Origin of the sequence: Rhodococcus sp. NPDC056506, assembly GCF_042794945.1 — a bacterium.
In the GTDB taxonomy this organism is placed as follows: Bacteria; Actinomycetota; Actinomycetes; order Mycobacteriales; family Mycobacteriaceae; genus Rhodococcus_F.
Genome location: NZ_JBHTSW010000043.1, coordinates 1 through 51,564, shown reverse-complemented (window position 1 = coordinate 51,564; position 51,564 = coordinate 1). Strand labels below are relative to the sequence as shown.

General features: G+C 61.9%; 52 protein-coding genes. 22 read left to right on the top strand and 30 right to left on the bottom strand.

Annotation, left to right across the window (positions count from 1 at the left end; all coding sequences use genetic code 11):
• The first annotated feature begins 217 nt into the window (after window positions 1-217).
• Window positions 218-694, top strand: coding sequence for a hypothetical protein (locus ACFQ6H_RS25080; RefSeq protein ID WP_378649274.1), 477 nt, complete (start codon window positions 218-220; stop codon window positions 692-694).
• A gap of 13 nt (window positions 695-707) precedes the next feature.
• On the opposite strand, the gene ACFQ6H_RS25075 is transcribed toward ACFQ6H_RS25080, so the two are convergent.
• A complete protein-coding gene (locus tag ACFQ6H_RS25075) occupies window positions 708-1,943 on the bottom strand; it encodes a hypothetical protein (protein WP_378649272.1) in 1,236 nt (411 codons plus the stop codon).
• 688 nt (window positions 1,944-2,631) lie between these two features.
• Here ACFQ6H_RS25075 and ACFQ6H_RS25070 point away from each other — a divergent pair.
• The 3 genes from ACFQ6H_RS25070 (at window position 2,632) to ACFQ6H_RS25060 (ending at window position 5,460) form a co-directional block, all read left to right on the top strand.
• Window positions 2,632-3,336, top strand: coding sequence for a TetR/AcrR family transcriptional regulator (locus ACFQ6H_RS25070; protein WP_378649270.1), 705 nt, complete (start codon window positions 2,632-2,634; stop codon window positions 3,334-3,336).
• The gene (locus ACFQ6H_RS25065; protein ID WP_378649268.1) at window positions 3,333-4,070 is read left to right on the top strand and encodes an SDR family oxidoreductase; all 738 of its coding nucleotides are present in this window, start codon (window positions 3,333-3,335) and stop codon (window positions 4,068-4,070) included. Before ACFQ6H_RS25070 ends, ACFQ6H_RS25065 begins: the two co-directional genes overlap by 4 nt.
• An 82-nt stretch (window positions 4,071-4,152) precedes the next feature.
• Window positions 4,153-5,460, top strand: coding sequence for a serine hydrolase domain-containing protein (locus ACFQ6H_RS25060; protein WP_378649266.1), 1,308 nt, complete (start codon window positions 4,153-4,155; stop codon window positions 5,458-5,460).
• A 19-nt stretch (window positions 5,461-5,479) separates the two neighbouring features.
• Here ACFQ6H_RS25060 and ACFQ6H_RS25055 read toward each other — a convergent pair whose 3' ends face one another.
• The 3 genes from ACFQ6H_RS25055 to ACFQ6H_RS25045 all read right to left on the bottom strand — a co-directional run bounded on the left by ACFQ6H_RS25055 (window position 5,480) and on the right by ACFQ6H_RS25045 (window position 7,823).
• Window positions 5,480-6,316, bottom strand: coding sequence for a DUF1206 domain-containing protein (locus tag ACFQ6H_RS25055; protein ID WP_378628345.1), 837 nt, complete (start codon window positions 6,314-6,316; stop codon window positions 5,480-5,482).
• Between the two features lie 61 nt (window positions 6,317-6,377).
• On the bottom strand, window positions 6,378-6,794 hold the full coding sequence (locus ACFQ6H_RS25050; protein ID WP_378447400.1) for a hypothetical protein: 417 nt from the start codon (window positions 6,792-6,794) through the stop codon (window positions 6,378-6,380).
• Window positions 6,795-6,851: 57 nt separating this feature from the next.
• A complete protein-coding gene (locus tag ACFQ6H_RS25045; RefSeq protein ID WP_378542045.1) occupies window positions 6,852-7,823 on the bottom strand; it encodes a serine/threonine dehydratase in 972 nt (323 codons plus the stop codon).
• A 167-nt stretch (window positions 7,824-7,990) separates the two neighbouring features.
• Between ACFQ6H_RS25045 and ACFQ6H_RS25040 the strand changes: the two genes are divergently transcribed.
• The 3 genes from ACFQ6H_RS25040 to ACFQ6H_RS25030 all read left to right on the top strand — a co-directional run bounded on the left by ACFQ6H_RS25040 (window position 7,991) and on the right by ACFQ6H_RS25030 (window position 10,606).
• A complete protein-coding gene (locus tag ACFQ6H_RS25040; protein ID WP_378542043.1) occupies window positions 7,991-8,629 on the top strand; it encodes an NAD(P)-dependent oxidoreductase in 639 nt (212 codons plus the stop codon).
• Between the two features lie 32 nt (window positions 8,630-8,661).
• Window positions 8,662-9,579: a nuclear transport factor 2 family protein gene (locus ACFQ6H_RS25035; protein ID WP_378649264.1), complete on the top strand. Its 918-nt coding sequence runs from the start codon at window positions 8,662-8,664 to the stop codon at window positions 9,577-9,579.
• 100 nt (window positions 9,580-9,679) lie between these two features.
• The gene (locus ACFQ6H_RS25030) at window positions 9,680-10,606 is read left to right on the top strand and encodes a hypothetical protein (RefSeq protein WP_378649262.1); all 927 of its coding nucleotides are present in this window, start codon (window positions 9,680-9,682) and stop codon (window positions 10,604-10,606) included.
• Between the two features lie 17 nt (window positions 10,607-10,623).
• On the opposite strand, the gene ACFQ6H_RS25025 is transcribed toward ACFQ6H_RS25030, so the two are convergent.
• The 4 genes from ACFQ6H_RS25025 to ACFQ6H_RS25010 form a co-directional block, all read right to left on the bottom strand.
• Entirely contained in the window at window positions 10,624-11,790 is a 1,167-nt protein-coding gene (locus ACFQ6H_RS25025; protein WP_378542037.1) for an alkane 1-monooxygenase, read from the bottom strand.
• 419 nt (window positions 11,791-12,209) lie between these two features.
• On the bottom strand, window positions 12,210-13,193 hold the full coding sequence (locus tag ACFQ6H_RS25020; RefSeq protein ID WP_378649260.1) for an ABC transporter substrate-binding protein: 984 nt from the start codon (window positions 13,191-13,193) through the stop codon (window positions 12,210-12,212).
• A gap of 94 nt (window positions 13,194-13,287) precedes the next feature.
• The gene (locus tag ACFQ6H_RS25015) at window positions 13,288-14,145 is read right to left on the bottom strand and encodes a helix-turn-helix domain-containing protein (RefSeq protein ID WP_378628329.1); all 858 of its coding nucleotides are present in this window, start codon (window positions 14,143-14,145) and stop codon (window positions 13,288-13,290) included.
• Window positions 14,142-15,086 carry a D-cysteine desulfhydrase family protein gene (locus tag ACFQ6H_RS25010; RefSeq protein ID WP_378649258.1) on the bottom strand — a complete coding sequence of 315 codons (945 nt, stop codon included), beginning with the start codon at window positions 15,084-15,086 and terminating at the stop codon, window positions 14,142-14,144. Before ACFQ6H_RS25010 ends, ACFQ6H_RS25015 begins: the two co-directional genes overlap by 4 nt.
• A gap of 56 nt (window positions 15,087-15,142) precedes the next feature.
• Here ACFQ6H_RS25010 and ACFQ6H_RS25005 point away from each other — a divergent pair, with 56 nt between their 5' ends.
• Window positions 15,143-15,829, top strand: coding sequence for a dienelactone hydrolase family protein (locus ACFQ6H_RS25005; protein ID WP_378530934.1), 687 nt, complete (start codon window positions 15,143-15,145; stop codon window positions 15,827-15,829).
• Between the two features lie 12 nt (window positions 15,830-15,841).
• Here the strand turns inward: ACFQ6H_RS25005 and ACFQ6H_RS25000 are convergent, their stop codons facing one another.
• Genes ACFQ6H_RS25000 through kynB form a run of 3 tightly spaced genes read right to left on the bottom strand, consistent with a single transcriptional unit; the run spans window position 15,842 to window position 19,321 of the window.
• Window positions 15,842-17,275: an amino acid permease gene (locus ACFQ6H_RS25000; RefSeq protein WP_378649256.1), complete on the bottom strand. Its 1,434-nt coding sequence runs from the start codon at window positions 17,273-17,275 to the stop codon at window positions 15,842-15,844.
• 52 nt (window positions 17,276-17,327) lie between these two features.
• A complete protein-coding gene (kynU, locus tag ACFQ6H_RS24995; RefSeq protein ID WP_378628317.1) occupies window positions 17,328-18,593 on the bottom strand; it encodes a kynureninase in 1,266 nt (421 codons plus the stop codon).
• Window positions 18,590-19,321, bottom strand: coding sequence for an arylformamidase (gene kynB, locus ACFQ6H_RS24990; RefSeq protein ID WP_378649254.1), 732 nt, complete (start codon window positions 19,319-19,321; stop codon window positions 18,590-18,592). The genes kynU and kynB overlap by 4 nt, the downstream gene beginning before the upstream one ends.
• Window positions 19,322-19,458: 137 nt before the next feature.
• Between kynB and ACFQ6H_RS24985 the strand changes: the two genes are divergently transcribed.
• A complete protein-coding gene (locus ACFQ6H_RS24985; protein ID WP_378530925.1) occupies window positions 19,459-19,950 on the top strand; it encodes an Lrp/AsnC family transcriptional regulator in 492 nt (163 codons plus the stop codon).
• A gap of 78 nt (window positions 19,951-20,028) precedes the next feature.
• On the opposite strand, the gene ACFQ6H_RS24980 is transcribed toward ACFQ6H_RS24985, so the two are convergent.
• Window positions 20,029-20,625 carry a TetR/AcrR family transcriptional regulator gene (locus tag ACFQ6H_RS24980; RefSeq protein ID WP_378649252.1) on the bottom strand — a complete coding sequence of 199 codons (597 nt, stop codon included), beginning with the start codon at window positions 20,623-20,625 and terminating at the stop codon, window positions 20,029-20,031.
• Window positions 20,626-20,770: 145 nt separating this feature from the next.
• Between ACFQ6H_RS24980 and ACFQ6H_RS24975 the strand changes: the two genes are divergently transcribed.
• From ACFQ6H_RS24975 to ACFQ6H_RS24955, 5 genes are read left to right on the top strand one after another with little or no spacing between them, the layout of a single operon-like run.
• Complete coding sequence (locus tag ACFQ6H_RS24975; protein WP_378628304.1) at window positions 20,771-21,724, top strand: alpha/beta fold hydrolase; 954 nt, start codon at window positions 20,771-20,773, stop codon at window positions 21,722-21,724.
• Window positions 21,721-22,605, top strand: coding sequence for a metal-dependent hydrolase (locus ACFQ6H_RS24970; RefSeq protein ID WP_378649250.1), 885 nt, complete (start codon window positions 21,721-21,723; stop codon window positions 22,603-22,605). The genes ACFQ6H_RS24975 and ACFQ6H_RS24970 overlap by 4 nt, the downstream gene beginning before the upstream one ends.
• Window positions 22,606-22,637: 32 nt before the next feature.
• Window positions 22,638-23,720: a PDR/VanB family oxidoreductase gene (locus tag ACFQ6H_RS24965; protein ID WP_378649249.1), complete on the top strand. Its 1,083-nt coding sequence runs from the start codon at window positions 22,638-22,640 to the stop codon at window positions 23,718-23,720.
• A gap of 44 nt (window positions 23,721-23,764) precedes the next feature.
• The gene (locus ACFQ6H_RS24960; RefSeq protein WP_378530915.1) at window positions 23,765-24,619 is read left to right on the top strand and encodes a GNAT family N-acetyltransferase; all 855 of its coding nucleotides are present in this window, start codon (window positions 23,765-23,767) and stop codon (window positions 24,617-24,619) included.
• 45 nt (window positions 24,620-24,664) lie between these two features.
• Entirely contained in the window at window positions 24,665-25,657 is a 993-nt protein-coding gene (locus ACFQ6H_RS24955; RefSeq protein WP_378649247.1) for a phosphotransferase enzyme family protein, read from the top strand.
• A gap of 48 nt (window positions 25,658-25,705) precedes the next feature.
• Here the strand turns inward: ACFQ6H_RS24955 and ACFQ6H_RS24950 are convergent, their stop codons facing one another.
• The 5 genes from ACFQ6H_RS24950 to ACFQ6H_RS24930 form a co-directional block, all read right to left on the bottom strand.
• Window positions 25,706-26,332, bottom strand: coding sequence for an MBL fold metallo-hydrolase (locus ACFQ6H_RS24950; protein WP_007730862.1), 627 nt, complete (start codon window positions 26,330-26,332; stop codon window positions 25,706-25,708).
• Window positions 26,329-27,417, bottom strand: a complete 1,089-nt coding sequence (locus tag ACFQ6H_RS24945) for an S-(hydroxymethyl)mycothiol dehydrogenase (protein ID WP_378649245.1) — start codon at window positions 27,415-27,417, stop codon at window positions 26,329-26,331. Before ACFQ6H_RS24945 ends, ACFQ6H_RS24950 begins: the two co-directional genes overlap by 4 nt.
• A 148-nt stretch (window positions 27,418-27,565) precedes the next feature.
• Complete coding sequence (locus ACFQ6H_RS24940) at window positions 27,566-28,828, bottom strand: LuxR C-terminal-related transcriptional regulator (RefSeq protein WP_378649243.1); 1,263 nt, start codon at window positions 28,826-28,828, stop codon at window positions 27,566-27,568.
• Between the two features lie 22 nt (window positions 28,829-28,850).
• Window positions 28,851-30,020, bottom strand: a complete 1,170-nt coding sequence (locus tag ACFQ6H_RS24935) for a DUF4185 domain-containing protein (protein WP_378649241.1) — start codon at window positions 30,018-30,020, stop codon at window positions 28,851-28,853.
• A 120-nt stretch (window positions 30,021-30,140) separates the two neighbouring features.
• The gene (locus ACFQ6H_RS24930) at window positions 30,141-30,845 is read right to left on the bottom strand and encodes a type 1 glutamine amidotransferase (protein ID WP_378649239.1); all 705 of its coding nucleotides are present in this window, start codon (window positions 30,843-30,845) and stop codon (window positions 30,141-30,143) included.
• Between the two features lie 132 nt (window positions 30,846-30,977).
• Between ACFQ6H_RS24930 and ACFQ6H_RS24925 the strand changes: the two genes are divergently transcribed.
• From ACFQ6H_RS24925 to ACFQ6H_RS24900, 6 genes are all read left to right on the top strand, one after another.
• Window positions 30,978-31,481 (top strand): PASTA domain-containing protein, encoded by a 504-nt coding sequence (locus tag ACFQ6H_RS24925; RefSeq protein ID WP_378649237.1) that lies wholly within the window; start codon window positions 30,978-30,980, stop codon window positions 31,479-31,481.
• Window positions 31,482-31,655: 174 nt separating this feature from the next.
• Complete coding sequence (locus tag ACFQ6H_RS24920) at window positions 31,656-32,387, top strand: aspartate/glutamate racemase family protein (protein WP_378649235.1); 732 nt, start codon at window positions 31,656-31,658, stop codon at window positions 32,385-32,387.
• 36 nt (window positions 32,388-32,423) lie between these two features.
• A complete protein-coding gene (locus ACFQ6H_RS24915; protein WP_378530899.1) occupies window positions 32,424-33,107 on the top strand; it encodes a GntR family transcriptional regulator in 684 nt (227 codons plus the stop codon).
• A gap of 61 nt (window positions 33,108-33,168) precedes the next feature.
• Entirely contained in the window at window positions 33,169-33,543 is a 375-nt protein-coding gene (locus tag ACFQ6H_RS24910) for an ArsR/SmtB family transcription factor (protein WP_378649233.1), read from the top strand.
• On the top strand, window positions 33,543-34,139 hold the full coding sequence (locus ACFQ6H_RS24905; protein ID WP_378649210.1) for an SRPBCC domain-containing protein: 597 nt from the start codon (window positions 33,543-33,545) through the stop codon (window positions 34,137-34,139). The genes ACFQ6H_RS24910 and ACFQ6H_RS24905 overlap by 1 nt, the downstream gene beginning before the upstream one ends.
• A 133-nt stretch (window positions 34,140-34,272) precedes the next feature.
• Complete coding sequence (locus tag ACFQ6H_RS24900; RefSeq protein ID WP_378649208.1) at window positions 34,273-36,318, top strand: YhgE/Pip family protein; 2,046 nt, start codon at window positions 34,273-34,275, stop codon at window positions 36,316-36,318.
• A gap of 34 nt (window positions 36,319-36,352) precedes the next feature.
• Here ACFQ6H_RS24900 and ACFQ6H_RS24895 read toward each other — a convergent pair whose 3' ends face one another.
• The 12 genes from ACFQ6H_RS24895 to ACFQ6H_RS24840 form a co-directional block, all read right to left on the bottom strand.
• On the bottom strand, window positions 36,353-37,552 hold the full coding sequence (locus ACFQ6H_RS24895) for a DUF4185 domain-containing protein (RefSeq protein ID WP_378649206.1): 1,200 nt from the start codon (window positions 37,550-37,552) through the stop codon (window positions 36,353-36,355).
• Between the two features lie 172 nt (window positions 37,553-37,724).
• On the bottom strand, window positions 37,725-38,510 hold the full coding sequence (locus ACFQ6H_RS24890; RefSeq protein ID WP_378649204.1) for a RhlG family 3-oxoacyl-ACP reductase: 786 nt from the start codon (window positions 38,508-38,510) through the stop codon (window positions 37,725-37,727).
• Window positions 38,507-39,706 (bottom strand): acetyl-CoA C-acyltransferase, encoded by a 1,200-nt coding sequence (locus ACFQ6H_RS24885; RefSeq protein ID WP_378649202.1) that lies wholly within the window; start codon window positions 39,704-39,706, stop codon window positions 38,507-38,509. The genes ACFQ6H_RS24890 and ACFQ6H_RS24885 overlap by 4 nt, the downstream gene beginning before the upstream one ends.
• 80 nt (window positions 39,707-39,786) lie before the next feature.
• Window positions 39,787-40,770: an NADPH:quinone oxidoreductase family protein gene (locus ACFQ6H_RS24880; protein ID WP_003943088.1), complete on the bottom strand. Its 984-nt coding sequence runs from the start codon at window positions 40,768-40,770 to the stop codon at window positions 39,787-39,789.
• 31 nt (window positions 40,771-40,801) lie between these two features.
• Window positions 40,802-41,899: an acyl-CoA dehydrogenase family protein gene (locus ACFQ6H_RS24875; protein WP_378649200.1), complete on the bottom strand. Its 1,098-nt coding sequence runs from the start codon at window positions 41,897-41,899 to the stop codon at window positions 40,802-40,804.
• Window positions 41,896-43,089 carry an acyl-CoA dehydrogenase family protein gene (locus tag ACFQ6H_RS24870; protein WP_378530882.1) on the bottom strand — a complete coding sequence of 398 codons (1,194 nt, stop codon included), beginning with the start codon at window positions 43,087-43,089 and terminating at the stop codon, window positions 41,896-41,898. Before ACFQ6H_RS24870 ends, ACFQ6H_RS24875 begins: the two co-directional genes overlap by 4 nt.
• Window positions 43,090-43,123: 34 nt before the next feature.
• Entirely contained in the window at window positions 43,124-43,882 is a 759-nt protein-coding gene (gene fabG, locus ACFQ6H_RS24865) for a 3-oxoacyl-ACP reductase FabG (protein ID WP_378530880.1), read from the bottom strand.
• Between the two features lie 45 nt (window positions 43,883-43,927).
• Complete coding sequence (locus tag ACFQ6H_RS24860; RefSeq protein ID WP_378541992.1) at window positions 43,928-44,962, bottom strand: phosphotransferase family protein; 1,035 nt, start codon at window positions 44,960-44,962, stop codon at window positions 43,928-43,930.
• Window positions 44,955-45,737 carry an SDR family oxidoreductase gene (locus tag ACFQ6H_RS24855; RefSeq protein WP_007730827.1) on the bottom strand — a complete coding sequence of 261 codons (783 nt, stop codon included), beginning with the start codon at window positions 45,735-45,737 and terminating at the stop codon, window positions 44,955-44,957. The genes ACFQ6H_RS24860 and ACFQ6H_RS24855 overlap by 8 nt, the downstream gene beginning before the upstream one ends.
• A gap of 1 nt (window position 45,738) precedes the next feature.
• A complete protein-coding gene (locus ACFQ6H_RS24850) occupies window positions 45,739-46,959 on the bottom strand; it encodes an acyl-CoA dehydrogenase family protein (protein ID WP_019745701.1) in 1,221 nt (406 codons plus the stop codon).
• Window positions 46,946-47,749: an enoyl-CoA hydratase-related protein gene (locus tag ACFQ6H_RS24845; protein ID WP_378649198.1), complete on the bottom strand. Its 804-nt coding sequence runs from the start codon at window positions 47,747-47,749 to the stop codon at window positions 46,946-46,948. Before ACFQ6H_RS24845 ends, ACFQ6H_RS24850 begins: the two co-directional genes overlap by 14 nt.
• Complete coding sequence (locus ACFQ6H_RS24840; RefSeq protein WP_378649196.1) at window positions 47,746-48,567, bottom strand: SDR family oxidoreductase; 822 nt, start codon at window positions 48,565-48,567, stop codon at window positions 47,746-47,748. Before ACFQ6H_RS24840 ends, ACFQ6H_RS24845 begins: the two co-directional genes overlap by 4 nt.
• A gap of 158 nt (window positions 48,568-48,725) precedes the next feature.
• Between ACFQ6H_RS24840 and ACFQ6H_RS24835 the strand changes: the two genes are divergently transcribed.
• Window positions 48,726-49,202: a MaoC family dehydratase gene (locus tag ACFQ6H_RS24835; protein ID WP_378649194.1), complete on the top strand. Its 477-nt coding sequence runs from the start codon at window positions 48,726-48,728 to the stop codon at window positions 49,200-49,202.
• A 74-nt stretch (window positions 49,203-49,276) separates the two neighbouring features.
• Here ACFQ6H_RS24835 and ACFQ6H_RS24830 read toward each other — a convergent pair whose 3' ends face one another.
• The gene (locus ACFQ6H_RS24830) at window positions 49,277-49,984 is read right to left on the bottom strand and encodes a TetR/AcrR family transcriptional regulator (RefSeq protein WP_378649192.1); all 708 of its coding nucleotides are present in this window, start codon (window positions 49,982-49,984) and stop codon (window positions 49,277-49,279) included.
• A 143-nt stretch (window positions 49,985-50,127) separates the two neighbouring features.
• Here ACFQ6H_RS24830 and ACFQ6H_RS24825 point away from each other — a divergent pair.
• Window positions 50,128-51,564 (top strand): AMP-binding protein (locus ACFQ6H_RS24825; RefSeq protein WP_378649190.1); only part of this gene is annotated, 1,437 nt, incomplete at its 3' end.

Sequence of the window (51,564 nt, the reverse complement as noted above, 5' to 3'; positions counted from 1 at the left end):
GCATCGACCCCGACCAGAAACCCCGCCGCTCCACCACACGACTCTGAACCCGGAGGTCACCGAGCAAACGCCTCGGTGACCCATTCCGGCGTGCTTCGATAGCCGAAAAGGCGGCGCGGCATTCGCTATTGCTAGCGTTGAGGATGTGTTTGCACAGGGACCCAACGCGCTGACGGTAAACGGCCAACCGACGCTTCAACACATAGATTTCACTGTTTTGGATTCTTTTCGATTTCCCGACCGGCAGGGCTTCCCCGATTCCTATCGCGCATTCATCCGCCACGCAGGGTGGGCGCGGACCTTCGGACTCTGGCTCATCTATCCGCCCGTCCTTCCCGGATTTGCCGACGGCTGGCAAGGGCGCGCCCGCAACCTCACCGCTCATCTTCATTCCGTCTACCGAGAAGGACGGGATGACGAGTTCGATTGGATGATCGAACCCGACGGCAATTGGTCACTCCCTGACTCGTTGCAGGTTTTCGGATGGAGCGAAAACGGCGATGCACTGCTGTGGGACACAGCATCCCGCGGCGCTGACGGAGAGTTTCCGGTTTGGGAATCGCGCTCGTTCAACTCCCTCCACCGTCTCGGCGGGAGCTTCCACGAAGCCTTACCCTCCATTCGCACCCGGACTCTGGGTCTGTTCGAACCTCGCACCTTCGACATCGAGCCACTCCAGCCCACCTCGCTCTGATCTACGCGTCCGGTCATTGATCGACGGTGAAGTCCCGGGAGATGCTCAGAGGTGCACCGCGCTCAGTTTCGACGTCGACAGTGACGGTGTAGGTGCCAGGATCGTAGATAAGGGTGTTGGTACCGAAGGCTCCGCCCCCTTGGCAGATGTTGAATCCGGTGTCGTCGTAACGAGCGATTTCTGTTCCCTCACTGTTGGTAATTCGCGCGTGACCTCTGCAGTATCCGAGGTCACTGCCTTCTGGTCGGTTCAGCTTCCAGTGGTAATTGACGTCCACGTAGAAACGACCGTTGTTCTTGTGAACGTCCGAGATCTCGTAATGATCTGGCCCACGGGTGAATCCGAATCCGTTTGGGGTGATCTTCGTGATCAGTTCGAGAGTGGCGCCAGTATTGTTCGGCGACGGCGCAGTCGAGGTCGCGCGGACAGGTCCCCTACTTTCCAGGGTGTATTCGAGGTGATTGTCACCATTGAATTCGCCGGCGATTCCCGTGATATTGGCCATCAACTGACTCGGGAGCGCGGTGAACAGGGACGTGACGACACTCATCTTGTGCAGAATCCGACCTTGACTGTCGCCTACTGCGCCTGTCGCCCCGGCAAGTCCACATTGAGCGAGATCGCCGAGCGCCTTGGTGAATTCGCCGACGTTGGCCTTACTCGGGTCAGTCAAACTCTCGTATACCGTCACCAAACAGTCGTAGGCAGATTTGGTCGTCTGAAATGCATCGACCAGTTCGTCTCCTTGGATCCCGTACATGTCGAGACCGGTAAGAATCGTCTCCAATTGTAGTGCGGCGGCATCGACATCGAGGCGGACGACCCCTGTGGTCGTGCCGGCAGGTAACACTAGTGTGCCATTGCCTTTCGGGGTCAACAGTCCCGAATTCCCGCCACTTAAACTGGATCGAAGCAATACCGCAAGTTGATCAGTCCCTTGCAACGGTCCTTGATTCACGAATTGGCCGGGCGGTTGGGATTTGACTTCGTAATATTGTGCGGAATTCGTGGCAAGATCGACGGCGATCCCTTCCTCGGCAGCGCGGAGGCAAGCAGCAACTACCCCCGATTTAGAGGCAGTGAGCGTGTATTGCCTGCCTGTAAGGTCGAGTTCGCTTTTCTCAGAGCATAATTCATCGGATCCTCCTTCGCTCGCCGCCCATACCTTGGTGAAAGAGTCGGTGAGCACTTGCCCGACGTCGGTAAGAAGGACTTGGAAACTGCTGAGGTGAGTGGTTGTAGTCGTCACGGATTTCGACACCGCGTTCCATTCGGCAGGAAGCAGGTCACTACTGACAGGATCATCGGAGTTGACCGCGACGATCGGTCGAACGGAATCGCTGATCTGTCGGACAATCTCGGGTTGTCCAGACAAGTCGAAGGTCAACGTGATCGGCTTCTCGGGCTGTAGTCCATCTCCGAGAGTGAGCTGCGCCAGGGTTGTCGAGACCAACTCTGCCGGAAAGACTTTACGGTTCGTCCCGACGCCACTCGAGAGCGTGAGCGTGGTCCCGATATCCGCCACTCCCGCGGGCGCTGTTGCAGTGACACCGAGCTGACCGATCTTCCCACTGACCGATACACCGTCCTCGCCAACTTCAGCCTCGACGGGTCCATCACTTACCGAGGCCTCGACAGTTGTAGTCACGGGCGCCGCTGTTGTCACGGGAGTGTCGGACGAACTACACGAGAGCAGAGGGAAGCACAGCATCGCCAACACGAAGACCATGACTGACCGAACCGAAGGGATTTTCACCGGCAGAACCTCCTGAATTTTCGCTCCTGAGCAGGGACAGGCCACCGACAGGGCGAACTCAGAGAGTTTTAACACGACTTGGGACTAGGTATCTGTAGTCCATCCAACGGACACCGACACAACAAAGAGCCTCTTCGATTTCTGGTAGCGATGATCACATAATTCTGTTAGCGTTGTTTACATGAGCTCGAAAGCAAAGATTCTGGCCGCAGCGACCGAGCTGCTCAACACCTCCCCCAACGGCGACATATCCACCCGCGCCGTGTGCGAGATGGCCGGCGTCGGCGCCCCCGCGCTCTACCGCCAGTTCGGCGACAAGGACGGACTGCTCGCAGCCGTCGTCGAGGCAGGTTTCTTCGAATATCTCGAAGGCAAACGCGCTGCGACACCTTCCGATGACCCCGTTGCCGATCTACGGGCCGGCTGGGATGCACATACAGCCTTCGCGCTCGCGCATCCCGCTCACTACCGGCTGATGCACTCACCCTCCGCCCAGAGCGCAGACACTGCCTTGCAGGCTCAGGCGCTACTTCGATCGGTTCTCGAACGATGCGCTGCCGCAGGCGTTCTGACCGTATCGGTCGACGTGGCTACGCAGATGGTGATGTCCGCCAATGCGGGCGTCGCGCTGATGCTCGTCGTAAGGCCGGAACAGTACCCTGATCCGACGCTGTCACAGCGAGTTCGCGACGGAATCTTCGCGTCCATCATCGATGAATCCGGCGCCCACACGGACGCCTCACTCAACAGAGTTGCATCCACTCTCGACGCCCAACTGGCCGCCACAGATTCAACTTCCCTCTCCACCAACGAAGTCGGTCTGATGCGAGAGTGGCTCCGCAAGCTGTCCGATGCACCCGAAACTACTTCAGGAGTTACATCATGAGTGACACCACTACCCGCGTCGCCATCGTCACCGGAGCTTCCGGCGGCATCGGACGAGCGACTGCAGAGAAGCTCGCCGTCGACGGAATGGCTGTCGCCGTGCACTATTCAGGAAACCGTCAACGCGCCCAGGAAACAGTCGACACCATCGTCGCAGCGGGCGGTCGCGCCATCGCGGTGCATGCCGACGTCGCCGACGAAGGTGAAGTCGCCACACTGTTCGATACGGTAGAGAAGGAGTTCGGAGGCATCGACGTCGTCGTTCACGCAGCCGGAATCATGATCCTCTCCACCGTTGCCGAACTGAACTTCGACGATTTCGATCGGATGCATCGGACCAACGTCCGAGGAACCTTCGTGGTCGACCAGCAGGCAGCCAGACGTGTCCGGCGCGGCGGTGCGATCATCAATTTCTCTACTTCGGTGAAAAAGCTGGCATTCCCGACCTATGCCGCGTACGCCGCCACCAAAGGTGCTGTCGACGCGATCACCCTCGTTCTCGCGAAAGAGCTACGCGGACGTGACATCACGGTCAACGCGGTAGCCCCTGGTCCCACAGCCACCGATCTGTTCTTGGACGGGAAAGACGAAGCTACAGTGGAGAATCTGTCCAAGCTGGCCCCCCTGGAGCGGCTCGGCACCCCGGTGGATATCGCGGAGGCTGTCGCGTTCCTCTCCGGCCCAGCTCGTTGGGTCAACGGCCAGGTCATCTACGTCAACGGCGGCGTGATCTAGCGACACTGCCCCCTAAGGACCACACCTTGCCAATTCCGACAAAACAGTCAAACCAGTCGACTTTGGTTGTAATGTGCAAACAATGGAAAACCAGGATCGAGGGTCCGCCCGGACGTCACGGCGACAATTCATCAGCGTTGCAGGGCTTGCGGCAACCGCCGTCATAACCTTCGCAACCTCGTCGACCGCCGGCGCCGCCGGCCCCACCGCGCCCAATCCAGGTTCACGGGTCGGCGATCCTGCAGAAGCCCAAGCGGTACAGCGCGTCGCAGAGACACTGTTGAACAGTGGAGTTCCCGGTCTTGCCTTCGCCATCGTCAAACCGGATGAGAAGAACCGCAAGGCTGGTGTCACGACGACGTACCACTACGGATATGCCGACGTCGAAAACGGCGTGAGAGTCACTCCGCGAACGCAATTCGAGATCGCCTCGGAGACCAAGACCTTCACCGCTGCACTACTTGCGAAACTGATCGCTCGGGGAGAAGTCGGATTGGACGACCTGGCGAGCAAGTATTCGGATGGCAACCCGCTGCCGAAAGGCAGCGGTGGTGAGGAGATCACGCTTCGCCAACTGGTCACCCACCGCTCCGGTCTCAGCGACGACCCACCCAATCTTTCGGCAGGGTGTGCCGATCCCACACAATCGTGCACGGACGAGAAGGCGAAGTACACCAGAAATATGCTCTGGGACGGACTCCAAGACGCCGGCGCCTTGGAGTTCTCCCCCGGTAGCCACTGGATATACTCGGACTTCGGGTTCGGACTGCTCGGCACACTCATGGCAGACAAAATCATTCCGGGACAGGAGAAGCCGCCTTTCGCGGCGGCAGTCGCCCGCGAAATCACCGACCCGCTCGGGATGATGGGTACCGTGATCGAGTCCAAGGCAACCGACCTGGCCGTTCCGTACTACCTCGACGGCACAAGAGCGCCTCTGTGGAACAACACGGGTGCGATCGCAGGCGGGGGTGGCCTGGTCAGCACCGCTGAGGACATGTCGATTTGGGCCGCAACAACTCTCGGCTATGGCAACAACCCACTCAAACCGTTACTGACCTCCATGCTCGATCAGATCGCCACCCAGGCTCCGGAGAATCCGGCCTTCGGAATGGGAATGGCGTGGCAGCTCCAACCCCCGACGCCGAACTTCCCACAACGGTTCGCCAAGAAGAACGGTGGCAGCACGGGTTCCAACTGCATCACCCTGTTGGTCCCCGACAGTGGCTGGTCGATCACGATTCTGGCGAACGGTGGAAACGCGGCGATGATCGACCCTGCAGCAGAGAACCTGATGCATGATCTGGTTCCGAGACGACCGCTATTCGGTAGCTCGACCGGAAGTTCGTCGGGCAGCGACGTCGGCTTCCAGACCGGGTCATTCGGATAGACCCACTTACCTACGGGCGCTACATCTTCGTCGAGCGCGCCATCACGAAGCAGTAGAGCCCGTAGGTGATGATGCCCAATCCGGCAAGGATCAGCAGGGCGACTCCGTACGGTTGCGCACCCAGCGTCTTGAACGCTCCGTCGAGGCCGGAGGCCTTTCCTGGTTCGGAGTTGTTGACCGCGAGCAGAACCAGAATGCCGACCGCGGCGATGGCCAAGCCCTTGGCGACGTACCCGACGGTTCCGAGTCGGCGCACGAAGGCGCTGGGTGTGCCTTTCAGATCATCCAGGAAGTTCTGACTCGCGCCCTTGTACACGTGGTAAAGACCAACAGCGATGATGACGATCCCGCCGAGCACCAATGCGATAGTTCCAAGCGTGTTCTCCATCAGACGTGCCGTGATTCCCGCACTCTGACCACTGCTCGACTTACCGCTACCGCGCGCGAATCCGAATGCAGTGAACGCAAAACCGAAATAGACGAGCGAGATGCCCAAAGCTTTGGCGCGATCGAAGAACTCCTTCTTCTTGTCGTCCGAGGACGGCGACGACGAGCTTCCCAGCGCCGCCTCGGCCAATCTCCACAACGCCATGGCAAGGAAGGCGACGACGCCGAACCACAGGGCGAAGACGCCCCCTGGCTTTCCTGCCAACTCGGCCATCGCACCCGATTGGTCCGCAGACCCGGATCCACCGAGAGCAACGCGGATCGCGATATATCCGATCAGCAGGTGAACGACACCGCTGACGATGAATCCGGCACGGGCAAAGCGCTCGAAGACGTTGTTCTGTGCGACGTCAGCGGCCGTCGACGCGACGCTTTTCTGGTTCTGCGGTGACGATTCTTTGTTCATCATGATCGACGAACCATATACGGACCGACGCTTCCCTCGAACGCGTGCATGAAAGGTTTCGAGGTCAAGGGTTGCGAGGGTTCTGATCCGGCGCCGATCGCGGTTCTTCGGGGTTGGGGACCTTCGGGTTGGGAACCTTCGGGTCGATCGTGTCTGCGTGATCTCTTTGCTGGTTCAGTTCCTCGCGAGAACTCGTCGCCTCTTTCCGGTGCTGCGCTGCATGGTGTTGCAGCGCAGACGCTTCCGCCGCTTTGGCGTCCGCCTCCGCTTTCACCATGCGCGCCTTGGCTGCCGTCTCTTCTGCCCGCGCCTCGCGCTCGCCGACTTGCAGCGACTTGTCTGCGACGTCTTCGCGGATCTGTTCTGCCTCGATGTGTCGACGCTCGTCACGTCTGTTTCGCGCCACCCACAGGAGTGCGGCCACGATCGCTATCACCACGACCACGGCAACAATTATCCAGATAATGCTGCTGGTACTCATACTGCGAGAGGTACCCACCTGCGACTTTCTCACACGCAGGCAAACAAATACGCCGAATTACAGGTCGGTCGGATGTGTGTTGGCTCCGCATAAAACCACGCACAGTTCACCGCCGGACGGCTGCGTGACCGTTCCGTTCAGAACCGGAACCAATGCTGCTGCGGTTCCCAACTCCACCAGAATCCGGAACTCTCGCCACAGGAATGCCCGAGCCTGCCGGATCGAATCATCGTCGACCACAACACTGTCTACCGAACTCTCATGCAGTGTCTCCCAGGCGATGGCGCCAATGCGTGTGGCCCCCAATGAATCCCCCGCGATGCTGTTCACTTCGATGTCGACCGGGCGACCCGCATCGAGCGAGGTATGCAAGGTGGCGGCTCCGGTCGGCTCGACGGCTACTACTTGATCTTCGGGACGTGCCGCCGCGGCGATTCCAGAGACCAAACCACCACCGCCGACTGCAATGCAATACGTGATCGGTCCGGACGCCTCGTCTTCGATCTCGAGAGCGATGGTGCCGGCCCCACTGACGATGTCGGGCAGGTCGTAGGCGTGCAGTTCGAGCGCGCCGCTCGCGCGTGCGATCTCCGCCGCAGCGGCAGCAGCGAGTGCGTAGCGATCGCCTACCTTGTGAACGGTGGCGCCCAACTCCCCGAGCGCCTTCACCTTTGCGTCGGGCGCGGTCTCCGGCACCACCACTGTGCATGTGAGTCCTCGTCGCCGCGCCGCCCACGCGGCTCCGATCGCAGCATTGCCACCGGACGCGATCACCACGCCGGCATCGGGCATGGTGCCGTTGGCTACAGCTCGTTCCACTGCATTGAGACTGCCGCGCACTTTGAAGGAACCGCCGTGCTGGAGGTACTCGAGCTTGAACAGAACCGGTACCTCGCCGTGTGGCGTCGGCAGTGCAGTTCGAAAGATCGGGGTACGCCGCGCCAACCCTGCGATACGAGTCCGTGCGGCTTCGACGTCCGAGCGCTCGATTGCCAGCGGACCTGCGTTGTTGTCGGCGGTGAGAGTCATGCACCAACCCTACGGTTCGCAACGTCGACACGAAGCAGTCGGTCCACCGTGATCAAGATGTCTGTTTTTCACCAAATACTGCCCGCATCTGACCGAGACATCGGCCTTCCAGGTGAATAAATTTACTACTACAAGCACAACGACGACATCAAGGAAAGGCACACGCCATGTCGAAGATCGCAGTATTCGGTGGAAACGGTTTTGCAGGAAGTGCAATCGCGAAGGAAGCCACTTCACGCGGCCACGAGGTGACCGTCGTCGCCCGCAGTGCGCAGTCCGGAACCGAGGCGAATGTCGTACAGGGTTCCGTTCACGACAACACGATCGTGGAGCAGGTCACGGCGGACAACGACGTCGTTGTCGTAGCCATCCCCGCCCGCGAGATCGACGGCAAGCGCCTGCTCGACGCCGTCACTCCCCTCGCAGATGCCGCCGCACGCAACGATGCTCGCATTGCCGTAGTCGGTGGCGCCGGCAGCTTGTTGGTCGCCGAGGGCGGGCCACGCGTCGTCGACACCCCCGACTTCCCGGATGCATACAAGGGTGAGGCGCTCGCTCACGCCGAGGTCCTCGATGCGCTCCGCGCGACTGACAGCAATGTCGACTGGTTCTATGTGAGCCCGGCCGCAGCATTCGGCGCCCACGCCGGCGTCGCTCCGAAGGGATCCTTCCAGGTGGGTGGCGACGTTCTCCTGACGGACGCCGAAGGCAATTCCGCTATCGCGGGCGAAGATTACGCACACGCTTTTGTCGACGAGATCGAGACTCCGGCTCACCGTCGCCAGCGTTTCACCGTCGCACACTGAGCATGGGCAACCTCCGCAGGCGCGCAGCCTGGATGACTGTCCCCGCTGCCGCCGCCCTCCTGCTCACCGCTTGCTCCAACGACACGGAATCCGCAACCCCCAGCAGTTCTATGACGTCCGCAAATGTTGTTGCCGGACAAGGCGATCAACTCGAATCCAACAAGACCATCGTCACGGATTTCTACGAACTGGCGTTCAACGGCCGTCAGGTTCAGCAGGCCGCCGACCGGTACATCGGCGACGTCTACATCCAGCACAACCCCACCGCCGCCGATGGGGCAGCCGGATTTGTCAGCGGCATAGGCGGTTACGTCGAGGCCACACCCGGGTTGCATGCCGAGATCACTCGCGTTTTCGCCGAGGGTGATCTTGTTGCCCTCCAGTCGCACACCACTTCTGCGCCCGGCGACCGCGGCCAGGCCGTGTTCGACATCTTCCGCGTCGACAACGGCAAGATCGTCGAACACTGGGATGCCATTCAAGACGTGCCGGAAACGTCCGCGAATCCGAACACGATGTTCGACGGGCCAACCTCTTCGCCGTCCAAGACGTCAGAAGTATTGGAACGCAATACTGCCAACGCCCTGACCTTCCTACAGCTCGCCTTCAACGAGGGCAAAGCCGCCGAGGCTGCCGACCAGCTGGTCGGCCCGAGCTACACGCAGCACAACCCCGCGTTCGCAGACGGTAAGGATGCGTTTGTCACGGCACTGGCCGGGGTCGAACCTGTTACCGGAGACAAGGCCACCAAGTTTCCGCGAACGGTAGCCGAGGGAGACTTCGTCTTCGTCCAGACCTTCGCTTCGTCCGGTGAAGGAACGGCTGGCAGCGGCTCGATGGATATCTTCCGCTTCGACGAGAACGGCAAGATCGTCGAGCATTGGGACGCCGTCCAGGACTACCCGTCGACGACTGCAAGCGGCAACACCGTGTGGGACGACGGTCGCTGAGGCCTCGCAACACAAGCCAATGGAGCATAGGCACGATGGCGGGAGCTGATTCCCGCCATCGTGCCGTCTGCGCAGCCACATTCGACGGTACCGTTCACCCATGCCCCTGCGACGTTCGATCGCAATCGCGCTCCTGCTGTGCGTTTCCAGCGGATGCGCACATGCCCGCGAGCCGGCGATCGCACGACCTCATGCCGAAATAGGCGAATCCGCAGTCTGCAATCTCCCTGACGAAGGTCGGTTTCTGGGTATCGAACCGCCGCCTGCGATCGCACAAGCGCATTGGTTTCGCAGCGGAACGGTGCCACCGGATTTCGAGCCCGCAGCGGCAGTCACCTGCGACGAATCGTTCGGCCCCTCGATCACCGCGAATCTCACGACCAACTTCTACGAGCACCGGTGGGAGGGAGATTTCACCGCTGCCGTCGCGAAGCTCAATGCACCGTCAGAGGGTCGACGTCGGGATCAGGGCAGTTGCCCGGTAGCGAGCACGGCACCGCTCGCGGATTTGTGGTTGATCGACGCACGGGGACGTATCGTCCGCCCGTCGTATCCGGTCGACGAATGTGGCTTCCAACAGCTGGGAGGACTGGTCGAGGTCGAGAAGCTCGACGAAGTCAGGCGGACCGAGCACATCGTTTCGCTTACCTCAGATGTGGTCCTCCAACGGATCGGGTGCGGCACGATTCGGTTGACGCCCACGATCGGTGAACAACATCTGGTCGCCGAGCGCTACTGGGTGAGCGACGGCATCTGTCGGTACACCGCAGCCGCAGGCGGCGAAGTCGTCTTCGCGGGCGCGACACAACTGAGTGAGAGCTTCGGCGAATCGTTCGAGCACCTACGCCGGGCGGACGCATGCTCGGAAGTCGCTCGAACCACTGTCGGCACCACCCTGACGCGTGCAGAGCCGGGCTATACCGAACCGATTCCGGTACTCATCGAAGTAGACGGTTGCCAACGAATCTTGGTCCAGGGACACGTGCTATTGCAGGCGTCGCCCCAGATCATTGCGCGCGTGGCCTAGCCGACTGCAATTGCGAATCAGCCGACGTTGATCCGTTCTGTATCGCCGTCGTAGTAGTCCAACAATCTCTGATCCATCACCCGGCGCCACAGCGGCGGTATCCACGCGATCACGATCATCACCGCATAACCGGCCGGAAGTTGCGGGGCTTCGGCTGCGCTGCGCAAGCTTTGGTACCGCAGCTTCGGGTTGGCGTGGTGGTCGCTGTGTCGCTGCAACTGATAGAGGAACAGATTGCTCACCACGTGATCGCTGTTCCAACTGTCAGCCGGGCTGCAGCGCACATACGAGCCGTCGGCACGCTTGCCACGCAGCAGACCGTAATGCTCGAGGTAGTTCGCGGCTTCGAGGAAGGTGAATCCGGCGAATGCCTGCAGCAGCAGCCAGGGTGCTACCTCCCAACCGAAGATGCCGATCAGCGTCGCGAAGAGGACAACACTCATCGCCCAGGCGTTGAGGACGTTGTTTTCGAAACTCCAGGTTCGCTTGCCTTTCCGCTGGAGTCGAGCGCTCTCGATACGCCAGGCAGAACGCAGGCCGCCGACCACACTTCGTGGCAAGAACCTCCAAAAGCTCTCACCGAACCGCGAGCTGGCCGGGTCCTGCGGAGTAGCTACACGCACATGGTGGCCGAAGTTGTGTTCGACGTAGAAGTGCCCGTACAGGGACTGTGCAAGCGCCACTTTCGCGAGCCACTGCTCGACCTTCTCGCTCTTGTGGCCAAGTTCGTGTGCTGCGTTGATACCCACGCCGGCGACGACGCCCACCGTGAACGACATCGCGATCTTCTCCGCGATTCCCATCGGAGCGTTGATCCAGCACCAGCAGGCAAAGACCAGACCGGCATATTGCAAGGGGAGGAACGCGTAAGTGCACCAGCGGTAGTAGCGGTCCTTCTGCAGTCCGGGGATCGCATCGTCCGGCGGACTCTCGCCGTCTTCACCGGCCAGCATGTCGATGATCGGGATGACAATGACCAGCAACCACGCGCCGGTCGCCCAGAACAATCCGAGACGCAGGTTGTCGACGAGAAACCAGGAGATGAACGGGCTGAGCGGGATGAGCAATCCGAGCGGCCACAGGTACCTCTTGCGATCGCGCCAGCGCGGCTTTTCGGCGGACGACGAGACTGTGTTCTGGACAGCGTTCGGTTCGGTGCGCCGTGCGTCAGAAGTCGCTGTCATTCGCCGATCTCGCCTTTCGTCCCCTCGAACGGTTCGCCCCACGCACCGTTCACGCTCAGCAAACCAGAACTAATGTCCGGACGGGTATGGTCCCGAAATCCAGAGCGCCCTGCACGAAACATGGCGAGAGCACGCGCATTCAATGAAAACTCCCCGCACATCACTGTTCACCCCGACAGTGGATACGGACAAAATACCCCATCGATCTGCGGGGATGGCGACCACCTCCGCACGTCGCCGAGGATCGGAGATCCCTGCCAAGGCAAGGTCGAACCGCGTCGCCCTCGTAGAAGTAACGGTAACCAGCAGTGACAGAAATCATAAGCAGAGGACAGGATTTCCGCTCGTAGTGGCGACCAAAAAGACTGCGCGCCCTCAACTGGTCAGTTGCGGGCGCGCAGTCAAAAGGTGAGCAAGCGTCAGAGCCTTGCGAACACCTTCGTTGTCACTTCGTTCAGCCAACCGTTCGCGGTCACGAAATCGGTGACGCTCGACTGCAATCCGAAAACATGCCCGGCCTGCGCCGCCGGCAGCCTTGTGAAGAGGTTGTCGTCGAGGACCGCCTGAACCGCCGCACTGGTCGATCCGTCCGCATTCAGCGGATACAGCACGACCGTCACGCCATTCATGATGTCGGCCAACTGCTCCATCGGATAGGACTCGTATCCGGCGTCGGTGTAATTGGTCGGTACACCAGGCCCGTACGCCAACCCGAGTTCGTTGACGACCAAATTGCCGATCGCACCGGTGGGTTGCTGGACCGAGAATGTGCCGGGTGCGTCTCCGAGAGAGATGTGAATCCACTTGTTGTTCGCGATCACGTCGGCGTACTCGCCACGGACACGTTCGAGATTCTCTTCGTAGGCAGTCCGCGTCGACTCGAGCACGTCGGTCTTACCAATTGCCTCAGCGAGCTCGGCGGTGATCGTTTTCCAGTCGCCTCGGCTCTCTCCCTTGACGATGACGGTGGGTGCAATGCCGGACAGACGGTCGAACGCCGCTTGGTCCACCTCGTCGGCGTCGCCGACAATGACGTCGGGATCTGCCGCAGCGATCGCTTCGAAGTTCATTTCCCCGAAAGGCCCGATGGTCGGGAGCCCGTCGACGAAGGCCTGTTGCTCCGGCGTGAATTCACTGATCCACTTGCCGTAGTCCTGCACAGCAGCTGGTTTCACTCCGAGGGACATGAGCTGCCAGGGAGTGTCGTACGACGCGGCGACGACGCGCTCGGGTGAAACCGGAACCTCGATGTCCCCGTACGCCGACGCGACGGTCCGGACGTCCGTCTGCTCGGAATCGGCCGACGACGAGGAACAGCCGGTCATCACCGTCGCACCAACGACGGCCGCTGCCGCCGCTGCGATGACTCTGGAACCGACAGAAAATGATCGAATTGCGCGCACGCAGAACTCCTACAGGGTGATTGTTTAGCCAACCCTAAGTTGATTCTGCGGCGCTACACAAGTCCGATCGAGGCCCCTTGAGTCGCTGTTCGGACTAGTCCTGTAGCCAATCGGTCATTGGCGCGCACGGATGATCGATCAGGCTTGCAAACTCGCCCGGAGTCACGCCCATCGTTCGACGGAATGCCGCGCCGAACGCGCTTTCGGAACGAAAACCTGTCTTCCGCGCCACAAACGAGATGCTTCGACCGAGCGCCAGAAGTTGCATCGCGTGATGAGCCCGCAGCCGCATACGCCATTCCGAGAAGGTCAATCCGGTCTCGGCCGGAAACCTTCGGGTGAGAGTCCTCGTACTGACCTTCGCGTCGGTGGCCCACTCCTCGACCGATCGGGTGTCGGCCGGGCTGGCAACCAACTGATCTGCGATCTTCCGAAGCCACGGCGTCGTCGGCAGCGGTACATCGAAAATCAGTCGCGGAACGGGTTCGACGAGGTCGACGGCAAACGCCTCGGCTCGCCGACGCTCCGCATCCGTCAAGTCGTCTCGGGTGAGGTGATCGAGTACCTGTTCGAGCAGCGGCGGGGTGGACAAGGCCACCACACGATCCAACCCCGTCACGTCGGATGCCACCAACCACGTGCACGACAATTCGGTACCGCTGCGCGCTGTCACCTCGTGGGGAACAAAAGACGGGATCCACAGACTGACCCCGCTGGGCACCGTGTACACAGTCTCCGGAGTACGGACCTCGAGAACACCGTCGATCGCCCACAGCAATTCGTGATCGCTGTGGCGGTGCATCTCCCAGGTGTAGTCGGAGTCGACGGCCAGCCGATTGGTCGCCAACCGCAGGTACCCGTCGGCACTGACGCGCAGCGGTCGAACGACGCGTTGCCACTCGGACAGTTCGTCGAGCGGACTGCTGAGCGGGTAGTCGATCTGCTCGCTCACCGCAGCGTTGACAGTTCGGGATGTCCGAACAGGCCAGGTAACCCACCGGTGTGCAGGAAGACCGTTTTCGATCCCGTCGTGATGGCTTTGTCCTCCGCGAGTTGGATCAATCCCGCAAAGGCTCGGCCGGTGTACGTCGGGTCGAGGAAGATGCCCTCCGTACGCGCCAAGTATCGGATCGCGCTGGCTGACGCTTCCGTGAGCGTGGAATAGCCTTGGCCAACTTGGTTTCGCAGGATCTGAAGTTCCTCGGCGCGCACGGTCGGACCAGGCATCTCGTCCAATAACCCAGCGACAGTCGACACCGGGTCGGCAACGGCCCCGACATCGACGCCGACAACTCTGTCGACGCCGAGATGCGCGACAAGGCCGGCCATCGTTCCGCCCGATCCGAGTGCAACGACGACGCGATCGACGCCGAAGAGTTGCTGCTCGATCTCGCGTGCGCAGTCCACGTATCCCTGCGCGGCCACCGCGCTGGTACCGCCGAAGGGAATGACAAAAGGAACACCGCCCGAGTCAGCGACAGCCTCCGCCGCGGCGTCGACCGCGGATGCCGTGTCCCCACCTGCCCAGACGATCTCAGCGCCTGCGAGTGCATCCAGAATGAGATTGCCCTGCACGGATTCCGGCTCGGCACCACCGAGTACCAGGACACAACGCAATCCCAACCGAGCTGCTGCCGAAGCAGTCAACCGAGCGTGATTGCTTTGCGGTGCACCGGTAGTGATCAGTGTCGTCGCGCCGACGGCCAAAGCCTGAGCGCAGGTGTACTGCAATTTTCTGATCTTGTTGCCGCCGCCGCCCAGGCCGGTGACGTCGTCACGTTTGATCCACAGATCTTCCGGCCCCAATCCGAGTGCCTGCGCGCAACGCGCCAAAGGTTCGACGGGCGTCGGCCAACTGCCCAAGCTGATCGGTTGTACGGCGGAACTGAACATTTGACGAGTCTAGTTCGACGGTCCATCTACAGTCTGGTCTCGCTTACAGTCTGGATATGGGAACTTTCACGACGACCACACACGACGTGCCGCTGACCGTCAGCCGACCGGATTCGCCAGGTGAGCCGAAGCATGCGGTGGTGGTTCTCCAAGAGGCGTGGGGCGTGAACAAGCACATCGAGAGCATCCTCGAGCGTCTCGCCGATGCCGGCTACCTTGCCGTGGCTCCGCACCTCTACCACCGCGGCGCGCAGACGTCCTTCACCGACTTTCCGTCCGCCAAGGACGCGCTCATGGCACTCGACAGCACAACCATCGGCCACGACGTACGTGCCGCTGTCGACTACAGCCGATCCGAGGGAGCAGACAAGGTCGGCTCCCTCGGATTCTGCATGGGCGGCACCGCGTCACTGTGGTGCGCCGCGGTGCCCCTCGTCGATTCTGCCGTTACCTACTACGGTGGCGGCGTTGCAGAAGCCCGATGGAATGGGATTGCGGCAGGCACCGAACTCGCTACGCAACTGCAGGTCCCATGGCTCGGCCACTACGGCGACCTGGATCCGAGCATCCCACCCGAGAGCGTCGAGCAATTGCGCGCAACTGCCTCCGACCTCGCCCAGGTGTACCGCTATGCCGATGCCGGCCACGCGTTCAACAACGACACTTCGGCCAGCCACTATGCCCCAGATTCTGCTGCCCTCGCGTGGACCCGCACTATGGAGTTCTTCGCCGAAACCCTGTGATTCCAAGATGAGTCAGGGAACTCGCTTGACGACGGTCCCCGTGACCTCGTCCTGAATCTGGTCGGCATCTATTGCTCGACTCTGCGCCCGACGCGATCGAGTGAAGTAGTAGATGCCGATCACGGCCAGGACAAACGGAACTCCGAACACCAGCGTCATCTTGAAATCGTCGACCCACAACGTGGTGATCAGAATCGCGACCATGAGGGCACCGCCGAGGATTGTCCCCACAGGAAAGAACGGGATCGTAAAGGAGAGCTTTGTTCCGTCCTCTTTCATCCGCTTGCGAAAGAACCAGTGCGTCACGAAGATCAGTAGCCACGTCGCCATAGCCCCGAACATCGACAACGAAATCATCAAGGTGAATGCCTGCTCGGGAAAGAGCACGTAGACAATTGTCGCGACGGCGATACCCGACGTCGACAGCAACAAGGCGTTGACCGGTGAGCCGTTGGCTCGGACTTTGCCGAGAATTGCCGGTGCGTCACCGGCGCGTGAGAGCGAGAACATCATGCGCGAAGACACGTACAACTGACTATTCATCGCGGACAGTGCGGCAATGATCACCACGAAGTTCAGCACGCTGTCTGCGCCCGGAATCTTCACGACCTGCATCACCGTGACGAAAGGGCTTCCGCCGCTCAAGATCTTGTCCATCGGAGCGATTGCCAGTATCAAGGCAAGCGTTGCAATGTAAAAGACGAACAGCCGAACGATCGTCACACGGAATGCTTTCTTCACCGCCACTGCCGGGTTTTCCGCCTCACCAGCTGCAATGGCGATCATCTCGATGCTCAAGTAGCTGAAGATCGATACGATCACGGCAAACCACATGCCGGACAAACCATTCGGGAAGAATCCGCCACCCGACGTGTAATTGTGGAATCCATAGTCAGGATTTCCACTACCGAACACGACATACGCTGCCATCACGATGAACGCAACGATCGCGAAGACCTTGATCGTCGAGAACCAGTACTCCATCGTTCCGAAAGCCTTGACGTTGAACATGTTCACCCCGATCAGCACTCCGGAGAACAACACGATCCACAGCCACGACGGTACGTCGGCGAACCAGAACTGCATGTATTCACCGATTGCGGTGACCTCGGTACCGACAGCGAGGACGATGCACGACCAGTAGAGATAGCGAACGAGGAAGCCGATCAACGGTCCGACGTAGAACTCGGCGTACGCACCGAACGAACCCGATGTCGCATGTGCGACGGTCATTTCGGCGAGGGCACCCATCAGCAGCAGGGCGATCAACCCACCGATCGCGTAACTGATGATGACGCTCGGGCCGGCAAATCCGATGGCGAACTTACTGCCGAGGAAGAGTCCGGTGCCGATTGCACCGCCGAGCGCGATCATGCTCATCTGCTTGGGGCCGAGTTCGCGTTTGAGACCTGATTCTCGCTGCTGAATGTTTTTGAAATCACTCATGAAAGCTCCTTGCGAAAGGCGGTACCTCCCGGTCCGCGGAAACTTGGAAGAATCAGGTGACTGCGTCGCGCTCGCGGAATTCGGGGCGATCCCAGGACTTGTTCTCGAGGATGTCTCGCAACACGTCGACGGCGTTCCACACGTCGGCGTAGCCGAGATAGAGCGGAGTGATACCGAACCTCAACACTCCTGGTTCGCGGTAGTCGCCGATGACGCCCCGCGCGATGAGAGCCTTCATTATCGAATAACCCTCGGGATGAACAAAACTCACGTGCGATCCACGACGCTCATGTTCGCGTGGCGTGATCAACTCCAACCCGTAGGCAGCGCAACGCTCCTCGACGAGGTCGATGAAGAGATCGGCCAGCGCGAGCGACTTGCTCCGGATGTCGGCCATGTCAGCTTTGAGCGCGACGTCGAGACCACATTCGACAAGCGACAACGACGTGATGGGTTGAGTACCACTCAGAAAGCGCCGTATTCCTGCGCCGGGTTCGTAGGCCGACTCCATCGCAAACGGTCGCGCGTGCCCCCACCACCCGGACAGTGGCTGGATTCCGGTGTTCTGATGACGACGGTTGACCCAGATGAATGCAGGCGAACCTGGACCACCGTTGAGATACTTGTACGTGCACCCGACTGCGAAGTCGGCGTCGGCGCCGCCCAGGTCGACAGCGACGGCGCCAGCCGAGTGTGCGAGATCCCAGATCATGAGCGCGCCACGCTCCTGCACTGCTGCAGTGACTTCCGTCATCGCATACAGGTTTCCGGTGCGGTAGTTGACGTGCGACAACATCACTACGGCGGTGTCCGGTCCTACTGCTTCGGTGAGATCGCCCGGTTGGTCGATCAGGCGTAGTTCGTATCCCTGATCGAGCAGCGAGATGATGCCCTCCGCAATGTAGAGGTCGGTGGGGAAATTGTCTCGCTCGGAGACGATTACCTTCCGGCTGGGATCCTGCGCAGCCGCGATGGACAGTGCGGAGGCCAATGCCTTGAACAGGTTGATCGACGTCGAATCCGTTACTACCACTTCGCCTTCACCTGCTCCCAGCAACGGGGCAAGTTTGTCACCGAGGCGGATCGGGAGGTCGAACCATCCAGCCTCGTTCCAACTGCGAACCAAGCCGTTGCCCCACTCGCCGCCGATCACTCTCGCGGCGTATTCCTGTGCAGCAATGGGACGCGCGCCGAGCGAGTTTCCGTCGAAGTAGAGGACGCCCTCTGGAATCGCGAACTCGCGGCGGAACTCCCTCAAGGGATCCACTGCGTCGGCCTTGACGCAGTCTTCCAACGAAAGGGTGGTTGTCGATGTCATGACGATTCTTCTCCTGCATGTGTCGGCGTTGAAAGTGATGAAGGCAGAGTCCGGAGCACTGCGCGTACCGGGCTGGCATCGAGGTCGAGGAACTTCAGCGGCAGGGCGATCAACTCGTAGTAGCCTTCGTCGACGTCGTCGAGGCAAAGTCCTTCGAGGATCGCGACGCCACGATCGCTTGCCGCGTGGTGCCCGTCCATGGTCTTGCTGTCCATCGGATCGAACGAGGCGCCGTCGATTCCGATCAGAACGCCACCGCGGTCGGCGAACCAGTGCGTCAGCTCCGGAGAAACACCGGCGAAGTCGTTGTCCCACTCGCGCGGGTACTTCGGGTACGTCCTCAGAATCAGCCGTTGCGGCAGATGGCCGCCGAGTCGCTCCACCGTCTCTTCGACGGGCCTGATGCGGGCGGCACCGTCGACCCCCGTCATGTCGACCACCAGTGCTTCGCCGAGATAGGGCTCGAGGGGGACAGAACCGATGGTCGCGCCGTCGATGCGAGTGTGCGCCGGGGCATCGGCGTGAGCACCGATATGCGGAGTGGTGGTGATTCGGTTGATGGTGACGGCGTCACTGCCGCCGAGGTCTGACGTGACAGCGCGGGTGAAGGCGGTATCGCCTGGCCACACGGGCGTCGATTCGGAGATCGGCGGGCTGATGTCGATCACCCGTGCCACCCAGTCGCCCGCGTGTCCGTCGCCCGTGTGTCGGCCGATCCTCGGAAGCATCCAGACCCCTTCGTCGCAACAGTCGACTGTGTCGATCTCGACCGTTTGATAATTCGATGTGTTTGGCAAAAGCTAGAATCATCGACGGGCGCGGTCAATAGTTGCTGAATATTTTCGCGACGACAGGGAGAAATCGGATGATAAATGCGATCGAACGGGCAGCTGCCGCGGCGCGGCCGAATCATGTTCGGCTCGACGACGTCGATACAGCGATTCTCCGCGAACTCGTCCGGGATGCACGCATCCCCAACAATGCACTCGCCGAGAAGGTCGGGATCGCACCGTCGACCGCCCTGGCGCGGATGCGCGCTCTACGCGAATCGGGCGTCATCAAGGGGTTTCACGCAGACATAGACCTCGAGCTACTCGGCCTCGAGATCTCGGCGATGGTGTCGATTCTGATTCACTCCCACGCCAGGAGTCGGATGACGGAAATTGCCGAGCACCTGAGCGGACTGGATTCCGTTCAGCGAGTGTTCCTGATGAGTGGGGACCGTGATCTTCTGGTGCACGTGTCGTGCGAATCCCCTACTCGGCTTCGCGATTTCGTCAGCGCGCACCTCAACGATCCGGCCATCGCCAACACACAGACCAACCTGATCTTCAGCGAACTACAACAGGGCGATTGAACAACAGGGGCGATTGAACGACAGCAAGATTGAAACAAGGGTGGCCGACGAACACCCGTCTAACGATTCTCGAACGCTCTACGCGCGAAGCTCGCCCAGATGTAGAGATACGAGCTCGGCGAGATGCACGGCAACCTGATCCAACGGACGCACCGATCGCGACGAGATGGCGAGGACCGCGGCGCCCTCTATCGCGCACACCGTCGTCGCGGCAAGTGATCGGGCCACGGACTCACCTACCCCCGCGCGCTCGAGCTGCGCGGCAAGCAGGTTCATCCAATCGGCGAATACTTCCGCGGCAACTGCCGGCGCCAAGGGAGCCTCGGTGCCACCCAGTGCCGCAGCGACGATCGGGCATCCGGCGGTGAAATCACTGGCTTCCAGTGTGTCCTTCCACATCTGAACGAAGGCGACAAGACTCTCGACAGGACCGTCCGTCGCGGTGAATTCCGCGATGATCGAACTCATCAGCTGCCCGGCCACCCGCGTGGACTCCTCGACGAGCTGTGCCTTCCCCCTCGGGAAGTTCTGATAAACCGAGCGCCGAGCGGTATCGCTCCGAGCCAGCAAGTCGGTGATTCCCGTACCGGCAACGCCGCGTTCCCGCACGAGGGCGATCGTGCCTGCGATGAGCCGTTCTCGCGGACTCGGTGTTTCTCGCGGACTCGGTGTCATGAGTATCCATCCTCGGGTTCAGCGACCGACCCTTGCGGTAGCACGATCAGTCTACTATCTTATCCAGAATACGTTACTGCCATTCACATATACATGGCCGAGGCGCTCGGGTACACCCCGCCGTCACATCCACAAAGGACTTCACATGACAGCCTTGAACCAACCTTTTCCTCGCGTGGCGACACGGTTCGTCGAAGCCTCGGACGGGGTACGACTGGCAGTGTTCGAGCGGGGGAACCCGAGTGGGCCGACAGTTCTGTGCGTGCACGGATTTCCCGATGACCACGAGGTCTGGGACGGAGTGACCAGCGAACTCGCGTCGACGATGCGTGTGGTGACTTTCGACGTGCGAGGTTCGGGAGCGTCCGGGCACCCGAACCGGATCAGGGACTATCGACTCGACCAGTTGGCAGACGACATCGGTCGGGTACTCGACGAGGTCTCACCCGGGCGTCCGGTGCATCTGGTCGGGCACGATTGGGGTTCTGTGCAGGCCTGGCATGCCGCCACCGCTTCAGCACAGAGGCACCACTTCGCGTCGCTGACCTCGATCTCCGGACCTTGCCTCGATCACGTTCCCTATTGGATACGGTCACGCCTCGCAGCGGGACCCGCCGGCTGGAAAGACATTCTGGGACAGTGGAAGTCGCCACTGTACATGGGTTTCTTCCAGCTCCCGTGGATTGCACCGCTGGCGTGCCGGCTAGGCCTGGTCGACAGAACAATCACTCTGGCCTCGCTTTTCGAAACTTCGAGCTCCGAGTCGGCAGCGCGTTCCGCCCCGGTCTCGGCGCACCGCGCTCGGGAGAATCGCAGCGCCCTCCGGATCTACACCGCAAACTTGCTTCCGCGCCTGCTTCGCCCGCAACAGCGCACCACTGATCTGCCCGTACAGGTTCTTGCTCCCCGTCGGGACATCTTCATCACTCCCGCAAGCCAAGTCGACATCGGTCGCTGGGCAGCCGATTCACGGGTTCACTCCGTCGACGGCGGTCACTGGATACCTCTGTTCAACCCGACAGTCGTTGCCGATCTCGTGCGGTCCTTCGCCCGGGAGCACGCAGAAGAAACCACCGAATCGAACGGAGAACCACGATGAGCGCACCCACCGACGTCGACAAAGACGCAGACAAGGTCGCCCTCGCAGCCCGAAACGTGTCCTGGGACTGGACCGGGCTGCCGATGCACTACTTCGACGCCAATCCGTTCGCTACGCACCTGGCAAACGGGATGAACATGCTCCTGCCCGAGGGCGAAGTGTTCTTCGTCGACGTCTTCCAACAAGCACTGCCCCTGATCAAGGACGACGCCGTTCGCGCGGACGTGATCGGGTTCATCGGCCAGGAAGCGACACATTCCTCGGCACACCAATCGCTGCTCGAGTATCTCAATGGCGAGGGACTCGAGACCGAACCATTCGTCGAGCAGATCCGGTGGATGTTCCGCCGCCTTCTCGGCGACCGTGATCTCACCGGACGCAAAGCCCAGTCTTGGCTCCTCGAACGTGTCGCTCTCGTCGCCGCCCTCGAACACTTCACTTCCTACCTCGGGGATTGGGGGCTCAACGCCCGAGGCTGGGACAAAACCCTCGACCCGAAAGTCCTCGATCTGTTCCGCTGGCACCTGGCCGAGGAAGTCGAACACCGCCATGTGGCGTTCGACCTCTTCACCCACCTCGACGGCGGCTACCTGCGAAGAGTACGTACTTGGATAATCGCTGCACCGATGCTCGTCATTCTCTGGGTGCGGGGCATTCGCTACATGATGTCAGTGGATCCTGCGCTCGGCGGAAACACCCGGCGGATCAAGCTCCGCGATGTTCGCCTGGCGATGAAGAAGGGCCTGATGCCAAGTCCGTGGAGCCTGACACGGATGTTCTTCGAGTACTTCCGCCCCGGTTACCACCCGTCGCGGTACGGCTCGACCAGCCAAGCAGTTGCCTACCTCGCCTCGTCACCGGCAGCTCGCGCCGCCGCCTGAGTAACGCACACCGCCCGATCTGGAGTACGCGAATGACCCGATTCAGTCCCCCACCCGTACCTGCGTCCCTGCGCCGACCACACAAACCTGACCGACTGATGTCCGGCCTGCAGTCCCTGATCCGCGGATACTCCGCCGTGACCAGCCGGGTGCGCATCATCGAACCCACCCCAGTCGACCGGACACTGAGCCTCGTCGTGACAGAGACGAACCTCGAGGCCGACGGAGTGCGGAGCCTGCGTCTGGAATCCGCAGGCGGGACCATCCTCCCGCGGTGGTACCCGGGCGCACACATCGATCTGACGCTCCCTTCGGGAACGATCAGGCAGTACTCGCTCTGCGGCGATCACACCGATACGCGTAGTTACCGGATCGCGGTCCGCCGGATCCCTGACGGAGGAGGAGGATCGACCGAGATTCACGATCGAGTGACTACGGGTACCGCACTCACCGGAGGCGGCCCTCGAAACGCGTTTCCCTTCGCGTACCCGCACCTGGCACGAGCAGACATCTCCCGCGTCACCTTCATCGCCGCAGGCATCGGTATCACCGCGATTCTGCCCATGGTGCGTGCCGCGGCGTCGTCGTACGTCGATTGGCATCTGACCTACCTCGGCCGGGACACCCTGTCCATGCCGTTTCTGGGCGAGATCAGCGAATTGGACTCCAACCGGGTCCGGATCCTCACCGGCCCGCGCCGCCCGGCCGCAGAACTGCTTACACACGCCGGCCCAGCTACGTCCGTCTATTTCTGTGGCCCGCCGGCCCTCCTGACCGACATTCGAGCCGAATTCGACCGAACAGGCTCCGCCGGTCTGCATTTCGAGAGATTCATCCCCGAACCTGTTGTCGGGGGAAAGCCCTTCGAGATCCGATTTGCGCACAGCACGGATTCGATCGACGTCGCCGCGGACCAGTCAGCGCTCGCTGCAATAAGAACCGCAAGGGCCGATGTGAGGTACTCGTGTCAGCAGGGATTCTGCGGCACGTGCCGAGTACGGGTCATCAGCGGAGAGGTCGACCGCCGAGGACGATCAGCGTTCCTCGACGAACCAGACACCATGCTTGTCTGCACCGATCGAGCCAACTCCGCCCAACTCACCATCGAACTGTAACCGCGAGTGATCAATCCAAGCCCAGCGTGAGAGGCTGACCAACCATGTCGACGTCCGATTCCGTCACACCACTTTGCCCGCCGGAATTAGCCTCCGGCGCCAAGAGATTCGCAGTTCGCCCCGGCTTCACCGGCCTGCATTGGACAAACGTGGCCAAACAATTGTCGCCCGGCGGCCGGGAAATCCTTCGCAGAGACTTCGTTCCGGTTGCGGTCGAAACATTCACCGGAACAGCCCCGGAGTTCTGGAGCGACTGGCTCTCCGATGCCAAACTTGATGACCTCAAGGGTCTGGTCGTCGTGCTCGATGCGAGTGGTACTCCCGCAGCCTGGGTCGCAAGCAATCAACGAGAATTCGGCGGACGGTCATGCTTCTATGCCAACTCGGCGGGAGTGCACCCGAACTACCAAGGGTCAGGTCTCTCGAGCGCAATTTGGCGAGAACTGTTGCGTAGCGCAATCGTTGAATCGGCGCCGCGCAGACTGTATGCGGTCATGCGTACAGCCAACCCCATCGTCTACGGCGCGTGGTCGGCAGGCGCAGGTGGACTCGACAAGGCATATCCGTCACCGATCTCCACCGAAATTCCCGATCGTGTCCAGCGAATCGCGAAGGACGCAGCAGCGTACCTCGGTCAGCTCGACCGACTCGACCCGAACACTTTGATCATCGAAAATGCCTACGAACACACCGAGAACGGGCTTTGGACCGAACGGCCCACGTCAGATCAAGACTCCGTCGACAGCTGGATGCAGGCCACCCTCGGCCCGAAAGACGCGATCATGCTCGTCGTGGCATTCGACCCGATCCCCTTGCTGTTCGACGAGATCGTGCGAACCGTGCGCATACGCTCGGGAATCGGAACAGCCGGGTCGTCGAGGAGCTCCCGCAAGGCGTGAGGAGATCGTCCGCAATCAGCGGAGATCATTAACTAAGGTCGAAGTATGTTGCCGCTGGGGTTGTCCATGCTCTGGGAAACGGTGGAGCCGGAAGTTGCGCTGGAAGAGCGATTCGGATTCAACGGCTTTGGCGCAGCCACCCGTTGGGTCTCGGCGGTACTCGAGCAGACTTGGGGATTGACGGCCCTCGAGTGCTCGCGAATGGCGATCAGTGACCAGAACGCGATTGTGTGGGTTGCGAGCGACCGAGGTGGGCTGGTGGTGAAGTGGTCGCGAGCCACAGAGCGCTTCGCGAACCTGGAGGCATCGACGCGCCTGCTGAGCGCACTCGCTGAGGTGGGTATACCCGTTCCGTCGCCGATCACGTCCCTGAACGGATTGGACAGGGAAACACTGCTGGTTCGGGAAACACTGCTGGTCCGGGAAACACTGGAAGGCCCTTCATGCGCAGTGTCATTCGCCGTACTGCCGGAGTTGGCGGGAGATTGGTTGGACGTGCAGGACCACTCGGCGGTCCGGTCGGCCGGAGCCTGTCTGGCAGAGATACACCGAGCGCTCGGTGCCACCCACGTCGACGGATCGGTGTTCTCGTTGCGCACTACCGGGTTGAAGGAGCGCATCGGTGGCTGGCTGGAGAGTTTCAACCGCGGGTTTGTGCCTGAGGCAACACGTAGGCTCACGAACCTCCTGGAGCGGGCGTCCGAACTCGATGACCGAACTCAACTGGTACACAACGACTTCCGCGCAGCCAACATCTTGACTCGAAACTCTCAGACCACCGGAGTACTCGACTTCGACGACGTGGTGATCGACCACCGGGTGAGCGACCTGGCCAAGGCAAGCGTCTATCTGGGCACTCTGTTCACCGATTGGCGACCGACACCGATCGCGGTACGGCAGAGCCTGCGCGCCGGCTACGAATCTGTACGTCCCCTCAGCCGATCCGAGACAGAATGGTTCGAGATCCTCGAACTGTGGCACGGCCTGATGGCAATCCCGGGTGAGAACGACACCGCCGGTTGGGCCTCCGCGTTGTAACGAAAGTGGGGACACCGATACGGCGTCCCCACTTCGCTTCTGATCACATCAGGATCCGGCGCGGATCCATTCTTCGAGATGCGGCGCCTCGGTACCGATCGTCGTGCCGTCGCCGTGACCGGTGTGAACCTTGGTCTCGGCGGGGAGCGCGAACAGCTTGTCGCGAATGGACCCGATGATGGTCGGGAAGTCTGAGTACGACCGCCCCGTTGCGCCGGGTCCACCGGAGAACAAGGTGTCGCCGCTGAACAGTTCCCCCGCCTCGGGCAGGTAGAGGCAGGTCGACCCCGGGGAATGGCCCGGTGTGTGGATGGCCAGAATGTCCGTGCCCGCCACAGCAATACGCTGATCATCTTCCAAGCTCAGATGCTTCACCCCGGGGTGAGTCATCTCCCAGAGCACGTCGTCGGCCGGGTTCAGGTAGATCGGAGCGTCGAGCTTCTCGGCCAGTTCCGGCGCAACCGTGACGTGATCGTTGTGACCGTGGGTGCAGACGATTCCGATCACCTTGCGTCCACCGACAGCGTCGATGATCGGCTGCGCGGTGTGGGCTGCGTCGACAATTACCACTTCGTTGTCGTCACCGATCAGCCAGATGTTGTTGTCGACGTCCCACGTTCCGCCGTCGAGGCTGAACGTGCCCGAAGTGACTACACGATCCACACGCAATGTCACAGGACCACCACCGAACGAAGGACCTCGCCGCGGTGCATCGTCTCGAAGGCCTTCTCGACCTCGTCGAGCTTGATTCGCTCACTGACGAACTTCTCGAGCGGCAGACGCCCCTGCTGGTACAGGTCGACCAGAACGGGGAAGTCACGCTCGGGCAGGCAATCGCCGTACCACGACGACTTGAGGGCTCCGCCGCGCGAGAAGAAGTCCACCAGAGGCATTTCCAGCTTCATGTCCGGCGTCGGAACTCCCACCAGCACTACGGTTCCCGCGAGGTCGCGGGCGTAGAACGCCTGCTTCCAGGTCTCGGGACGGCCGACTGCGTCGACAACCACGTCGGCACCGAAACCTCCGGTCAGCTCCTGGACTGCCTCGACGACGTCGTCGACCTCGGTGGCATTGATCGTGTGCGTGGCACCAAGTTCTGTGGCCCACTCCAGCTTTCGGGGATCGCGGTCGATCGCGATGATGGTGTTGGCACCGGCCAGGCGTGAACCCATGATCGCTGCGTCGCCGACGCCGCCGCAACCGATCACGGCAACCGAATCACCGCGTCCGACGTTGCCGGTGTTCATCGCGGCGCCCATGCCGGCCATGACGCCGCAACCGAGCAGTCCGACGACAGCCGGATCGGCCGAGGCGTCGACCTTGGTGCACTGGCCTTCGTGAACCAGCGTCTTGTCTGCGAATGCGCCGATGCCGAGTGCCGGCGTCAGTTCCGTGCCGTCTTCGAGCGTCATCTTCTGCTCGGCGTTGAACGTGTCGAAGCAGTACTGCGGGCGGCCACGCTTACACGCGCGACACTGCCCGCATACGGCACGCCAGTTGAGGACGACGAAGTCGCCCACCTCGACATGAGTGACACCGGGTCCGACACTCTCGACGATGCCCGACGCCTCGTGCCCGAGCAGGAACGGGTACTCGTCGTTGATTCCGCCGTCGCGGTAGGTCAGGTCGGTGTGGCACACACCGCACGCTGCAATGGCGATCACTACCTCGTTGGCGCCGGGATCGGGAATCGTGATGGGGACGATTTCGACGGGGGCACCCTTGGATCGGGCGATGACGCCGCGTACCTGCTGTGGCATGGCTTTGCTCCTGGCTTCGTGCGATTGAGGACGTGTCGTCACATGGCGCCGTGTTTTCACATTGCGATATGTGCACTCGTTGAAAGGTTAGCCCGAAGCAGGTGCCCGCAACCCTGGTCGAACTGACTGACCGACCTGGCCGAAAGGACTAGGGCGCGGGCTTCACGCCGGCCTCGGCGCCCGCGGCGGCCGCCGCACCCCGACTCTCGACGCCCAATTTCCGCAGGACCCCGGCAACATGAAACTTGACTGTGCTCTCACTGACGCCGAGTCGCTCCGAGATTGCCTTGTTGCGCCGTCCGGCCACCAGATGCTCGAGTACCTCGAACTCCCGCGGTGCCAGTTCTGTGAGGACGTCGCGATTCGGTAGGGCGACGGGGGCGTCGAGCGGGATGGTTGCGCTGATCCGATTCCCCCACCCAGGCGTCGACTCGGATTCGACGGTTCCACCCAAAGTCTCTACCCGAGAACGTAATTGACGTTCCACATCGATCACGTCGGCTTCGCCGCCGCCGTCGTCGCGAATGTCGATCGAGAGTGAGGCCGCGTCGAGCGTCCAGGCCACCCGGATACGCGAGAGCGTCTGCTGATCCGACAAAGCCAAGACCGCGCCGCGAACCACTGCTCGGGCGCCGTGCGCAACTTCGCCGGGCAGACCGCGACCGTCGACGGGTGGCTCCACCAACTCCAACGCGATTTCCCGATGCTTGAGCAGCGAACGCAATTCCCCACGCATCCGTGCAAAAGCCGTGGTGGTCGACTCTTCGGCCAACTCGCGGTGCACGTCGACGGCTGAACGCAGGCCGATCAGAGCCGAGGCCGCAGTCTCCCTGGCCGAGGTTCGCGCTCGTGTGTCGTCGAGATCAGCCGAGCGCAGCGTCGCCAGCATCGTCTCGAGGGTGGCCGCATGCACCTCGGTCATCTCTGCGACGGTGCGTGCCCGCTCGGACGACGCTGCCCGCGACTCGGCGAGATATGCCGGGCTCGCGTTCCGCACCTGGAGCTGAATTCCGGTTGCAGTCACCGCGAACAGTGCCTGGATCAAATCGAGGGATGCCGCCTTCACCGGTCCGGAGTGTGGCGTCAGTACGAGGAGGGTGTCTGTTCGATCGAGCATCGCGAGCACTTCACGATCCCGGCCGGCGATAGCGCACTTTCCCCGAAAGATCTGTCCGACAGTGAGATCTGTACGGATACGGTCGAGTTCGGCGATGGTCACACGATCGACGACAGTTGGATCCCCGGCAACCTTGCGCGGCCTACCGGTGCACTCACGGGTGAAGATCACCAGGGAGGTGTGCGGCGCCTTATCCGCGATCAGCGTCGAAAATCGTCGGCCGATTTCGGGTAGCGGTCCGACCAACACGTCTCGAAGGGCGGTGATCAGTAGCGCATTGTCGGTGGTGCTCACCGTTCAACGATAACCATCCGGTTCACTGGTTCAGCGTGGTCTTCATGAGCATCACGTTGTAGTCGGACCAGGTGGTGGCGAGAAAGTAGAGGTCCTGCCCCTGCGACCAGGGGTGCATGTACGCGCCGTATAGTCCCGGAACCGCGTCGGTGCCGATCACGACGTCCGGTGCGCTCCACGGTCCGGTCAGGTCCGACGCAGTCCGCAGCACCAGTGCGCCCCACTCGTTGGAGTACATCGCGACGAACTTGCCGAGATAGTTGTTGTACTGGACCGACAGTTCGCTGACATCCCCGTCGAGAACTACCGCCGCGGCAGCGGGATTGTTGGGGACCCACGCCTTTCCGTCCCAGTATTCGTACGCCGCGACGTCCGCGATGGAGGCTTCCTTCACCCGCGAGAGTCGTCCCTCGCCGAAACGTCCGGCTGGGGTACCGAAGTTGTAGACGTAACCACCGTCTTTGACAAAGGAGCCCATCTGGAAGTTGTCGTTACCCGTCAACGGCAGATTCGGCCGGGACGAGGCCGGTTCGATCTGCCAGGTCTCACCGTTGTCGTGCGAGGACGCGATCTGCGAGAAGTTGGTGACCCACTCGCCCGACCCTCCCCACGAACGAATCGACATGTAGTTGACGTACTGAACGCCGCCAACCGAGATACCCGTCGTCGGAATGCTGCTGGTTTCGACGCCGGTGACTTTCAGACTTCCGATGATCTCCCGCGAATGATTCGGCCGGTCGGTCGGTGAGGAATCGATGTTCATGCCGTCGGACAGATTTCCGTCCGAGCTACGGAACAGGACGTTACTGCGCCAGTCGCCGACCACCCCGGAGCACAGAGGATCGGATCCGATGCCGACGGTGTCACCGAAAGCTGTCAGGACCTGACCTGCACCGTTGTCCCACATGATGCCGAGATCCGTACCGAGGACGTTGAACCGCTCGACGGTTTGGTTGGGGCTGAGCGCTCCCGTGATGTACTCGACCGCCGAGGTGCGCCCCTGCAGTTCCGGAAGTTTCCCGTCCGTTCCATTGAGCCAGGGAATCGGATTGGTCGGCCCGCCTGTTTGATCCAAGCTGCCGGTGACGTTGCAATCCCACGGGGATGCATGCGCTTGGGTTGCCCCCAAGACCGCGGTCGACGCGAGTACACACGTCACTGCTGCTGTCGATATCTTCCGCATCCGGCGCATCGCTCCCCTTTCGCGGGGGGAGATCCGGACTCTACGAGGTGTGTTGCTCGACCGGATCGGTTCATCCACCCACGAGAACACAAGGTAACAGGTAAATCGGTCAATCTAGACAAAACGGGCCTATTTGGTGGAGATGGATTTCAACCATTTCTCCATCACGGCTGCGGCAATCTCGAGCCCCTGCGACTCGGCAGCACCCAACTGCTCCATAAAGATGCGCGGACCGTCCGCTCCCAACGAAGCATGCAGCGAATCGCCGTACTCGGCCAGTTCCATCCATTCGCGCGCCACCGCGGAGGACGCTTCGAGGTGAAACTGAACGGCGTAACTCTGCTTGTATCGGAAGAGTTGATTCGGATACTTGGCTGAACCAGCGAGCCGTACCGCACCGTCCGGAATGTCGAAGGTATCCGAATGCCATTGCATCGCAGGGAATGTGGAAGGCAGGCCTCCCCACACCGGATCTTCGTGCCCCTCGGCAGTCAAGGTGATGTCCTCAACTCCGACTTCGGGTACCGCTCCCGTGTAGACGCGAGCACCCAGCGCCGCGGCGAGCAACTGCGAACCCAAACACACTCCCCACACCGGGACGTCGTTCTCGACCAGATCGCGAATGTATTCGATCTCGGATGCCAACCACTCGACCTCGGCCTGATCGCCGACGCCCATCGGCCCACCCATCACGATCACGGCGTCGAACCGTCGATGCGCCGGAAGCGGGTCGGTGCCCAGAAGCACGGTCTCCACGTCTCCGTAGCTCTCCAGGACAGGCGAATACGCCGCTGGGGGTTCGCACTGCGCGTGTCGTAGTTCCAGAAAATGCATGTAGGCAATTCCTCTCGAATCCGGTGCCGAAAGCCTATGGTTCTATTCGACATAAGGCACATCGGCGGCGTGTGATGTGCTCTGCGCTCGAATCTCCCCCTTTCCTCAACCATTTACCGACAAGGAACGTCTGTGCGCGCACCACACCTCTTTTCGACATCGATTCGCCCGTCCCCAGTTGCCGTTCGCATCGCACTCAGCGCATTCGCCTTGGCGTCACTTGCCGCATGCTCGGGAACAAGCACCGACAGCAAGGCTGAATCAACATCCATCGCGACCACCACCGCGACCTCGACAACTCAACCCACGACGACTCAGGCACCATCGACCACCTCGGCGGCCGTTACGACGAATTCTCCACTGGTCACGACCCCAGTCGCCGCGGAAGTGACGCCCGCTGCAGCTCCCGCGATCATGCCCAACGTCGTGTGCATGAATCTTCAAGATGCGCAGGACACCATTCAGTCGGCCGGAGTCTTCTTCTCGAGAAGCGCTGACGCAACTGGCGCGGGTCGACGCCAGCTGGTCGATTCCAACTGGATTGTCGTCGATCAGACCCCCTCTGCCGGAAGTCCTTTCGGGGAAATCGAAGCCGTGCTCTCGGCCGTGAAAATCGGCGAACCGAACCCCTGCTGATCGACTGAGTTCTCGAACTTCGCAATTCCGGGAACACTGCGCCCTACTTGACAACTACCTCCAACCTCCTTCACTGTAGTCAACATTACTAGTATCCAATATATTGGATGCGAAAGGTTGGTTTGCAACATGAAGGTGCAACGAAGACGGCAGAGCGCCCACTCTCCGGCGGCCATGAGCGAACCCGTCATCGGCATCCTCGGAGGCATGGGGCCCGCCGCTACTGCCGACTTCTACTCCAAACTCGTTGCCTTGACGCCAGGTTCGACGGATCAGGAGCACCCCAAAGTTGTCATCTGGGCCGATCCCACCGTTCCCGACCGGACATTGGCACTCACCGAGAACGGCCCGGACCCCACCCCCTGGCTGATCCGCGGTGCACACGTCCTCCGAGAGTCGGGCGCAACGACGCTCGCCATCCCGTGCAATACCGCCCACGCCTTCCTGCCCGGCATCTCGTCCCAACTGGGACTTCCCGTGGTCCACATGATCGACGAAGTTGCGCGGCACATCCGGACACTCTCACCGGCCGTGACGTCCGTCGGACTCTTGGCCACCACAGGAACGGTCCGCACCGGGTTGTATCAACAGTGGCTGTCCGAATACTCGATCGACGTCCTGCTACCCGAACCAGCGATCCAGGATGAATTGGTCATGCCGGCGATCCGAGCCATCAAGAGCGGCAACGTCGGACTCGAGACCACCGACAAACTCGTCAGGGCCGCCGATCTTCTCGCCGAATCGGGCGCGCAGGTAGTCGTGGCCGGATGTACCGAGATTCCACTCGGACTCCCTGCCGGTGCCACAACCTGTCAGATCATCGATCCGGCAACAATTCTCGCCCGCGCTCTGCTCCTGCGCGTTGCGGAGGCTCGGAAAGACGCATCAACGGCGCACTCGGGCTGACCAGCGGCGGGCGGCCTGCAGAGTACGATATCCAGTATGTTGCGTGACGGTAAACCGGTTGAGCGAACACGAATGAGCGACATCGCTCTCGAACGCATTCGCGAAGCGATCGTCACCGGTGAACTGGCCCCGGGATCGAAGATCAAGGACAGCGAGCTCGCCGAGTATCTGGGCCTGAGCAGAACTCCGGTCCGCGAAGCACTGGCAAGGCTTGTCGACACCGGACTCGTGGAAGCGAAACCCGGTGCGTATACACGCATCACAAGCCTCGACCGCGGCGACGTCGAAGCAACACTCGCAGTCATCGAAGCTCTCGACCAACTGGCCGTCGTCACCGCAGTACCGAACCTCACCGACGAGATGATCGGGGCAATGCGTTCCGCCAACAAGGACTTCGCTGCCGCCGTCAAGCGAAACGACATAGGCCGAGCCCTGACCGCTGACGATCGCCTACACAGCGTCATCATCGATGCTGCGGCAAATCCGCTGTTGAAGAAGCTGATCCACCAAGTTCACCCACAAATTCACCGCATCTACTACCGCAAGTTCTCGAGCCTTCTCGGCAGCCAGGACTCCGTCGACCATCACAACAAGCTGATCGACCTGTGCGCAGACCACGACGCCGAGGCGGCAGCGACACTGTCGGCCGAACATCGACGCCACCTCGGCGGACTGATCGGTGAACTCTTCGACGCCGACGAGTTCACTCTCGCGGACTGACCGACGCTCCAAAGTAAGTTCGGCGCTTGCCTATATTGGCCATTACCGATATAAATGACTGATGCATGCGTTCGACGTTCTCGGAGACCCCGTTCGGCGGCGAATCCTGGAACTCCTGTCCAACGGAGAACGCTCGGCGGGTCAGATCGCAGAAGCCGTGGCAGCGGAGTTCGGGATCTCCCAACCGACCGCGTCCGGACACTTGCGAGTGCTCCGTGAAAACGGCTTCGCCACCGTACGCAGCGAAGGCACCAGGCGTCTCTATGCCGTCGAGCCCGCGCCACTGCAAGAAGTGGACCACTGGCTCGACGGATTCCGGCAGTACTGGAGCGGACCTCTCGACGCATTGGCCACAGAACTCGCACGCGGGAAACGACGCGGTTCCGGACGGAGCAAATCTTCACAATCGAATTCTTCCGAAGAAGGGGACTCATAATGACCGAGATCGCGAGCCAGGACACCAGCCTCACCGCGGTAGAGCGGAGCATGGGCAACCGCGAGATAGCCGAAGGTTCGGCTCGAACAGCCGTACTCAAGCGCCGATACAACGCGTCGGTCGACGACGTCTGGGACGCCATCACAACCCCTGACCGCATCAACCGCTTCTTCCTCCCGGTGAGCGGAGACTTCCAGGTGGGCGGCTCTTACGCTTTCGAAGGCCAGGCGAGTGGCCAGATCCTGGCCTGCGACGCTCCGCACCTACTGCGACTGCAATGGACTCCGCCCGGCGATCGCGGATACAGCGATCAGGTCGAGATCCGATTGACGGCAGACGGACCCGACGCCACCTGGCTCGAGTTGGAGCACGCCTCCGTCGCCGATGTGTTCCGCAACGACCCGGACACCGGCTGCTACGGCGTCGGAACCGGATGGGAAGGCCCGCTTCACTACCTGGGCGAATACCTGCGCGGCACTCTTCCTGATGCGCCGAGCACCGAGTGGTACACCTTCGACGAAGCAGAGGAGCTTCGTCTGGCCAACTTCCGCGGGTGGGAGTGGGCAAAGATCGAGGAAGAGCACGGCGGCCGGTAACGCCCAATTCTTCGAAAACGGTCACAGGATGGCCGTTTGCTTTGTATCGTGACCGAGCTGGACGTATGTCCAGCAGTTTTGGTGGCTTTCTTTCGTGCCACAACTGCTTCGGTCCACGAGAAGAGAGCTCCACATGGTGCCACAACCCGTAGTCGACAACCCGACCACGACGCGACGCACACACATCATCCGGACAGTTCTCGCTGTCCTCGTGATCGCACCACTGTCGATTGCGGCGTTCTACATGTGGGCACTGTGGGATCCGGGCGACACGGTCAACCGCTTGCCCGTCGCCATCGTCAACGCGGATGCGGGCACAGAACTCGACGGCACCAGTCTCCAAGCCGGAGACGAGGTTGTTGCCGCGCTCGTCAAGAGCGGTGACGTTGCTTGGAAGGTCGTCTCCGAGCAGGAAGCCGCCGACGGCGTCAACGACGGCACCTACTACTTCTCCGTGGTCATTCCGAAGACTTTCAGCGCGGATGTGGCCAGTGCCGCATCGGGTTCGGGCCGCAAGGCCGAGCTCGACGTCTTGTACAACGACTACAACAGTCTGGTCGCCGGCCCGGTCGGTGAAAGCATCATCGCTCAGGTGCGCTCGGCGGTCTCCGAGTCGATCGGTGAGCAGTCCATCGACCAGGTGCTGGTCGGGTTGGGTGAACTCGGAACAGGATTCGGCGAAGCCGCCGCAGGCGCGCAACAGCTTTCCGACGGGTCCTCCGAAGCGCTTGCCGGAACCAACGAGCTGTACGCCGGAAGCAAGGAACTCGCCACCGGTATGGGTGAAGCAAATCAGGGCGGCAAGGAGTTGGCCGCCGGAGCCGGCGAGCTGGCTGCTGGAGCGAACGAAGCTGCTGCAGGCTCGGGCGAGCTGAGCGCCGGCCTGAACCAGTTGGTCGGGGGAACAGACGAACTCGGCGCAGGAGCTCGTCAGATCAGCGAAGTGGTCGACATGGTCACCACCCCGGTACTCGATCTTGCCGGGTCCTCCGACGCCGTCGTCGGTCAGATCGACGCCCTCACGTCGATGCTTCGGAACTCGACCGATCCGGTCTCCGCCGGACTCGTCGAAGCGCTCGGCGGACTGCGAGCCTCCCTGACCGCGCAACCGTCGGACGACGACGTGATCGGCCAGCTCGGTCAGCTTCGCGACGGTGCGCGGGAAATCTCGCGGCAACTCACTGATCCGAGCAGTGACTACCGCGGTGGCCTGCTCGCAGCGGCGGCAGGCGCAGGTGAACTCAACACCGGCCTGGGCCAACTGTCCGACGGCGCAGGCCAACTCGCTACCGGCGCGCAGGAACTCTCCACAGGCCTCGGCCAGCTGGACACCGGAAGTATTGCGCTCCGCGACGGTCTCGGTCAGCTCGCGGCCGGCGTCGGCGAGCTCGACGCGGGTAGCGCGGAACTGGCCACCGGTTTGTCCGACGGTGCCGCCCAGGTACCGCAATTCACGGACGACGAGCGCGCCACCACGGCCAATCTGCTCTCTTCTCCCGTTGCCGTCGACGCGCGAAACAACTATCCCGCAGCCGGATTCGGACCGGGAGCGGTCCCAGCCGTGATTTCGGTGGCATTGTTCCTGTGCGGAATTCTCACCTGGTTCGTCGTCCGCCCCCGACGCGGACGTTCGCTGAACTCGCATACGAGCGTGGTGCGTGAGGGGCTGCGCCGCTACCGCATTCCCGCCCTCGTCACCTTGGTCGCGGCACTCGTGTTGTCGGTGGTGTCATTGACCGTGGCAAACGTCGAACCACCGAGTGTCCTGGCGATGATCGCAGTGATGATCCTGGTGGGCGCCGCCGCAGTCAGCTCCGGCAGGCTCTTCACCGTTGTGTTCGGAGCCGTCAACGGAACCTTCATCGCACTGGGCGCCCTGATGATTCAGATCTTCGCCTTCGGCGCGGTATACCCCATCGAACAGATGCCGACGGTCCTGCAGTGGCTGCACGCTCTGATGCCACTGACGTGGGCGCGCAACGCCATGCGCATGGTCCTTGTCGGATACTACGGCCCGAAATTCTGGCTGGCAGTACTCGCTCTGGCCGCCTTGGTGATCGGAGCCGTGCTGTTCACCATCTGGTGGCGCCGCCGACAAGAACCGCCCACCGACGCCGACGCCGACGACGACGCGCCAATCACCGAGGAGATCGTGTACCTCCAGCCGACGAAATCGTGAGACGGCGCAAATGTGAGTCGGCGCAAACGCTAGATCAGCGTACTAGCGTCGTACGCATCAACATGACGTTGTAGTCGGCCCACGTGGTGGCAAGGAAGTACAGATCCGAGCCGCTGGACCACGGGTGGATGTATGCGGCGTAGATACCGGGAACCTCGACCAGATTGACCAATGTTTCCGGTGCCGTCCACGGACCGACCGGACTGGGAGCGGTTCGCATCACGATCGAACTGAACGCGTCGGCGTACATCGCGACGAACTTGCCGAGAAACTCGTTGTACTGAACGGAGACCTCACCGATGCGGCCGTCCATGACGGGTACGGCCGCAGCGGGATCGGCGCGGACCCAGCCGCTTCCGTTCCAGTACTCGTAGGCGGAAAGATCGAGTATCGCCCCCTCGGAGACGCGAGAAAGCCGAACCTCACCGGATCGTCCCGCGGGCGTTCCGTAGTTGTAGACGAACCCGCCGTCCTTCACCATCGAGCTCATCTGAAAGTTCTCACTACCGGCAACAGGACCGACACCGGCGGGAAGAACACCACCGATGTTGGGGCGCAGCGTTTCCGGACGCGTGGTCCAGGTTTCGCCGTTGTCGGACGACGTGGCCATCTGTGAGTAATTGGTGCTCCACTGCCCGGCTTCGCCCCAGTTTCGCACCGACATGTAGCTCAGATACTGCACACCGTTCACGGCGATGCCGCTGGTGGGGATACTGGAAGCCTCGACGCCCGGAATCTTCAGACCGGAGATTATCTCGCGAGCCTGACCGGTGCCGTCCATCGGCGCACTGTCGATGCGCATCCCGTCAGCCAGTACCCGGTCCGAACTGCGGAAAAGCACATTGCTTCGCCACTCGCCCACCAAACCGTCACAGGCGGGGTTGCGGCTGAGCCCGGTGGTGTCACCGAAAGCGGTCAGAATCTGACCGGCACCGTTGTCCCACATGATGCCGAGGTCGGTGCCCAGGACATTGAAGCGATCGACCGTCTTGTTGGGACTGTATGTCCCGGTGACCTTTTCGATCGCTGCAGTACGCCCGGACAGGCCGGGCAACCCTCCGGTGTTCCCGTTGAGCCACGGCGCCGCATTGGCCGGCCCTCCGGTACTACCGACACCACTCACGCCGACGCATCCCGGCACCGCAGCGGCCGGCGATGCCACCGCCGTGACGGCAGCAACTGCAAGCGCAGCGACCACCCCGAACACCCCCGACGATCTCGCCGCGCGAAACATGACTCCCCCAAGGCCGGGATTGTTGGTGTTGTCGTCGTCGTTCCCCCCGAACCTCGGACAATCTAGCAACTGCAGTCACAGATAAACCAATCGGACAAAACGCGAAAAGGCCTGAAAGTCATAGCAGTTCAGACTTTCAGGCCTTTTCGGACAGCGGAGATCAGTCAGTGGGTCAGCGCGTTCCGCTCGCGCCGCCGTCGAGTGGGATCACCGTCCCGGTCACATAAGCCCCGGCACGCGAAGACAGGAAGATAGCAAGACCTGCGGCATCCTGAGGAGTTCCGACCCGGCCCAACGGGACCGAGTCCGCCACAGCCTTTGCGCTCTTCTCGTCTTCGAGAAGGAAGGCCATCATCTTCGACGGGAACGGACCCGGCGCAATCGCGTTGACCGTGATCTGCTCCCCCGCAAGCGTTGCCGCCAACTTGCGCGTCAACATGTGCACCGCAGCCTTGCTGGCTCCGTACGAGAAGTTCTCCGAACCCGAAACCACGAGCCCGTCGATCGATCCGATATTGATCACACGCGCGGGATCTTCCGCAGTGGCCGCAGAACGCAACTGTGGCAACAGCTTCTGAGTCAAGAGGAAGATCGCCTTGACGTTGATGTCGAAGATCTTGTCGAAGCCGGCAGCCGGAAAATCGTCGACGGGAGCGCCCCACGTGGCACCGGCGTTGTTGACCAGTACGTCGAGCGTCGGCGAAATCTCCGCGACCTTCGCAGCGAGGCTCTCGATCCCCTCGTCGGTGGACAGATCGGCCGGGTGCGAGATGCAGGTGCCGAACTCGGAAAGCTCCCGCGCGGCGTCGTCACATGCTTGCGCCTTACGGGACGAAATGACTACCGTCGCTCCGCCTTCGACAAATCCGCGAGCGATCATGTATCCGATACCGCGTGATCCACCGGTGACCACGACAGTCTTCCCACTGACGTCGAACAGTCCTTCGATCAAGCTCATGCGACCTCGAAAAGCCCGGCAGCACCCATGCCGCCGCCGATGCACATGGTCACGACCACGAGCTTGGCTCCGCGCCGTTTGCCTTCCAGGAGTGCGTGGCCGACGAGACGAGCACCTGTCATTCCGTACGGATGGCCCACGGAGATACCGCCGCCGTCGACGTTGTACTTCTCGGGATCGATGCCGAGCTTGTCGCGGCAGTACAGAGCTTGAGAAGCAAACGCCTCGTTCAGTTCCCAGAGATCGATGTCGTCGACCTTCAGCCCGTGGAGGTCGAGCAGACGCGGAATCGCGAATACCGGGCCAATTCCCATCTCGTCCGGAGCGCAACCCGCGACAGCCATGCCGCGGTAGATGCCGAGAGGAGCCAGGCCGCGATGTTCTGCCTCACCGGCCTCCATCAGCACCGATGCGGACGCGCCATCTGACAGCTGAGACGAGTTGCCCGCAGTGATGGAGGAATGAGCACTGACGGTCCCGTCGGCCAGCACCGGGCGCAGGCTCGCGAGGCCCTCCAACGTGGTGGACGCGCGGTTACCTTCGTCGCGAGTCAGCGTGACCGACTCGGTGCCGATCTCACCGGTTTCCTTGTTCTGCACCTGCTTGATCGAGGTCAGTGGCACGATCTCGAGATCGAAGCGGCCGGCTTCCTGAGCTGCTGCGGTCCGCTGCTGCGAGACGAGCGCGAACTCGTCCTGCTGCTCGCGGGTGACGCCGTAGCGTTCAGCGACGATCTCGGCAGTGTGCAGCATCGGCATGTAGATCGACGGCTTGTTTTCCTTCAGCCACGGATCGGCCGCGCGGAAGTTGTTCATGTGATCGTTCTGGACCAACGAGATCGATTCGACGCCCCCGCCGACCGCGATCTGCATTCCGTCGTCCACGATCTGCTTGGCTGCGGTTGCGATCGCCATGAGCCCGGATGAGCACTGACGGTCGATCGTCATTCCGGAAACAGAGTCCGGAAGCCCGGCCCGCAGTACAGCTTGCCGCGCGACGTTGCCGCCGGAGGATCCCTGCTGCAACGCGGCGCCGAGGATGACGTCCTCGACCTCGCCACCCTCGAGGCCAGCGCGCTGCACTGCATTCGAAATGGCATGTGCAGCAAGCGCTTGAGCCTGAGTGTTGTTGAACGCGCCGCGGTAAGCCTTACCGATCGGGGTACGGGCGGTGGAAACGATGACAGCTTGCCTCATCGGGGAAACCTTTCGTCGAACACGAAGTGCTGTGCGCCTTTATTAACCGCGGGAGGTTAATAAAGGCGCACAGCAAAGAGTCAGGGCTGGAACACGACGCGACCAACAGTGGTGCCGTCGCCGAGGCGACCGATACCGTCGGCAACGTCCGTCAACGACAACCGCTCGCTGATCAGTGGTTTGACCAAGCCGGCGTCGGCGAGCCTGGTGAGCTCGACGTGGCAATCGTCGATGGCCTGCTGGTTGTAGGCCTTGTACAGCCCCCAGTGCAGACCGATGATCGAATAGTTCTTGATGAGAGCATGATTGAGTGCCGGCTGCGGGATCGTGCCACCGGCGAAGCCGATGATGACGATCCGTCCCTCGAAGGCGATGCACTTGGTGGACTTCGCGTAGGCATCGCCGCCGACCGGATCGAAGACCACGTCGGCGCCCTTTCCGCCGGTGAACTCCTTGACCGCTGCCACGAAGTCCTCGCTGTGACGGTCGACGACGAGGTCAGCACCTAGCTTGCGTGCGTACTCCGCCTTGTCCGGGCCGCCGACAACACCGATCACCTTGGCGCCTGCCGCCTTGCCGAGTTGCACTGCGGCACTACCCACACCACCCGCTGCGGCGTGCACCAACAAGGTTTCGCCCTCGAGCAGTTGAGTACGGCGATGCAGAGCGAACCACGCTGTCTGATAGCCGATACTCAGCGCGGAGGCTTCCGCGTCGTCGAGAGCCGACGGCGCCGGGAACGTGTTGTTCTGATCCAGTACCGAGTACTCGGCGAATCCGCCGGACGGCAGACTCGGGTTACCGATCACACGGTCACCCACTGCGAACTTGGTCACCGATTCACCGACCGAGACCACTTCACCGCACAGTTCGACGCCGGGGGTGAAGGGCAGCGGCGGCTTGATCTGGTACTCACCCCGGCACATGAGGACGTCGGGGAAGTTGGCCGGAGCCGCCAGCACCTTGACCAACATCTCCGTCGCATTCGGAGTGGGATCCGCGGTCTCCTCCAACGCGAGCACATCGCGGGGTTGACCGAGTTCGTTGACGCGCCAAGCCTTCACAGCAATTCTCCAGACAGATAGTGGGTGAGTTTCAGGACGAGATCGGGAGGTCGACCAACTCGGCGAGACGCGCCCGATGCTGATACGCGGTTCCCAGCGACAACTGATCGCTCTTCGCCCGTTTGAGGTACAGGTGCGCCGGATACTCCCACGTCATCCCGATTCCACCGTGGAGTTGGACGCATTCCTCGGCAGCATGAACCGCGACGCCGCTGCAGAATGCCTGGGCCACCGTCGCTGCGATCGCCGCATCTTCGTCGCCGCGTGCATAGGTGTCCGCCGCATATCGTGCTGCCGCTCCCGAAGAGCTGACTTCGAGCCAGAGATCGGCGAGGCGGTGCTTGATCGCCTGGTACGAACCGATCGCCCGGCCGAACTGCTTGCGCTCCTTCACATACGCGAGCGTTGTTTCGAGGCACCACTGAGCCACGGCGAACTGTTCGGACGCCAGAAGTGCGCTTCCGCAGAGCAATGCTTCCTCAATCGCCTGAGCCGCATTGCCGCTGTCGGCCCGCACCGACGGCGCCCCCGCGAACTCGACGTCCGCCAATCGGCGCGTCATGTCCAGGGACAGAACCGGCGTGACGGTGGCGTCGGCGATCCGAACGGTGTGCAGTTCCACACCGCTGTCACCGGCAACCGGAACCACAAGAACATCGGACTCGGCGACGCCGGCGACCGTCGTGACGCTGCCGACGAGTCCATCCGCCGTTGCCTTGACAGTGGGGGTGAAAGTTCCTGGTGCAGTGGACAATGGGACGACCAGAGCAGCTGTCGAATCCCCCGCGGCCAATTGACCGAGCACCTCGGTCTCGCCGGCTTTCAACAACGCCGTCGTCGCCAGCACAGCGCTGGTGAAGAACGGAACGGGGGCGACCGCACGCCCGATCTCCTCCATCACGACTGCCGCCTCACGCGTGGACGCACCTGCCCCGCCCAACTCCTCGGGTACCAGCAGTCCCGCCAAACCGAGTTCGGACGCCAGTGACTTCCACAGTCCGGTGAAGTCGGCGGACACGTCGTCGTAGGCCGTGACCACGGTGTCGGCGCCAGCCCGCTCGCTCAGCAGTCGTCTGACGCTGGCACGCAGATCTTGTTCGGTCTCGGAGTACAGCAGATCGGCGCTCATCGGGGTAGGTCCTTCCAGGCGATGTCCTTGTCGACGCGATGCTCGGGCGGCAACCCGAGTACGCGTTCTGCGATGACGTTGCGCAGGATCTCCGACGTTCCGCCCTCGATCGAATTGCCCTTGGCTCGTAGGTATCGGTATCCGGGTTCACGCCCGGTGAAGTCGACGGAATCCGGTCGACGCAGCGTCCAGTCGTCGTAACGCAGACCGGCTTCGCCGTGCAACTCGAGGTCGAAACCCGAAATCTGCTGGGCCAAACCGGCAAACGCGAGCTTCATTCCCGAGCCTTCGGGGCCGGGCTGTCCGGCAGCGAGCTGCTGGCGAAGTCGCTCACCGGTCAGGCGCGCGACCTCCGATTCGGTCCAGAGCCGCATCAACTCGTCGTGCATCGCCGGGTTACGCAGTTCGGGCTCGCCGCGCCAGGCCTGCGCGACCTTTCCGATCATGCCGCCCTCACGCGGTGCGCCCGAACCGATGGCAACACGCTCGTTGTTCAGGGTGGTGGTCGCAACCTTCCACCCCTGACCTTCGGCTCCGAGGCGATTGGCGTCCGGAATCCTGACGTCCGTGAGGAATACCTCGTTGAATTCGGCCTCGCCGGTGATCTGGCGCAGCGGACGGACGTCGACGCCCGGGTCGGTCATGTCGCAGATGAAGTAGCTCAGACCCGCATGCTTGGAGCGCGACGGATCAGTCCTGGCCACCAGAATCGCCAGCTGCGCGTTCTGCGCACCCGACGTCCATACCTTCTGTCCGTTGACTATCCAGTCGTCGCCGTCGCGGACAGCGCGGGTAGCGACGGCCGCAAGGTCCGAACCTGCGCCGGGTTCACTGAACAGCTGGCAGTAGACCGTCTCCGCAGTCCACAACGGGCGCAGGAACTTCTGTTTCTGCTCCTCGGTACCGAAGGCAGCGATGGTCGGTGCCGCCATGCCCAGGCCGATCCCGTTCTTGCCGGTGGCCGGGCCGGGTGCACCGGCGGCCTCCAGCTGGGCGTTCACCTGACGCTGAAAGCTCTGCGGTACACCGAGTCCCCCATGACCTTCGGGGAAGTGAACCCACGCCAGCCCGGCGTCGAATCGTGCGCCGAGAAAATCCGATACCGACACACTGCTCGGATCGTTCTCCGCGAGAAGCGCGTTCACCTTGTCGGTGAGGTCACGCGATACTGCCTCTTCGTCGAAAGCCATGCCCATTCCTTCGGTTCGAGCGGTGAGCGGACGGTCAGTCCTTGGGTCCACCGGCAACGTAGACGACCTGACCGGAAACAAAGCCTGCCCCTTCGCTGACGAAGAACGACGCGGTGTGCGCGATGTCCTCGGGCTGTCCGACGCGGTTGACCGGAATCTGCGAAGCGGCAGCGGTCTTGAAGTCCTCGAAGCCGACTCCCATGCGTTCGGCCGTTGCGGCGGTCATCTCGGTTTCGATGAATCCGGGGGCAATGGCGTTCGCGGTGACGCCGAACTTGCCCAGTTCGAAGGCCAATGTCTTGGTGAAGCCCTGCATTCCGGCCTTCGCAGCGGAGTAGTTGACCTGTCCACGATTACCGAGAGCCGACGTGCTCGAGAGGTTCACGATGCGGCCGAACTTCGCTTCCACCATGTACTTCTGCACCGCACGCGACATGAGGAACGCTCCGCGCAGGTGGACGTTCATCACCGAATCCCACTCGGCAACGCTCATCTTGAACAGAAGGTTGTCGCGAGTGATGCCGGCGTTGTTGATCAGTACGGTGGGTGCACCCAGTTCTGCTGCAACACGATCCACCGCTGCGGCGACCGAAGCCTCGTCGGAGACGTCAGCGCCGACGGCCAGCGCCTGGCCGCCTGCAGCCTTGATTGCGTCGACGGTTCCGGCACACGCCTCTTCGTCGAGGTCGAGCACGGCGACGGCAAAGCCGTCTTCCGACAGTCGCTTCGCCACTGCCGCGCCGATTCCGCGTGCTGCACCCGTGACAATTGCGGTTCTACGTTCCTGGCTCACTGGCCCTCCATACTTTCGTGATTCGACGGACACCGGACGATCTCGTCAGATCCCGGCCTGATCTGCAATTTCCCTGGCTTTGGCGACCAAGGCGTCAATACGTTCCACGGTGGGAGTTCCGCTCTCGGCGGCATTCTGCGGTTCGTCGCGGGCACGACGCATCACGCCTTCGGCGATCACCGCAATCTTCCACAGTCCCAGGGTGTGCCAGAACTTCAGCGCAGCTGGATCCCGTCCGGTGGCCTCGAGATAGATCCGGGAGATCTCCTCTCGCGAGGGGAATCCGGGGAGTGCCGACGCCGGGAAGTCGCCGCCCGTGTTCTCCCCCGCTGCCGGCCAGTACGCCAACAAGCTTCCGACATCCGCCAATGGATCACCGAGAGTGCAGAGTTCCCAGTCGAGAGCCGCGACAACTTCGCCGTTCTGAGCGGAGGTGATCACATTGCGCAAGTGAAAGTCGCCGTGCACCAACGTGGTTTCGGTATGAGCCGGCTGAGCTGAAATCAAACGTCGCGTGAGATCGTCCAGATCGGGGCATTCCCGCGTCTTCGACTGTTCCCACTGCCCACCCCAACGCTTCAGCTGCCGTGCAGCGTAGGGCTTGTGGCTTGCCAAGTCGTCGAGGCCCGCCTGCTTCAGATCCACGGCGTGAATCTTCGCCAACGTCTGAGCCAGCGAGATGCCGATTGCCCGACGACGATCTTCCGACAACGCCTCCGCGAGAGGCATCCGGTCGACCACTTCGCCGTCCACGAATTCCATGAGTAGCAGGGGAACTTCGGTGACTGCCGGATCCTCGGTCAACCCGAATACTCGCGGTGAAGGTACGTCGGTGGATTCGAGAGCGCTCAGGATTCGAGCTTCGCGCGCCACGTCGTGTGCCGAGGCCAGAAGGTGGCCGAGCGGTGGGCGTCGTAGAACCCAGCGATTGCCGTCCTGATCGCGAACCAGGTACGTGAGGTTGGACTGCCCCAAGCCGATTCGATCGAAGGACAGCGGCCCGCTGAAGTCGATCCCCAGGCCTGCGATCCACCCCGTGACCGCTTCGGTGTCGAGTCCCACTACTCCGACGCTAGCCACCTACCGACGCTCCTTGCCGGAACGGGAGTGCGTCACCCAACAACTGTCCACCGTCGATGGTCATGATCTCGCCGGTGATCCACTGGGCTGCATCCGAAACCAGGAAGGCAATGGCAGCGGCCACGTCCTCGGGTTCACCGATGCGCCCGAGAGCAGTCGACGCGGACACCGCTTCTTCGTGTTCTTTCCACAGAGCTTCGGCGAGTTTGGTTCTCACCACTCCCGGCGCAACGGCGTTGACACGAATCTTCGGCGACAACTCGAGTGCCAACTGCTTGGTGATGTGGATCAGAGCAGCCTTCGACGCGTTGTACGTACCGATTCCCGCCTCGAACGCCATGCCGCCGATCGAGGCGGTGTTGACCACGGAACCACCGTGCTCGCCCATCCAGGCCCGCGCTGCCAGGCCGGTCCACAGGACTGGAGCCCACACGTTGACGTCGAAGGTCTTGGCGAAGCGCGAGTGATCCTGGTTGATGATCGGCCCGAACGACGGGTTGGTGCCCGCGTTGTTCACCAAGATGTCGAGGCTGCCGAAACGCTCGATCGTCTGCTCGACGCACTTGCGGGCAGCATCCTCGTCCGTCGCGTGAGCGCCGACGCCGATCGCGTTGCCGTTCACCTGTGCGGCAGCCGCATCTGCGGATTCCTGTGAGCGCGAAGTCAGTACGACGTTTCCGCCCGCCGCCGCAATCGCCTGCGCGGTCGCGAGGCCGATGCCCCGCGATGCGCCTGTGACGATTGCCGTCTTACCGGTGAGATCCAGTCCTGCCATGTCAGTTCGCCTTGACTTCGCGGTACTTGCGCAGTTCCTGCTTGGCGATGGCGCGCTTGTGCACCTCGTCCGGGCCGTCAGCCAGGCGAAGGGTGCGCATGTGGGCGTAAGCCATCGCGAGCGGGAAGTCGTCCGTGACACCGCCGCCGCCGTGAACCTGGATTGCGCGGTCGATGATCTTGAGCGCGATGTTCGGCGCCGCGACCTTGATGGCCGCAATCTCGGTGCGCGCTTCCTTGTTGCCCACCGTGTCCATCATGTGAGCGGCCTTGAGCGTGAGGAGTCGAACCATCTCGATGTCGATACGAGCCTCGGCGATCCAGTCCTGGATATTCGCGTTGTCACTGACGGGCTTTCCGAAGGTGATGCGGGTCGATGCGCGCTTGCACATCAGTTCCAGTGCGCGCTCGGCCATTCCGATTGCACGCATGCAGTGGTGGATGCGGCCGGGGCCGAGGCGGGCCTGGCTGATCGCGAATCCTTCACCCTCACCGGCGAGAATGTCCTTGGCCGGGACGCGCACGTCCTCGAAAGTGATCTCGCCGTGTCCTTCGCGGTCCTGGTAGCCGAAAACCGGCAGGTTGCGCAGGATCGTGACGCCGGGAGCATCGATCGGCACGACCATCATCGACTGCTGACGGTGGGTGGCGGCATTGAAGTCGGTCTTGCCCATGACGATCAGAACCTTGCAGTTCTGATGCAAGGCGTTGGAAGCGAACCACTTACGGCCGTTCAGTACGTACTCGTCGCCGTCGCGGTCCATGCGGAGCTGGATGTTGGTGGCGTCGGAGCTGGCAACCTCGGGCTCGGTCATCGCGAAAGCGGAGCGGATTTCGCCTTCGAGAAGCGGCTTGAGGTACTTCTCCTTGTGCTCGTCGGTGCCGAAGAGCGTGAGCACCTCCATGTTTCCCGTGTCCGGAGCGGCGCAGTTGGTGGCTTCGGAGGCCAGGTGGCTGCGGCCCATGATCTCTGCGAGCGGTGCGTATTCCAGGTTCGTCAGGCCGGGGCCCCATTCGGGATGGGGATGGAAGAGGTTCCACAGCCCGCGGGCCTTGGCTTCCTTCTTCAAGTCGTCGATGATCGGCGGCTGAAAGTGCGGGTTACCGGACTCACGCATCTGCTCTTCGTAGACCGCTTCGGCCGGGTAAACGTGCTTGTCCATGAAATCGAGCAGTTCGGCCTGGTACTTCTTGGTGCGATCCGAGAACTCAAACACTGACATGTGAACTCCTGACAGAGAGGGAAGGAAAATTGGGGGCTCGATGTTCGAGATGGCTGTTGACGCCCTCGACGACGTCCGGGCCGTGAAATGCGTTGAGCATCAGTGATTCCGCACGCCTGGCGGAATCGGTGAAGGTCGAGTGCGCGTCGACACTCATCTGAGACTTGATGACGGAGAGTGACGTCGGTGAGCAGTTGGCCGCGATATCCTCGGCGTAGGAAACCGCTGCGTCCAGGACGTCACCACTGGCGACGAGGTGGTCGATCAATCCGATGCGGTACGCCTCGTGAGCATCCACCATCCGGCTGGAGAGCAGAAGATCGACAGCGCGGCTGTGACCGACCAAGCGGGGCAACATCCACGAGATGCCATACTCCGCAATCAGTCCCCGGCGCGCGAATGCGGTGGTGAATCGTGTTGCACTCGAGCCGAAACGAACGTCGCAGTACAGGGCTTCAACCATACCGAGGCCGGCAGCCACGCCGTTGACGGCAGCGATCAGCGGCTTACGGATGGTGGTCGGAAAATCGCGGTCTCGCGGTCGGACCAGATCACTTTCGGAGACTTCGCCGACGTTCTTCAGATTGCCGAGGTCGGCCCCCGAGCAGAATCCGCGGCCGGAGCCGGTGACGACAATTGCTCGGACACCGGGATCTTCGTCTGCTGCGGCCAACAGTCCGTAGTACTGGTCTTCGAGTTCGTTGGTCCACGCGTTGAGGACACGGGGCCGATTGAATGTCAGGATCAGCACCGCTCCTCTCTGCTCGGAGAGGACAAGTTCCTCGGTCATCGCGTTCCCGCGAGCAGCGAAGCCTGGTACCGGCGCATCCCGCGCAGCCAACGGTCGTAGTCGGCGCCCTTCTGCCGGTACATGTCCAGCACGTTCTTGTGCGGAAGGATGAGGAATTCCTCGGCATCTACTGCAGCCAGGACGATTTCGGCGCACTCAGCAGGCTCGAGAACATTGCCTGCCGCCAGCACAGCTCCGGTTGCAGCCTTTCCGACCGGATCTCCGGAGTTCTCGCCCTCGTAGAGAAGCTTGGTATTGACGCCCATCGGACACAGGCAACTGACACGAACGCCCTGATCTCCGTAGGTGATCGAGAGCCACTCGGCAAAGGCGACCGCAGCATGCTTGGTCACCGAGTACGCGGCGGATCCGACCTGACTGAGCAAGCCGGCTGCAGAGGCCGTGCTGATGAAGTAGCCCTCTCCGCGCTCGGTCCACCCTGGGACAAGGAGCCTGGCAGCGCGAATGTGGGCGCGGACGTTGACGTCGATCGTCGTGTCCCAGACGTCCTCGCTGATGTCGAGACCCATGCCTCCGGTGACGCCGGCATTGGCAAAGTAGAGGTCGACCGGGCCGAATTCCTTTTCCGCCTGCGCGATCAGGCCCGCAATGACCGTCTCGTCGGAGACGTCGCCACCAGCAGACACGGCTGCTCCGGGATGCTCCGCGTTGATCGCCTCTGCTACTGCCGAAGCAGCTGCCGCGTCGAGGTCAGCCACTACGACGCGAGCACCCTCGGCAGCCAGTCGCTCGGCCAGTGCACCGCCGATTCCCCCGCCGCCACCGGTGACAATTGCTACCTTCTGGGCAACCTTCATGAGCGATTCCTCTCGCTTGCGTCATACCTACGCGCTGACAGTGATCCACGTCTCCCCTCATGTATAGTTGAATCCGGCGTCAGTTTCAACCGTCGAATCGCGACGGCTACCCGAACGGCCCGTTCCGTCCTCCTGAACTGCGAGTAAAGGGATCAACGATGACTGAAAATCAATTGCCCGTCCGCCCGTCCACCTTCGCCGAGCTCGAGAAGCTCATCGGCCAGGAGCTGGGCCCGACGGAGTGGTACGACATCACCCAGGAGCGCATCAACGCGTTCGCCGAAGCCACGAACGATCATCAGTGGATCCACGTCGACCCGGAACGCGCCGCATCGAGCCCGCTCGGCAGCACCATCGCGCACGGACTCTTCAGTCTCTCGCTCGGCCCACAGTTCTCCTACCAACTCATCCACTTCGACGGCTTCGCCCACAGCCTCAATTACGGCTACGACAAGGTGCGCTTCCCCGCCCCGGTCCCGGTGGGATCGCGGATCCGCATGCGCGCAACCGTCGTGTCCGCGGAGCAGTTGCCCGGCGGAATCCAGGTGAAGATGAGCCAGGTGGTCGAGCGCGAAGGTTCCGACAAGCCCGTCGTCGTCGCAGAATCCGTCGCCCGCGTCGTCGAAAAGAGCTGAACCGAAAGAGCTGAACCGAGACCCGGTACGCCCCGGCCGCTCGAACATCGATGCGGCCGGGACGACCTGTCATGTCAGGATCGGCCAGGGAACTTGAGTGCGTTCGCCCACAGGTCGGTCACCGTGGCGACAATCTGATCGAACTCCGGCGAACGCCCGTCCACCTCACCCTCACGGAGAGTGAACAGACTGTAGGCGAGCCGACTCACCATGCCGGACAGAGCAATTGACGACGTCATCGGATCCAGCGTCGTGTCCGCGATGCCGCGGGACTGCAGATCGGCGATTCCGCGGGCGTTACGGCGAATGAACGCATTGGCGCGCTCGCTGCGGAACTTCCGGAACTCCGGGTCGATGTGGGCAACCTGCTCCATGAGACCCATCAATTTTGCATTGCGTTGATACGCGGCCAGATACGCCCGATTGCTCGCCTCGAGCACGGCGTAGGGATCGTCTGCGCCGGCAACTCGCCCCATGCCCGGGTGCATCATGTCGTCTCGCGCGACCTCGAGGACGGCGGCGAACACCTCTTCCTTGTTCGCGAAGTACGTGTAAAACGATCCCGTCGCACAACCGGCTTCTTTGGCGATATCGATGAGGCGGGCGTCGAGATAGCCACTGCGCTCGAAAACCGTACGGGCAGCGGCCACTAATGCTGCGCGTGTGCGAGTTCCCCGCTCGGTAGTGGGGCGATCTCGGAGCAGCGCGGGCGGAGCCACCGGTAAGGCGGCAATTCGCGATTCGTCGTCGAGCACAGTGCGCTCCTCATCTTTCCGAGTCATCGTTCGGGGCCGGCATCATTTCCGGGACAACCCCACATTTTCGGGACAATCCCACCAGACTCGATGTTGACGCCGGATTCAAGTGTACGCTCTGGTGAGACCCAGGACACACAATCGGTCGATTCCTCCCGAAAGGCAGAACCATGGTTAGCGTTCTCGACCCGGTGACCCGTCACGCGGAAGCCACTCCGGACAATATTGCGATTCGCGGCACGGACAATCACTGGACTTACCGACAGCTCCACGACGCGTCTGTGGCGTTCGCCGGCCGCATTCGCGACGAAGGGTTGAGCGTCGGCGACCGGGTTCTGCTTGCGGCGCCGTCGGTGCCGGAATTCATCGTGGCGTACATGGGGATTCAGGCCGCAGGTTGTGTCGTGGTACCGATCAACACGATGTCGGCGCAACCCGAAGTCGAGTACGTTCTGGACGACGCGGAGATTTCCCTGGCCATCGCCTGGCATCAGCTCGGCCCCGCAGTCCAGGACGCAGGAAGTGCGCGCGGCGTCCCGGTGTGGACGCTCACCGAAGAATCGGCGAAGGCCGACCATGCACCGGCAACCGTGGTCGACCGCGACGCAGCAGACACCACGGCCATTCTCTACACCTCCGGCACCACCGGACGCCCGAAGGGTGCTCAGCTGACGGTCGGGAATTTGTTGTCCGCCGGTGAGATCGGCGCCGAGAGCAGCCGCGGAAACCCCGCGGACCGCACCGGAACCGGACTGCCACTCTTCCACATCTTCGGCCAGGGTTCGGTCATGATGGCAACCTTCACCGGCGGCGGATCACTGTCCCTGCTCGCCCGGTTCGATCCCGCCGCCATGCTCGATCTGGTGCGTCGAGACAAGCTCACCATCATGGCCGGCGTCCCCACCATGTGGAATGCCATGCTGCACGCCGCCGCGGACGTGGACAGCTCCGACTTCGAACAACTGCGGATCGCGATCTCCGGCGGCGCATCACTTCCCGGTGAAGTGGCACGCGCCTTCGAAGCACGTTTCAACTGCACGATCCTCGAGGGCTACGGCCTGACCGAGACGAGCGCGTTCGGAACTTTCAACAGTATCGACCGCGTTGCAAAGATCGGTTACACCGGCCGCGCCGTTCCGCGCACCGAGGTCGAGGTCCGTGATCACGACGGAAATGTCTGCGAGGCAGGCACAGTGGGCGAGGTGTTCATCAAGGGACCGACGGTCATGAAGGGATACTGGAAGCGTCCCGACGACACTGCCGCCGTTCTGTCCGCCGACGGATGGTTCCGCACCGGAGACCTCGGTGAGACCGATACCGACGGTGACCTTCGCATCGTCGACCGCGTCAAGGACCTCATCATCCGTGGTGGATACAACGTCTATCCGGGCGAGGTCGAAGAGGTGCTCTACCAGCATCCCGACATCATCGAAGCCGCGGTGATCGGCATCCCTGACGACTACTACGGCGAGGAGGTTGCGGCAGTGGTGGCCGTGCGCCCAGGCTCCGACCTCGAAGCCGATTCCGTCACCTCGTGGGCTCGGGAACGTCTGTCCGCCTACAAGATTCCCAGGGTCGTCCAGTTCATCGACGCACTCCCCAAGGGT

What these genes read in the sequence shown, in the direction of transcription:
- ACFQ6H_RS25065 (WP_378649268.1), top strand. Translation starts at nt 3,333, where the DNA reads ATGAGTGACACCACTACCCGCGTCGCCATCGTCACCGGAGCTTCCGGC.
- ACFQ6H_RS25050 (WP_378447400.1), bottom strand. Translation starts at nt 6,794, where the DNA reads ATGAGTACCAGCAGCATTATCTGGATAATTGTTGCCGTGGTCGTGGTG.
- ACFQ6H_RS25040 (WP_378542043.1), top strand. Translation starts at nt 7,991, where the DNA reads ATGTCGAAGATCGCAGTATTCGGTGGAAACGGTTTTGCAGGAAGTGCA.
- ACFQ6H_RS24885 (WP_378649202.1), bottom strand. Translation starts at nt 39,706, where the DNA reads ATGAGGCAAGCTGTCATCGTTTCCACCGCCCGTACCCCGATCGGTAAG.
- ACFQ6H_RS24960 (WP_378530915.1), top strand. Translation starts at nt 23,765, where the DNA reads ATGTCGACGTCCGATTCCGTCACACCACTTTGCCCGCCGGAATTAGCC.
- ACFQ6H_RS25045 (WP_378542045.1), bottom strand. Translation starts at nt 7,823, where the DNA reads ATGACTCTCACCGCCGACAACAACGCAGGTCCGCTGGCAATCGAGCGC.
- ACFQ6H_RS24835 (WP_378649194.1), top strand. Translation starts at nt 48,726, where the DNA reads ATGACTGAAAATCAATTGCCCGTCCGCCCGTCCACCTTCGCCGAGCTC.
- ACFQ6H_RS25035 (WP_378649264.1), top strand. Translation starts at nt 8,662, where the DNA reads ATGACTGTCCCCGCTGCCGCCGCCCTCCTGCTCACCGCTTGCTCCAAC.
- kynU (WP_378628317.1), bottom strand. Translation starts at nt 18,593, where the DNA reads ATGACATCGACAACCACCCTTTCGTTGGAAGACTGCGTCAAGGCCGAC.
- ACFQ6H_RS24855 (WP_007730827.1), bottom strand. Translation starts at nt 45,737, where the DNA reads ATGGCAGGACTGGATCTCACCGGTAAGACGGCAATCGTCACAGGCGCA.
- ACFQ6H_RS25025 (WP_378542037.1), bottom strand. Translation starts at nt 11,790, where the DNA reads ATGACAGCGACTTCTGACGCACGGCGCACCGAACCGAACGCTGTCCAG.
- ACFQ6H_RS24850 (WP_019745701.1), bottom strand. Translation starts at nt 46,959, where the DNA reads ATGTCAGTGTTTGAGTTCTCGGATCGCACCAAGAAGTACCAGGCCGAA.
- ACFQ6H_RS24870 (WP_378530882.1), bottom strand. Translation starts at nt 43,089, where the DNA reads ATGGCTTTCGACGAAGAGGCAGTATCGCGTGACCTCACCGACAAGGTG.
- ACFQ6H_RS24830 (WP_378649192.1), bottom strand. Translation starts at nt 49,984, where the DNA reads ATGACTCGGAAAGATGAGGAGCGCACTGTGCTCGACGACGAATCGCGA.
- ACFQ6H_RS24840 (WP_378649196.1), bottom strand. Translation starts at nt 48,567, where the DNA reads ATGAAGGTTGCCCAGAAGGTAGCAATTGTCACCGGTGGCGGCGGGGGA.
- ACFQ6H_RS24985 (WP_378530925.1), top strand. Translation starts at nt 19,459, where the DNA reads ATGATAAATGCGATCGAACGGGCAGCTGCCGCGGCGCGGCCGAATCAT.
- ACFQ6H_RS24980 (WP_378649252.1), bottom strand. Translation starts at nt 20,625, where the DNA reads ATGACACCGAGTCCGCGAGAAACACCGAGTCCGCGAGAACGGCTCATC.
- ACFQ6H_RS24935 (WP_378649241.1), bottom strand. Translation starts at nt 30,020, where the DNA reads ATGCGCCGGATGCGGAAGATATCGACAGCAGCAGTGACGTGTGTACTC.
- ACFQ6H_RS24970 (WP_378649250.1), top strand. Translation starts at nt 21,721, where the DNA reads ATGAGCGCACCCACCGACGTCGACAAAGACGCAGACAAGGTCGCCCTC.
- ACFQ6H_RS24900 (WP_378649208.1), top strand. Translation starts at nt 34,273, where the DNA reads ATGGTGCCACAACCCGTAGTCGACAACCCGACCACGACGCGACGCACA.
- ACFQ6H_RS24955 (WP_378649247.1), top strand. Translation starts at nt 24,665, where the DNA reads ATGTTGCCGCTGGGGTTGTCCATGCTCTGGGAAACGGTGGAGCCGGAA.
- ACFQ6H_RS24905 (WP_378649210.1), top strand. Translation starts at nt 33,543, where the DNA reads ATGACCGAGATCGCGAGCCAGGACACCAGCCTCACCGCGGTAGAGCGG.
- ACFQ6H_RS24965 (WP_378649249.1), top strand. Translation starts at nt 22,638, where the DNA reads ATGACCCGATTCAGTCCCCCACCCGTACCTGCGTCCCTGCGCCGACCA.
- ACFQ6H_RS25005 (WP_378530934.1), top strand. Translation starts at nt 15,143, where the DNA reads ATGGGAACTTTCACGACGACCACACACGACGTGCCGCTGACCGTCAGC.
- ACFQ6H_RS24910 (WP_378649233.1), top strand. Translation starts at nt 33,169, where the DNA reads ATGCATGCGTTCGACGTTCTCGGAGACCCCGTTCGGCGGCGAATCCTG.
- ACFQ6H_RS24875 (WP_378649200.1), bottom strand. Translation starts at nt 41,899, where the DNA reads ATGAGCGCCGATCTGCTGTACTCCGAGACCGAACAAGATCTGCGTGCC.
- ACFQ6H_RS24845 (WP_378649198.1), bottom strand. Translation starts at nt 47,749, where the DNA reads ATGACCGAGGAACTTGTCCTCTCCGAGCAGAGAGGAGCGGTGCTGATC.
- ACFQ6H_RS24945 (WP_378649245.1), bottom strand. Translation starts at nt 27,417, where the DNA reads ATGCCACAGCAGGTACGCGGCGTCATCGCCCGATCCAAGGGTGCCCCC.
- ACFQ6H_RS25000 (WP_378649256.1), bottom strand. Translation starts at nt 17,275, where the DNA reads ATGAGTGATTTCAAAAACATTCAGCAGCGAGAATCAGGTCTCAAACGC.
- ACFQ6H_RS24915 (WP_378530899.1), top strand. Translation starts at nt 32,424, where the DNA reads ATGTTGCGTGACGGTAAACCGGTTGAGCGAACACGAATGAGCGACATC.
- ACFQ6H_RS25030 (WP_378649262.1), top strand. Translation starts at nt 9,680, where the DNA reads ATGCCCCTGCGACGTTCGATCGCAATCGCGCTCCTGCTGTGCGTTTCC.
- ACFQ6H_RS24895 (WP_378649206.1), bottom strand. Translation starts at nt 37,552, where the DNA reads ATGTTTCGCGCGGCGAGATCGTCGGGGGTGTTCGGGGTGGTCGCTGCG.
- ACFQ6H_RS25055 (WP_378628345.1), bottom strand. Translation starts at nt 6,316, where the DNA reads ATGATGAACAAAGAATCGTCACCGCAGAACCAGAAAAGCGTCGCGTCG.
- ACFQ6H_RS24975 (WP_378628304.1), top strand. Translation starts at nt 20,771, where the DNA reads ATGACAGCCTTGAACCAACCTTTTCCTCGCGTGGCGACACGGTTCGTC.
- ACFQ6H_RS25010 (WP_378649258.1), bottom strand. Translation starts at nt 15,086, where the DNA reads ATGTTCAGTTCCGCCGTACAACCGATCAGCTTGGGCAGTTGGCCGACG.
- kynB (WP_378649254.1), bottom strand. Translation starts at nt 19,321, where the DNA reads ATGCTTCCGAGGATCGGCCGACACACGGGCGACGGACACGCGGGCGAC.
- ACFQ6H_RS24920 (WP_378649235.1), top strand. Translation starts at nt 31,656, where the DNA reads ATGAGCGAACCCGTCATCGGCATCCTCGGAGGCATGGGGCCCGCCGCT.
- ACFQ6H_RS25060 (WP_378649266.1), top strand. Translation starts at nt 4,153, where the DNA reads ATGGAAAACCAGGATCGAGGGTCCGCCCGGACGTCACGGCGACAATTC.
- ACFQ6H_RS24890 (WP_378649204.1), bottom strand. Translation starts at nt 38,510, where the DNA reads ATGAGCTTGATCGAAGGACTGTTCGACGTCAGTGGGAAGACTGTCGTG.
- ACFQ6H_RS25070 (WP_378649270.1), top strand. Translation starts at nt 2,632, where the DNA reads ATGAGCTCGAAAGCAAAGATTCTGGCCGCAGCGACCGAGCTGCTCAAC.
- ACFQ6H_RS24930 (WP_378649239.1), bottom strand. Translation starts at nt 30,845, where the DNA reads ATGCATTTTCTGGAACTACGACACGCGCAGTGCGAACCCCCAGCGGCG.